47 protein-coding genes, 2 pseudogenes and 1 riboswitch (1 of these 50 running past the window's edge) are annotated in these 55961 nt (G+C 72.2%); of the genes and pseudogenes, 20 read left to right on the top strand and 29 right to left on the bottom strand.

All coding sequences use genetic code 11. The features are described from left to right. A protein-coding gene (locus Q5762_RS30455) for an ABC transporter substrate-binding protein (RefSeq protein ID WP_399495302.1) crosses the window boundary here: on the bottom strand, positions 1-944 show its 5' portion. 142 nt of this gene lie to the left of the window's left edge; the window shows 944 of its 1086 coding nt (coding positions 1-944); it begins with the start codon at positions 942-944; the stop codon falls past the left edge of the window. A gap of 12 nt (positions 945-956) precedes the next feature. Next, a riboswitch (cobalamin riboswitch) is annotated at positions 957-1153 on the bottom strand. Positions 1154-1254: 101 nt separating this feature from the next. Between Q5762_RS30455 and Q5762_RS30450 the strand changes: the two genes are divergently transcribed. The 3 genes from Q5762_RS30450 to Q5762_RS30440 all read left to right on the top strand — a co-directional run bounded on the left by Q5762_RS30450 (position 1255) and on the right by Q5762_RS30440 (position 3132). Beyond that, positions 1255-1713, top strand: coding sequence for an Rrf2 family transcriptional regulator (locus Q5762_RS30450; protein ID WP_315895496.1), 459 nt, complete (start codon positions 1255-1257; stop codon positions 1711-1713). A gap of 113 nt (positions 1714-1826) precedes the next feature. After that, the gene (locus Q5762_RS30445) at positions 1827-1928 is read left to right on the top strand and encodes a putative leader peptide (RefSeq protein WP_315895495.1); all 102 of its coding nucleotides are present in this window, start codon (positions 1827-1829) and stop codon (positions 1926-1928) included. A 100-nt stretch (positions 1929-2028) separates the two neighbouring features. Then, the gene (locus Q5762_RS30440) at positions 2029-3132 is read left to right on the top strand and encodes an aliphatic sulfonate ABC transporter substrate-binding protein (RefSeq protein WP_315895494.1); all 1104 of its coding nucleotides are present in this window, start codon (positions 2029-2031) and stop codon (positions 3130-3132) included. Here the strand turns inward: Q5762_RS30440 and Q5762_RS30435 are convergent. Continuing rightward, positions 3129-4346 carry an erythromycin esterase family protein gene (locus Q5762_RS30435; protein ID WP_315895493.1) on the bottom strand — a complete coding sequence of 406 codons (1218 nt, stop codon included), beginning with the start codon at positions 4344-4346 and terminating at the stop codon, positions 3129-3131. The genes Q5762_RS30440 and Q5762_RS30435 overlap by 4 nt on opposite strands. 69 nt (positions 4347-4415) lie before the next feature. On the opposite strand from Q5762_RS30435, the gene Q5762_RS30430 reads away from it, so the two are divergent. From Q5762_RS30430 to Q5762_RS30415, 4 genes are all read left to right on the top strand, one after another. Beyond that, entirely contained in the window at positions 4416-5192 is a 777-nt protein-coding gene (locus tag Q5762_RS30430) for a TioE family transcriptional regulator (RefSeq protein ID WP_315895492.1), read from the top strand. A 126-nt stretch (positions 5193-5318) separates the two neighbouring features. Next, on the top strand, positions 5319-5711 hold the full coding sequence (locus tag Q5762_RS30425) for a helix-turn-helix transcriptional regulator (RefSeq protein WP_315895491.1): 393 nt from the start codon (positions 5319-5321) through the stop codon (positions 5709-5711). 129 nt (positions 5712-5840) lie between these two features. Then, positions 5841-6644 (top strand): molybdate ABC transporter substrate-binding protein, encoded by an 804-nt coding sequence (gene modA / locus Q5762_RS30420; protein WP_315895490.1) that lies wholly within the window; start codon positions 5841-5843, stop codon positions 6642-6644. Between the two features lie 94 nt (positions 6645-6738). Continuing rightward, positions 6739-8688, top strand: a complete 1950-nt coding sequence (locus Q5762_RS30415; protein WP_315895489.1) for an ABC transporter permease — start codon at positions 6739-6741, stop codon at positions 8686-8688. A 500-nt stretch (positions 8689-9188) separates the two neighbouring features. Here the strand turns inward: Q5762_RS30415 and Q5762_RS30410 are convergent, their stop codons facing one another. The 7 genes from Q5762_RS30410 to Q5762_RS30380 form a co-directional block, all read right to left on the bottom strand. Next, positions 9189-9698, bottom strand: coding sequence for a signal peptidase II (locus tag Q5762_RS30410; protein ID WP_315895488.1), 510 nt, complete (start codon positions 9696-9698; stop codon positions 9189-9191). 229 nt (positions 9699-9927) lie between these two features. Further along, complete coding sequence (locus Q5762_RS30405) at positions 9928-10845, bottom strand: cation diffusion facilitator family transporter (RefSeq protein ID WP_315895487.1); 918 nt, start codon at positions 10843-10845, stop codon at positions 9928-9930. 368 nt (positions 10846-11213) lie between these two features. Beyond that, on the bottom strand, positions 11214-12692 hold the full coding sequence (locus Q5762_RS30400; protein WP_315895486.1) for a SulP family inorganic anion transporter: 1479 nt from the start codon (positions 12690-12692) through the stop codon (positions 11214-11216). A gap of 76 nt (positions 12693-12768) precedes the next feature. Continuing rightward, positions 12769-13377: a carbonic anhydrase gene (locus tag Q5762_RS30395; RefSeq protein ID WP_315895485.1), complete on the bottom strand. Its 609-nt coding sequence runs from the start codon at positions 13375-13377 to the stop codon at positions 12769-12771. A gap of 185 nt (positions 13378-13562) precedes the next feature. Continuing rightward, the gene (locus Q5762_RS30390) at positions 13563-13952 is read right to left on the bottom strand and encodes a hypothetical protein (protein ID WP_315895484.1); all 390 of its coding nucleotides are present in this window, start codon (positions 13950-13952) and stop codon (positions 13563-13565) included. Positions 13953-14437: 485 nt separating this feature from the next. Next, entirely contained in the window at positions 14438-14878 is a 441-nt protein-coding gene (locus Q5762_RS30385) for a hypothetical protein (protein WP_315895483.1), read from the bottom strand. A gap of 731 nt (positions 14879-15609) precedes the next feature. Further along, positions 15610-15900 (bottom strand): hypothetical protein, encoded by a 291-nt coding sequence (locus tag Q5762_RS30380; RefSeq protein WP_315895482.1) that lies wholly within the window; start codon positions 15898-15900, stop codon positions 15610-15612. Between the two features lie 89 nt (positions 15901-15989). On the opposite strand from Q5762_RS30380, the gene Q5762_RS30375 reads away from it, so the two are divergent. From Q5762_RS30375 to Q5762_RS30365, 3 genes are read left to right on the top strand one after another with little or no spacing between them, the layout of a single operon-like run. Further along, the gene (locus tag Q5762_RS30375; RefSeq protein ID WP_315895509.1) at positions 15990-17141 is read left to right on the top strand and encodes an acyl-CoA dehydrogenase family protein; all 1152 of its coding nucleotides are present in this window, start codon (positions 15990-15992) and stop codon (positions 17139-17141) included. Between the two features lie 44 nt (positions 17142-17185). Continuing rightward, a complete protein-coding gene (locus Q5762_RS30370) occupies positions 17186-17971 on the top strand; it encodes an electron transfer flavoprotein subunit beta/FixA family protein (RefSeq protein ID WP_315895481.1) in 786 nt (261 codons plus the stop codon). Between the two features lie 33 nt (positions 17972-18004). Then, the gene (locus Q5762_RS30365) at positions 18005-18961 is read left to right on the top strand and encodes an electron transfer flavoprotein subunit alpha/FixB family protein (protein WP_315895480.1); all 957 of its coding nucleotides are present in this window, start codon (positions 18005-18007) and stop codon (positions 18959-18961) included. 76 nt (positions 18962-19037) lie between these two features. Here the strand turns inward: Q5762_RS30365 and Q5762_RS30360 are convergent, their stop codons facing one another. The 5 genes from Q5762_RS30360 to Q5762_RS30340 form a co-directional block, all read right to left on the bottom strand. Next, positions 19038-19436, bottom strand: coding sequence for a zinc ribbon domain-containing protein (locus tag Q5762_RS30360; RefSeq protein WP_315895479.1), 399 nt, complete (start codon positions 19434-19436; stop codon positions 19038-19040). Positions 19437-19566: 130 nt separating this feature from the next. Then, positions 19567-20280, bottom strand: coding sequence for a TetR family transcriptional regulator (locus Q5762_RS30355; protein WP_315895478.1), 714 nt, complete (start codon positions 20278-20280; stop codon positions 19567-19569). A 118-nt stretch (positions 20281-20398) separates the two neighbouring features. Beyond that, a complete protein-coding gene (locus Q5762_RS30350; RefSeq protein ID WP_315895477.1) occupies positions 20399-21160 on the bottom strand; it encodes an SDR family NAD(P)-dependent oxidoreductase in 762 nt (253 codons plus the stop codon). 86 nt (positions 21161-21246) lie between these two features. After that, positions 21247-21651 (bottom strand): hypothetical protein, encoded by a 405-nt coding sequence (locus Q5762_RS30345; RefSeq protein WP_315895476.1) that lies wholly within the window; start codon positions 21649-21651, stop codon positions 21247-21249. Between the two features lie 83 nt (positions 21652-21734). Then, positions 21735-22874, bottom strand: coding sequence for an acyl-CoA dehydrogenase family protein (locus Q5762_RS30340; protein WP_315895475.1), 1140 nt, complete (start codon positions 22872-22874; stop codon positions 21735-21737). 132 nt (positions 22875-23006) lie between these two features. Between Q5762_RS30340 and Q5762_RS30335 the strand changes: the two genes are divergently transcribed. The 3 genes from Q5762_RS30335 to Q5762_RS30325 all read left to right on the top strand — a co-directional run bounded on the left by Q5762_RS30335 (position 23007) and on the right by Q5762_RS30325 (position 24676). Then, positions 23007-23612: a TetR/AcrR family transcriptional regulator gene (locus tag Q5762_RS30335; protein ID WP_315895474.1), complete on the top strand. Its 606-nt coding sequence runs from the start codon at positions 23007-23009 to the stop codon at positions 23610-23612. 195 nt (positions 23613-23807) lie between these two features. After that, complete coding sequence (locus Q5762_RS30330) at positions 23808-24449, top strand: TNT domain-containing protein (protein ID WP_315895508.1); 642 nt, start codon at positions 23808-23810, stop codon at positions 24447-24449. Beyond that, a complete protein-coding gene (locus Q5762_RS30325) occupies positions 24446-24676 on the top strand; it encodes a hypothetical protein (protein ID WP_315895473.1) in 231 nt (76 codons plus the stop codon). Before Q5762_RS30330 ends, Q5762_RS30325 begins: the two co-directional genes overlap by 4 nt. A gap of 10 nt (positions 24677-24686) precedes the next feature. Here Q5762_RS30325 and Q5762_RS30320 read toward each other — a convergent pair whose 3' ends face one another. From Q5762_RS30320 to Q5762_RS30290, 7 genes are all read right to left on the bottom strand, one after another. Continuing rightward, positions 24687-25901, bottom strand: coding sequence for a GNAT family N-acetyltransferase (locus Q5762_RS30320; protein WP_315895472.1), 1215 nt, complete (start codon positions 25899-25901; stop codon positions 24687-24689). A gap of 10 nt (positions 25902-25911) precedes the next feature. After that, positions 25912-27129 (bottom strand): glycoside hydrolase family 6 protein, encoded by a 1218-nt coding sequence (locus tag Q5762_RS30315; RefSeq protein WP_315895471.1) that lies wholly within the window; start codon positions 27127-27129, stop codon positions 25912-25914. Between the two features lie 103 nt (positions 27130-27232). Further along, positions 27233-28369 (bottom strand): XdhC/CoxI family protein, encoded by a 1137-nt coding sequence (locus Q5762_RS30310; protein ID WP_315895470.1) that lies wholly within the window; start codon positions 28367-28369, stop codon positions 27233-27235. 43 nt (positions 28370-28412) lie between these two features. Continuing rightward, the gene (locus tag Q5762_RS30305) at positions 28413-29888 is read right to left on the bottom strand and encodes an NCS2 family permease (protein WP_315895469.1); all 1476 of its coding nucleotides are present in this window, start codon (positions 29886-29888) and stop codon (positions 28413-28415) included. A 301-nt stretch (positions 29889-30189) separates the two neighbouring features. Then, positions 30190-32592 carry a xanthine dehydrogenase subunit D gene (pucD, locus tag Q5762_RS30300; protein WP_315895468.1) on the bottom strand — a complete coding sequence of 801 codons (2403 nt, stop codon included), beginning with the start codon at positions 32590-32592 and terminating at the stop codon, positions 30190-30192. Positions 32593-32594: 2 nt separating this feature from the next. Further along, a complete protein-coding gene (locus Q5762_RS30295) occupies positions 32595-33182 on the bottom strand; it encodes a 2Fe-2S iron-sulfur cluster-binding protein (RefSeq protein ID WP_315895467.1) in 588 nt (195 codons plus the stop codon). Between the two features lie 2 nt (positions 33183-33184). Next, on the bottom strand, positions 33185-34075 hold the full coding sequence (locus Q5762_RS30290) for a xanthine dehydrogenase family protein subunit M (RefSeq protein WP_315895466.1): 891 nt from the start codon (positions 34073-34075) through the stop codon (positions 33185-33187). Between the two features lie 397 nt (positions 34076-34472). On the opposite strand from Q5762_RS30290, the gene Q5762_RS30285 reads away from it, so the two are divergent. Further along, entirely contained in the window at positions 34473-36164 is a 1692-nt protein-coding gene (locus Q5762_RS30285) for a PucR family transcriptional regulator ligand-binding domain-containing protein (RefSeq protein WP_315895465.1), read from the top strand. Between the two features lie 95 nt (positions 36165-36259). On the opposite strand, the pseudogene Q5762_RS30280 reads toward Q5762_RS30285, so the two are convergent. Further along, a pseudogene (locus Q5762_RS30280) lies at positions 36260-37222 on the bottom strand (ATP-binding cassette domain-containing protein); the annotation flags it as partial. On the opposite strand from Q5762_RS30280, the pseudogene Q5762_RS30275 reads away from it, so the two are divergent. Together Q5762_RS30275 and Q5762_RS30270 are read left to right on the top strand one after the other, a co-directional pair. Further along, positions 37191-37834: pseudogene (locus Q5762_RS30275) on the top strand (hypothetical protein); the annotation flags it as partial. The pseudogenes Q5762_RS30280 and Q5762_RS30275 sit on opposite strands and share 32 nt — an antisense overlap. Before the next feature lie 169 nt (positions 37835-38003). Then, entirely contained in the window at positions 38004-38792 is a 789-nt protein-coding gene (locus tag Q5762_RS30270; protein WP_315895507.1) for a hypothetical protein, read from the top strand. Between the two features lie 94 nt (positions 38793-38886). Here Q5762_RS30270 and Q5762_RS30265 read toward each other — a convergent pair whose 3' ends face one another. Both Q5762_RS30265 and Q5762_RS30260 read right to left on the bottom strand, forming a co-directional pair. Next, positions 38887-41043: a hypothetical protein gene (locus Q5762_RS30265; protein WP_315895464.1), complete on the bottom strand. Its 2157-nt coding sequence runs from the start codon at positions 41041-41043 to the stop codon at positions 38887-38889. Between the two features lie 96 nt (positions 41044-41139). After that, the gene (locus Q5762_RS30260) at positions 41140-42093 is read right to left on the bottom strand and encodes a GntR family transcriptional regulator (RefSeq protein ID WP_315895463.1); all 954 of its coding nucleotides are present in this window, start codon (positions 42091-42093) and stop codon (positions 41140-41142) included. 148 nt (positions 42094-42241) lie between these two features. On the opposite strand from Q5762_RS30260, the gene Q5762_RS30255 reads away from it, so the two are divergent. After that, the gene (locus Q5762_RS30255) at positions 42242-43099 is read left to right on the top strand and encodes a (2Fe-2S)-binding protein (RefSeq protein ID WP_315895462.1); all 858 of its coding nucleotides are present in this window, start codon (positions 42242-42244) and stop codon (positions 43097-43099) included. A gap of 228 nt (positions 43100-43327) precedes the next feature. After that, entirely contained in the window at positions 43328-44425 is a 1098-nt protein-coding gene (locus Q5762_RS30250) for a DUF2637 domain-containing protein (protein ID WP_315895461.1), read from the top strand. A 57-nt stretch (positions 44426-44482) separates the two neighbouring features. Here Q5762_RS30250 and Q5762_RS30245 read toward each other — a convergent pair whose 3' ends face one another. The 5 genes from Q5762_RS30245 to Q5762_RS30225 all read right to left on the bottom strand — a co-directional run bounded on the left by Q5762_RS30245 (position 44483) and on the right by Q5762_RS30225 (position 54093). Beyond that, positions 44483-44911 carry an ATP-binding protein gene (locus Q5762_RS30245; RefSeq protein ID WP_315895460.1) on the bottom strand — a complete coding sequence of 143 codons (429 nt, stop codon included), beginning with the start codon at positions 44909-44911 and terminating at the stop codon, positions 44483-44485. A gap of 95 nt (positions 44912-45006) precedes the next feature. Then, complete coding sequence (locus Q5762_RS30240; RefSeq protein ID WP_315895459.1) at positions 45007-47001, bottom strand: calcium-binding protein; 1995 nt, start codon at positions 46999-47001, stop codon at positions 45007-45009. Positions 47002-47124: 123 nt separating this feature from the next. Then, complete coding sequence (locus tag Q5762_RS30235) at positions 47125-48867, bottom strand: pyruvate dehydrogenase (RefSeq protein ID WP_315895458.1); 1743 nt, start codon at positions 48865-48867, stop codon at positions 47125-47127. 27 nt (positions 48868-48894) lie between these two features. Next, complete coding sequence (locus Q5762_RS30230; protein WP_315895457.1) at positions 48895-50217, bottom strand: protein phosphatase 2C domain-containing protein; 1323 nt, start codon at positions 50215-50217, stop codon at positions 48895-48897. Between the two features lie 108 nt (positions 50218-50325). Next, a complete protein-coding gene (locus Q5762_RS30225) occupies positions 50326-54093 on the bottom strand; it encodes a S8 family serine peptidase (RefSeq protein WP_315895456.1) in 3768 nt (1255 codons plus the stop codon). Between the two features lie 233 nt (positions 54094-54326). Between Q5762_RS30225 and Q5762_RS30220 the strand changes: the two genes are divergently transcribed. Further along, positions 54327-55310 (top strand): helix-turn-helix domain-containing protein, encoded by a 984-nt coding sequence (locus Q5762_RS30220; protein WP_315895455.1) that lies wholly within the window; start codon positions 54327-54329, stop codon positions 55308-55310. 88 nt (positions 55311-55398) lie between these two features. After that, entirely contained in the window at positions 55399-55881 is a 483-nt protein-coding gene (locus tag Q5762_RS30215) for a DUF456 domain-containing protein (protein ID WP_315895454.1), read from the top strand. Positions 55882-55961: the final 80 nt, after the last annotated feature.

Here is a 55961-nt window from a genome sequence, read left to right as displayed (position 1 = left end):
TGGGACTCCAGGAACTCGATCTTCTTCGCCGCACTCTCCCCGGACTGCGCCTTACGCGTGAGGTCACCGATCACCAGGATGTCGGGGTCACGGTCGGCGACCGCCTCCCAGCCGATCTGTGGCCATTCGTCGGTGGTGGAGTCGAAGACGTTCTTCACCCCGGTCTCCCGGGTGATGACCCCGGGTGCGCCACAACAGCCCGCCATGTAGGGGGACTCGGAGTCGGAGAACCAGTAGAGGACGCTGACGCCTTGCGCGTCGAGCCCCTCGGTGGCCTTCGCGACGCGGCCCTTGAGCTCGGCGACGAGCGCCTCACCGCGCTCCTCGACGCCGAACACCCGGGCCAGGTCGCGGACTTCGCCGTAGACGGCCTCCATGGTCAGCGGCTCGGTGCGCTTGCCGTCGCCCCCGCCGCTGTTGTCCTTGCCCTGGCAGTCGGACGGGGAGAGGTATGTGGGGACGCCGAGCTTCTCGAACTGCTCGCGGGTGGCCACGCCACCCTTGGCGAGAGTGGAGGCGAACGAGGCCGCCACGAAGTCGGGTTCGGTGTCGAGGACCTTCTCGAAGGAGGGGTAGTTCTCGGCGAGCCGCGGGACGTCGGCGGCGGCCTTCTCCAGGCCCTTCATCACCGGGTCGGTCCAGGTCGCGGTGCCGACCATCCGGTCGGCGAGGCCCAGGGAGAGCATGATCTCGGTCGTGCCCTGGTTGAGCGAGACCGCCCGGCGGGGGCCGCCGCCCGCGATCTCGACCGTACGGCCGCAGTTCTCGACCGACCGTGGGCCGGTGGCGGCCGAGGAGTCGCCCTTGCCCGCGCCGGCGCTGCCGGCGCCTCCGCCGCCACCTCCGCAGCCGGTCAGCAGCAGGGCTCCGGAGAGGAGCAGGGTGAAGGTGCGGGCGGCTGGGCAGGCGAAGGCCACGGCTCTTCCTCGGCGTCGAGGGCCCATGCGCGGGGCCCGTGTCGTACGGATACCGCCAGCAGGTCTTCGGACTCGGGATCACCCGGACGGAGCGCCTTCCCGGACCGGCTCCCCGGTCCAGTGGCTTCGTGCCCCGCCCGTCACCCTCACCGCTGCGCGTCAGCTCCGGATTCGCACCGGATTCCCTGACTCCGTACGTCACGCACGTGAGTTCGACTGGCTACGGCAAGCTACCACAGCGTCCGATCGGGCCCACCGGGGCGCGGTCGGGGCCGTACGGGCGCGTTGGCCCAGGCCGTGCGGGCGCGTGGTGCAGGCCGTGCGGGATACTGCGGGCATGCGGATCTCAGCCAGGGCGGACTACGCGGTACGTGCCGCGCTGCAGCTCGCCGCGTCGCGGGACGACGAGCCACTGAAGGCGGAGGCCATCTCCGAGGCGCAGGACATCCCCCACAAGTTCCTCGAAGGCATCCTGAACGACATGCGCCGGGGCGGTCTCGTGGTGAGCCGGCGGGGCGGCAACGGCGGCTACCGACTGGCGCGGCCCGCCGAGGCCATCAGCATCGCGGACGTCATACGCGTCGTGGAGGGACCGCTCGTCTCGGTGCGCGGCGTCCGGCCCCCGGACCTCACGTACACAGGTCCCGCCGAGTCGCTCCTGCCGCTGTGGGTCGCGCTGCGGTCCAACGTGCGCGAGATCCTCGAAGGCGTCTCGCTCGCCGACGTGGCGACGGCACAACTGCCTGCCGAGGTGACGGAGCTGGCCAGCGCCCCGGAGGCCTGGACCAATCCCTGAGACGGTTCCGTCCGGCATGTGAACACCCTCTTGGGATGGCCGTCTCGTTCTGCCACGATCCCTATCAGCCAGGTAGGAGAACTAGGGATCCCGGGAGGGTGGCGGCAGTGCCCATGCGAACGTTCGACCGCGTGGACCGCCTGTCGACCCTGCTGACCTCCCGTCGCCACATCGACCTCGGCCGTCACTCCAGCGCCATCTGTCGCGCCGCCTGACGCTCAGCGCCGCCCCGCGCAGCCGCCTTCCCGGCTTGCCCGCCCCGCTGTCCGTACGTACGCACCTTCCTGCTCGCCCAGCACCCGAGAGGACACCTCTGTGTCTGCCGCCAGACCGTTCACCACCCTGCGTACCGTCGCCGCCGTAGCGGCGCTCCCCCTGCTGCTCGCTTCGTGCGGCTACGGCTCCGATGCCGCGACCGACGAGAAGAAGGTGGCCGCCGAGGGCGCGAAGCTCTCGACGGAGTCGGTCCGCGTCGGCTACTTCCCGAACCTGACCCACGCCACCGCCCTCGTCGGCGACCAAGAGGGCATCATCCAGAAGGAGTTGGGCGGGACGCAGCTGAAGGTCTCCACCTTCAACGCCGGCCCCTCCGAGATCGAGGCGCTGAACGCGGACTCCATCGACATCGGCTTCATCGGCCCCTCCCCCGCGATCAACGGCTACACCAAGTCCAAGGGCAAGAACCTCCGGATCATCGGCGGTTCGGCCTCCGGCGGCGTGAAGCTGGTCGTCAACCCCGAGAAGATCCGGACCCTGGACGACGTCAAGGGCAAGCGGATCGCCACCCCGCAGCTCGGCAACACCCAGGACGTCGCCTTCCTCAACTGGATCTCCGAACAGGGCTGGAAGGTCGACGCCCAGAGCGGCAAGGGCGACGTCTCCGTCCTCCGCACGGACAACAAGGTCACCCCCGACGCCTACAAGTCCGGCTCCATCGACGGCGCCTGGGTACCGGAACCGACCGCCTCCAAGCTGGTGAGCGAGGGCGGGAAGGTCCTTCTCGACGAGTCGTCGCTGTGGCCCGACAAGAAGTTCGTGATCACGAACATCATCGTGTCGCAGAAGTTCCTCGGCGAGCACCCCGACGTCGTCGAGGCCGTACTGCGCGGCTCGGTGAAGACCAACGAGTGGATCAACGCCAACCCCGACAAGGCCAAGGCATCCGCCAACGCCAAGCTGAAGGAACTCACCGGAAAGCCCCTGGGCCCCAAGGTCATCGACAGCGCCTGGCCCTCCATCCAGTTCACCGCCGACCCGCTCGCCGCGACCCTCCAGGCCCAGGCCGACCACGCCGTCAAGGCAGGCCTCCTCAAGCAGCCCGACCTGAAGGGCATCTACGACCTCGGGCCGCTCAACAAGATCCTCAAGGCCGCGGGCAAGCCGGCGATCGGCGACGCCGGCCTCGGTGTCGATGGCTAGCTCTTCCGGACGTCCTTGACGAAGACGACGCCGTCGCTGTCCGCCAGGTGGGCCGGGTCGAGCGGGGCGTAGCCGAACCAGGGGGAGACGCGGGGCGCCGGCCGCGTATCGCCCAGGGCGGTGGCGAGGCGCCGGGCGTCGATGACGCAGCGGTCGCCCGGGAGCGCGTACAGGAGCCCTTCGAGGGTGTCCACCGGCGGCGCGTCCACTCCCTGGTGCCGGATCGTGCCGAGGGCGGTGGCCACGAAGGCGTACTCCTCGCCGAGCCGGGTGCTCACCAACGCACCGGCGCTCCACCACTCCACCGGCCCCTCCCACATCCGCATCGTGCTCTTCTCCCGCTGGAGATGGGAGTTGTGGGCGTACACCAGCACCGGGCCTCGTGCGGCGACGGCGAGGAGGTTGTCGGCCATCATCTGGTCCCGTACGCCCAGCAGCCGGGGCATGCGGGCCGGTGAGGTGTCGGCCATCCAGTGGTGGTAGCGGAGCAGGCCGGTCGCGGTACGCGCGGACAGCCGCGCCCGGTCCCAGTCCTCCCGCGAGGTCGCCGTGCGGAGATGGGGCGTCCGCTCGTCGAGCAGCGCCCCCAAGTCGTCGGCGATCAGCCGTAGTTGACCGGCCTCGGCCGACTGTCCCGCGGACCGGGCCGGGTCCATCATCGCGGCGGGTTCGGTCCACCGGTCGTCGGCGCCGAGCAGGCGGTCGAGTGTCTCCGCCGTACAGGGGAGCAGGTCCGCGTCCACCTGGGCCGCGAGGTAGCCGTGGAGGGCGGTGAGGGCCTGGCGGGGGCTCGCGGCGGCGGTGATCTCCAGCGGGCCGTCGAAGCCGGCGAAGCGGAGCCGCTCGGACGCGGGCCGGCCGTCGGCGTCGGCGCGGACGTTGTGGGCGCGCATCCAGCGCACGAGCTCGCGGTTGGCCGCGGAGGCGCCCCAGCCGTGGCTGAATCCGTGCTCCATGACCTCGTCGAGGGTCCCCGTGCCCGAGGTGACGTGGTCGTCCACGATCAGACCCCGCAAGCAGTCGCTCTCGAGCGCGATCGTCCGGTAGCCCTCCTGCTCGACGAGCTGCCGGAAGAGCTCGTTGCGCAGGTGCAGCAGGTCGTCCTCGCCGTGGGTCGGCTCGCCCAGGGCGAGCAGCCTCGGCCGGGACGGAAGCAGCCTCATGACGGCGGCCGCGTCGACGGGATGGGCGGTGTCCTGGATGTCGGTAGCCATGCCTTCAACGGTATCGTTGAACCTGCGATTGAAACTTTCGCGCGATATCCGCAGGTGCATGGGACGAGCATGGGACGAAACCTTCAAACCGACGGGCGACTCAGGCCGGTCGATCTGGCGCGCGGGCACGGTCTGTCCACGCAGGCGATCAGGAACTACGAGGAGGCCGGCATCCTCCCGGCCGCCGACCGCACGCCCTCCGGCTACCGCGCCTACACGCCGCTCCACGCGGCGGCCCTGCGCGCCTTTCTCGCCCTGGCGCCCGGCCACGGCCACCGGACGGCGACGTCGATCATGCGGGCGGTGAACGGCGGCGCGGCCGAGGAGGCGTTCCGGCTCATCGACGAGAGCCACGCCCAGCTCCTCGACGACCGGCGGACCCTCCACGCCGTGGAGCGCGCGCTCAAGGACCTGGAGCCCATCGCGGAGCCAGGTCCGCCCGGGCCTTCCGGGCCTTCCGGGCCTTCCGGGCCTTCCGGGCCTTCCGGGCCTTCCGGCGAGACGTTCATCGGACCGCTGGCGGGGAAGCTCGGCATCCGGCCCGCGACGCTACGCAAATGGGAGCGCGCCGGACTCGTGCGCCCGCGCCGCGACCCGCGGACCGGGTACCGCGTCTACGACGAGGCCGACGTACGGGACGCCCGGCTGGCCCACCAGCTCAGGCGCGGCGGCTACCTCCTGGAGCAGATCGCCCCGCTGATCGCCCAGGTGCGGGCGGCCGGCGGCCTCGAGCCCCTGGAGGCCGCGCTGTCCGACTGGCACGGCCGGCTCTCCGCCCGTGGGCGGGCGATGCTGACCGGAGCCGCCGAGCTGGAGGCGTACCTCCGGCTCCGCGAGCGCGGCTGAGACTCCGGTACCCGGACCCCCGTACGCACCGCCCCCTCGTCCCTTTCTCCAGACGCCTTGCATTCGCGATGGAGGGACACACAGACTTGTTGCAGATGCCAGCTCCATCGCTCTACGGTGTCGCACATGCAGTCCTACACCATCGGGCAGGCGGCCCGTCTGCTCGGCGTCAGCCCCGACACCGCGCGGCGCTGGGCCGACGCCGGTCGCGTCGCGACCCATCGCGACGAGAGCGGCCGGCGGCTGATCGACGGCCGTGACCTGGCCGCGTTCTCCGTGGAGATCGCCCAGAGCGGCGGGGAGGACGAGGCGTCCTACACCTCGGCGCGCAACGCCTTCCCCGGGATCGTCACCGCGATCAAGCTCGGTGACGTCGCGGCCCAGGTCGAGATCCAGGCCGGTCCGCACCGGCTGGTCTCGCTGCTCACCCGCGAGGCCGTGGAGGAGCTGGGACTGGAAGTCGGCATGCAGGCCACCGCCCGCGTGAAGTCGACCAGCGTGCACATCGACCGCACCTGAGCCCTGACCGACCCTCACGCACTCTCCGAGCGCACCTCAGAGCGCACTTCCGAGCGCGCCCAAGAGCGCACCTCCGAGCGGCGGCGTCCGTCACCGGCGCGGCTCGTCACCTCACAAGGAGCCCACTCCATGCCCCGTAGGTTCACGTTCACCGGACGCCGGGCCGCCGCCGCCGTCGCCACCGCCGCATTGCTCCTCCCCCTCGCCGCCTGCGGCGAGGACGGGACCGCGAAGGACGCCGGCGCCTCCAAGGGCAGCGGCACGCCGCAGGCGAACCTGACGGTCCTGGCCGCCGCGTCCCTCACCGACGTCTTCAAGACGGCGGGCGCCGCGTACGAGAAGTCCCACCCCGGCACCAAGGTCACCTTCTCCTTCGCCGGCTCGCAGGAACTGGTCGCCCAGGTCGGGCAGGGCTCGCCCGCCGACGCCCTGGTCACCGCCGACACCAAGAGCATGGACAAGGTGAAGGCCGACACGGGCACCCCGGCGGTCATCGCCAGGAACCGGCTCGTCATCGCCACCGGCGAGGGCAACCCGCACAAGGTCGACGGGCTGAAGGACCTCGCGGACACCGAGCTGAAGGTCGTGCTCGCCGCGCCGGAGGTGCCGGCCGGCAAGTACAGCCAGAAGATCCTCGACGCCCAGAAGATCACGGTGAAGCCGGTCTCCCAGGAGCCGAACGTCCGCGCCGTGCTCAGCAAGGTCGACCTGGGCGAGGCCGACGCCGGACTCGTCTACAAGACCGACGCGGCGAGCGCCCAGGACAAGGTCGACGCGGTCGAGATCCCCGACGCGCAGAACGCGATCGCCGAGTACCCGGCCGCCACGCTCAAGGGCTCCAAGAACGCCGAGGCCGCCGCCGCCTTCGTCGCCTGGCTGTCCTCGCCCGAGGCCCAGAAGATCCTCCAGGACGCCGGCTTCCAGAAGCCGTAACCCCGGAAGAAGCCGAGGGGGTGGGGGCCGCCCGATCCGGGGGGACGGCCAGCCCCCACCCCCTCACCTCGAACCGACCCGCGGGAATCCAGCCATGAAACGAACCGGCAGCCGCCCCTCCGGCCCCCGCGCGCCCCTCACCCTGGCCGTCCCGGCCGTGGTGGCCGTGGCGTTCCTGCTGCTGCCGCTGGTCGGCATCCTCGTACGGACCCAGTGGGGCGAACTCGCCGACCACCTCGGCTCACCCGGGACGGTCGAAGCGCTGCGGCTCTCCCTGGTGGTGTCGTTCTGGTCGCTCGGCCTCTCCCTGCTCCTCGGCGTGCCGCTGGCCTGGCTGCTCGCCCGCGTCTCCTTCCCGGGCAAGGCGATCGTCCGCTCGCTGGTCCTGCTGCCGATGGTGCTGCCGCCCACGGTCGGCGGGGTGGCGCTGCTCCTGGCGTTCGGCCGCCGCGGGCTGCTCGGCCCCTGGCTGGAGAACACCTTCGGCATCACCCTCCCCTTCCACACCTCGGGCGCGGTCCTCGCCGCGACCTTCGTCGCGATGCCGTTCCTCGTCATCAGCCTGGAGGGCGCCCTGGGCGGGCTGCGGCCCCGGTACGAGGAGACCGCGGCCTCGCTCGGCGCCTCGCCGGTACGGGTCTTCTTCACCGTCACCCTGCCGATGGTGGCGCCCGGGCTGATCGCCGGCGCGGCCCTGACCTGGGCGCGGGCGCTCGGCGAGTTCGGCGCCACGATCACCTTCGCCGGGAACCTGCCCGGCACCACGCAGACGCTGCCGCTCCAGGTGTATCTGCTGCTCCAGGACGAACCGGAGGCGGCGACCTCGGTCTCCCTCCTTCTCCTCGTCATCGCGATGACGGTGCTGATCGCGCTCCGGGGCCGCTGGACGGGCGCGCCGTCCGACCGCCCACGCCGTGTCACGGCCCCGGTGGAGGGGGCCGCGGCGGACGTGCCCCCGCCCACGACGCCGCCGGCCGTCGACGTACCCCGGCGGGAAGCCTCCGGGCAGCAGTGGTCGCTGCACGCCGAGGTCACCGGCTTCACCCGGCTCTCCCTGGACGCCGCGCCCGGCACGACGATCGCCGTCGTGGGGCCGAACGGCGCCGGGAAGACCACCCTCCTGCGCGCGCTGCTCGGTCTCACGCCGCGCGCCCACGCCGCCCTCCGCCTGGGGGACGTCGAGGTCACCGACCTTCCGCCGCACCGCCGTCATGTCGCCTGGGTCCCGCAGGACGGCGCGCTCTTCCCGCATCTGTCGGCGCTCGCCAACACCGCGTACGGGCTGCGCGTCCAGGGGGTGCGCCGGGCCGAGGCGCGGCGGACCGCGCAGCTGTGGCTCGACCGGCTCGGCGTCGGGCACCTCGCCCACCGCCGCCCCGCCCAGCTCTCCGGCGGTCAGGCGCAGCGGGTGGCGCTCGCCCGTGCGCTGGCCGCGCGGCCCCGGCTGCTGGTCCTCGACGAGCCGCTGGCCGCCCTCGACCAGACCACCCGGGCCCATGTCCGCCACACCCTGCGCACCCATCTCCAGGAGTTCGACGGCGTCTGTCTGATCGTCACCCACGACCCCGTGGAGGCCGTCTCCCTCGCGGACCGGGTGCTCGTCCTCGACGAGGGCCGCGCGCTCCAGGACGACACCCCGGCCGAGGTGACCCGGCACCCGCGCTCCCCCTGGGTCGCCCGGATGCTCGGCCGCAACGCCTGGCCCGGCACCGCCACCACCGACGGCCTCGCGCTCGCCGGCGGCGGCACCCTCGTCGTCGCGGACCCGCTCCCGGCCGGCACGGAGGCCCTCGCCGTCATCGCCCCCGAGGCCGTCTCCGTCCACCGCGAAAAGCCCGGCGGCAGCCCCCGTAACGTCTGGCCCGGCACCGTACGGGAGATCACCGCGAGCGGCAGCCGCCTCCGCGTCCTCGTCACCTCGGACCTGGCCCCCGACCTGGTCGCCGAGATCACCCCGCAGGCGGCGGCCGACCTCGCCCTCGGCGACGGAACTCCCGTCTGGACGAGCGTGAAGGCCACGGAAACGACCGTCGTGGCCCTCTGAGCCCCTCGGCCGGGGACCGTCAGGCCGCCGGGTTCCCGTGCTCCGGGTTCCACTCCTCCGGGAGGGCGTCCCCGCACAGGGCGCAGACGTACTCCCCTTCTCTTAGGCTCTGTTCTCCCGAAGCCGCCGCGAAGTGACAAGCAACTCAGGGTGTCGATAGGACCTTGGCCTCTGCACGGGGTTCAGGAACCTCGCTGCCAGTGAGGGCTGCGAAGTCGGCGTGGGCCGCCGCGCGAGCGGCACGGCGAGCCGGGCTGGGCGTCACACTTCGGACAGGCGTGCTGTTCGACGTCGTCCGCGTCCGACCGGTCGGTCGGGAAAGGCCGCTGAGGGTCCGTCATGGGCCCGGATTTTCGCACCATGCAAGTCTCAGAAGGGGATCTGTCCCGCTTTTGAGTGAGAACGGGTTCTGAGGACGAATCGGGGATCGGCGGGAGTCCGGCGGCCCGCGATTGATCTTGCTCGCGCAAAGGACCGTTTGTGAGAGAAACGGCGAGCGGCTACGCCGCTTCTTGCTGGTCGGTCCGCCAGGAGAGGGCGACGATCAGCAGGCCGCCGCAGACGATGAAGACGTCGGCGAGGTTGAAGGTGGGCCACCAGCCGGTGTGCAGGTAGTCGGTGACCTGTCCGTCCGGGGCGCGGTCGATGAGGTTGGCGAGTGCGCCGCCGAGGACGGCGGCGAGCGCGATGTTCCACGGCCGGCGGGCGGTCCGGGCGGTGCGCCACAAGGTGATTGCGATTGCGGCCGTGATCAACCCGGTGACGGCGAGGACGGTCCAGGCCGGGGCGTCGGCGGCGAAGGAGAACGCGACACCGGGATTGAAAGCGAGCTGGAGGTCGAGTGGGCCGGCCTCGATGGGGGAACCCGGCAGGGTGCGCTCGGCCCACGCCTTGATGCCCAGGTCCGCCCCGGCGAGAAGGGAGGCCAGGGCCAGTAGCCTCAGCCGGCGCTTGAGAGCGCCTGATGGGGAGACGGCTGTGGTGGGGGCGGTGGCGGGCGCACTGCTCATCGTGCGGTCTCCTCGGGGGTGGCGTGGTGGGTTTCGTGGGTGGGGCACGGGTGGACGGCTTCGCCGGTCGTCGCCGGCAGGCTGTTCGAGCACGGGCCGCCTGCCGCGGCGGTCTTGCGTAGCCAGTGCCGCGACTTGCTTTCGCCGGTGGCGCTGAGCCGAGCAGGGCCTCCTGCGGGGGGGGCGGGGTCATCGCCCGCCTGGCACCGGTCTGGGTCTGTTCCGCTGTCTACCAGCCGACGCGGTCACAGCCATGGTGGTCCGAAGGTTCGACCTGCAAGGTCGCGTGGGCCACGCCGTGGCGGTCGCGGAGCAGGTCGCGGGCCTGGTCGAGGACGGCGTGGTTGTTGGCACCGTCGGCGGTGACCAGGTGGGCGGTGGCCACGTTCATGCCCGAGGTCAGCGTCCACAGGTGCAGGTCGTGGACGTCCTTGACACCGTCGACGGATGCCAGGTCGTCGGCCACGTCGGCCGGGTCCATGCCGGCCGGGGCATGCTGGCCGAGGACGGCGAAGACCTCCCGGCCCAGGGCGACGGCGCGTACGGAGATGAAGGCGCCGATGGCGAGGGCGATCACGGTGTCCCACACCGGCTGGCCGGTCGCGGCCACCAGCCAGCCCGCGACGATCACGCCGACCGAGCCCGCCGTGTCGGCCACGACCTCCATGTAGGCGCCCTTGACGTTGAGGCTCTCGGACGCGCCTGCGCGGAGCAGGAGCATCGCGACCAGGTTGACGGCGAGACCGATCGCTCCGACGACGAGCATCGGGCCGGCGGCGACCTCGGCGGAGGCGCCGATGCGGCCTATGGCCTCGATCACTACATAGACGGCGACGCCCAGCATCAGTAGGACCGACAGCAGGGAGGCGAACACCTCCGCGCGGTAGGAGCCGTAGGTGCGGCGGCCGGTCGTGTCCGGTCGGGTGGCGATGCGGGTGGCCACCAGCGCGGCGCCCAGGGCGACGACGTCGGCGGCCATGTGTCCGGCGTCGGACAGCAGGGCGAGCGAGCCGGACAGCAATCCGTAGGCCAGCTCGACGCCGAAGAACGAGGCGATCAGTCCGAAGGAGACCGCCAGCCGCCACCGGTGCCGGCCCGACGCGTGACCGCCCGCCCCGTGACTGTGACTGTGACTGTGGCCGCTCATGACCGCCGTCCTCCCCGGTTCTCGGTGTCCTTCCCCGCAGGGGAACACAGCGTGGGCCGAAGAGGCAAAGGCTGCACCGGTGCCCGTTGTCATGTCCGTTAACGACGCTCTGACCTGCGCAGATGTGCGACATGCGGGAGGAGGGGAGAGTGGCGCGTCGTGGCCGGCCGAAGACGGAGGCGGTCTTGGAGAGCGGGTGCCGCTCAGGCGCACGCCGCTTCAGCGGACGTGGCCGCTTCCCGTACGGCGCTGTTCGTCATCGTCCTGGCGATACGGATGAACGCCGCAACGGCGGGAACCCTGTTCACCCTGTCTGTCGCCGGGTCTGCGTGGGGCGGCCAGGGTGCCGCCGCCCCACGCAGGTCTGCTCAGGCCGGGGCCTGGGCCTGGGCCTGAGCAGGCTGGACGGTGTGCGCGTTGTGCTGGTCCGCCCAGTTCTGCAGGGTGCTCATGCAGGCGTGGTCGAGGTGACGCAGCCCAGCGAGGTTGAGCTCGACCGGACGGTCACGGGGCAGTTTCTCCAGGGCGTCCAGGATGGTCGGCAGCCGCAGGAAGGTCGCGTTGCCCACGATCCGGACGCGCACCGCACCGGCACCGGTGTCCTCGGCTTCGATGTGGACATGGGAGACCTCCCACGCGGCCTTGGCCACCGCAAGCAGCAGTCCGATCAGTACGCCTTCGAACATGTTGGTGACCAGGATCGCCCCCGCCGTGATGACCAGCACCACGGCCTCGCCGCGGTGTTGACGCCACAGCGGCCCCAGCTCCTTGACGGGCAGGAGCTTGAAGCCCGCGTGGATGAGGACGCCGGCGAGCGCCGCCACGGGGATCAGGCCGAGCGCGCCGGGCAGCAGGGCTGCGAACAGCAGCAGCCACACACCGTGCAGAACGCGGGAGAGCTTGGTGCGGGCGCCCGCCTGCACGTTCGCGGCGCTGCGGACGATCACCGCGGTCATGGGCAGCGCGCCGAGCAGTCCGCAGAGGGTGTTGCCCGCCCCCTGGGCCATCAGCTCCTTGTCGTAGTCGGTCTTCGGCCCGTCGTGGAGCCGGTCGACCGCCGCCGCGCTGAACAGCGACTCGGCCGAGGCGATGAGCGTGAAAGCAATGATCGTGGTCAGCAGGCCGATCTCGGTCAGCTGCCCGAAGTCCGCGAGGGCGGGCGGCTGGACGGCGTCCAGCAGACCGCTGACCTCGACCCGCTTGACGGGCAGGTCGAAGACGGCGGTCGCGGCCACCGCCGCGCCCACGGCGACCAGCGGGCCGGGCAGCATCTGCGCCTTGCCGGGCAGCTTCTTCCACACCGTCATGATCACGACGGTGCCGGCGCCGACACCGACCGCGGTAAGGGACGGGCCGGAGCCGACCACGTCGGCCAGCAGCCCGGGCAGCCCTGCGATGTTCGCAATTCCGCTGCCGGGCGCCTTCGAGTCGGCCAGCGTGTACAGCTGTCCGGCGATCAGGACCAGGCCGATGCCGGCGAGCATGCCGTGCACCACGGACAGCGAGATGGCCCGGAAGAACCGGCCCCACCGCAGGGCGCCGAGGACGAGCTGGAGCAGGCCGGCCGCAAGGACGATGACGCCGAGGGCGGGCACGCCGTACTCCTGCACGGCGGTGAAGACGAGCACGGTCAGACCGGCGGCCGGGCCGCTGACCTGGAGGCTGCTGCCGGGCAGCAGGCCGGTGAGCAGACCGCCCACGATGCCGGTGATCAGGCCGAGTTCGGCCGGGACACCGGAGGCGACGGCGACGCCCACGCACAGCGGCACCGCGACCAGGAAGACGACGAGGGAGGAGGTGAAGTCGGTGCGCAGCGCGCGCCGGAGGGATGAGATCTGTGAGGTCATGGCGTTCTTTCTGATGGAGGAAGGAACGTCGCGAAGTGGCGACCGGAGCGGACGGAGGGACCGTCGTCCGGTCGGCTCACAGGGGCTTGAAGGCGCGGCTGCCCGGCGCACAGGCCAGGACATCGCCGGTCTCGACGGTGTAGTACCAGGCGTGCAGGCGCAGCCGCCCCGAGGACAGGCGCCGGGCGACGCACGGGTAGCTGCGCAGATGGTCGAGCTGTGTCAGGACGTGCTGCTGCGTGACGGAGACCGGGTCCTGGCCGAGCCCGCGGGTCTGCCACGGCTCATCGCCGCCGGCCCGGTGTCCGGCCCAGGCGAGCCAGCGCCGGACCAGAGGCAGGTGCTGCACGGTCTGCTCGCGCATCAGCCCCTGCACGGCGCCGCAGTGCGAGTGCCCGCACACCACGATGTCCGACACCTGCAGGACCTGGACGGCGAATTCGAGGGATCCGGCAACTCCACAGGCTGCCCGCGCCCGGTAACGCGGGACGATGTTGCCTGCGGTGCGCAGCTCGAAGAGGTCACCGGGCCTGGCGCCGGTGAACAGGGACGGGATGACGCGGGAGTCAGAGCAGGAGATGAACAGGGCCTGCGGCTGCTGGCCGTGGGCGAGCTGTGCGAACTCCTGCTGCTGCTCGGAGATCCGGGTGGGAAACGTACGGGCGTGTTCGATGAGTGACTGCATGGTCGGCCTCGTGCTCTTGATGGGTCGACAAGGACTCAGGAATTGCGAGGAGAGGCGTGCCGTAGGACGCGACAGGGCGCGACAGGGCGCATCAGGCCACGGGAAGCAGGCCGGTGAGCCTCTCGGCTCCCGACGATGCCCGGTGGGCAGGGGACTGTCATGGCGCGTGTGCGGCACGCTGCCGATCAGCAGCGGAAGATCTGCAGGCTGCTGTTGGTGGGCGTGGTCCCTGCGGTCGGGTTGCAGGCGTCTCTCGCCTTACGCGGTCGGGATCGCTGCGAGGCGCCGAGTGAGGTGTCCGGGTCGACGGCCGCCGCGACCGCGACCGCTGACGGCGGCTGGGTCTCTTCCACGACTGCGCGGGGAGGCCGGGCGAGGGTGTCGACTGCCGCCTCGTGATGGTTCGAGCCGGTGCCCGCGAGGGTGAACGTGGATGAGTGCCCGTGCGGTTTGCGGGACTCCGCTGCGATTGCGGGTGCCATCGCCGACACCCCGTTCGAGGCGACGGCGGAATGATGGGGGGTCAGGAAGTGCAGCAGTACGGCCGCAGTCAGCATCATCACTGTTGCCGCCATGCGCCGCATCACCACTGCACCCCCGACCACTGATTCATCCCGACACCAAAACGTTACCCGACCCGAACCCATGACTTTGATCAACTTCCGCTCGAGGAGAGTGACGTGAACAACACCGCGCCGTTTGTTGCAGGCGCAATCCGCTCATTCGCTCGCCCTTGCCAGATGTAGGGCGCGAGTGAGAGCGGACCGCGAGCGGATCCGCAGAAACACCGCCGCGAGAGAACACGCCGAGCGCCACCGTGCGGTGACGGGTGCAGTGGTCGCACAAGCGGGTGCCAGGCGCCGGCCGGTGCGCTCCGCGCTCCTCGGACCGGTCGGCTGCACTGTGTGGGTTCGGGCGATCTCCGCGCGTACGAGCGCGCCGATGACGGCGTAGGTGTCCATGGGCATGCTGAGGCTCCTGCACTGCGGTCGTGGAAGGAAGACGGGGCCGAGGCCGCTGCCCCCTCCCGCCGGAGCGGACGGGGGGCGGGTCGGGCCCGTCAGCAGCGCAGGACGAGCGAACCGGCCGGCATCAGGGGAGAGGCCAGACGCGTGGCGTCCGCTCCCGCGACCCGGGCCGGCAGCGTTGCCGCCTGGCCACACGAGGCGACGCCGGTGGTCGCAAAGGAATCGGACAGGCCCGCCGCCGCTTGACGCGGCCCGAAGACGGACGCCTCGCATGACCGCGCGGTGCCGCCGTCGTGATGGCCGACGGCCCGCGCCTCGGCGAGAAAGGCGACCGGCGCAGCCACACGCGTCTGCACGCCCGCCGCCGGGCCGTGCTGCCGCAGGCAACTGTCCAGGTCCAGTGCCGCGAGATGCGAGGCGCCGGGGCTGAGCGTCGCGTGGAGCAGGGACAGGAGGGCGAACAGCACAACGGCGCACAGGCCGCGGCCTGTCACCGGCCATACCGGCCTCGGTGCGCTGAGGGTCTGCCGCATCGGAAACTCCTGAGCCGTCTTCCCGCCAGTGTCGCCGCAGAGAAAGGTCCACGCGCTCCAATGACGCCGATTGCGCCCCCCATTCACCCGATACGGTGATCAGCGGCAAGCGGAAAAGCCTGGCGTGCCGCAGGGCGCACGGGACTTCGGAATGCCGACCCGCCCGCACCCTTCGCCGCCGATCGGACGGATTCCGCCCTGGGCGCGGTGCGGGGCCCGGGAATCGTGGCCGCCGCGGCGGCGAGGTCGAGGTGGGAGTTCATGTCCAGCTCGAACCGGCCGTAGGGGTTCACGTGGGTCCGGGAGAACAGGGCCTCTTACGAGGTTCGGCGCGCCGCACCCGGTGCACCGCCGGAAGACGATCGCGTGCGTGAAGCCGCCCGGGTGGGCGAGACCCGCGCGGGTCAGGGCGGTGGCCACCGCGGGCCAGGAGTCGGGGTCGGGGCAGAAACCGGTGGACTGGTTGCTGGTCCCCACCGCCTCCCAGCCGGCGGGGCCGGGCACGAAGGCGATCTCCCCCGCCGCGTACACCGACTCCCGACCCGCGCACGCGACGTGTTCGCCGCGGCGCGGGGCGAGGCGGAGCAGACCGTCCGGTCGACGACGTAGGTGAACGGTTCCGCCAGTTCGGTCCGGGTCCGCCGGGCGGCCCAGGCCTCGAAGTCCGCGCGCGTACGGATCACCGTGCCGGGCTCCGCCTCGCGGGCCGCGCGCCACACGCCGGGCGGGCCTCAGTAGACGTAGCGCCGGGGGCCCGTCGAGCTCATCACGATCCGGGGGCGGAGTGCGCGGACGCCCTCCCCGGAGAAGCGGGCCTTCGCGGTGTGCGGCGGGTCGATGAAATCGACCGGTACGTGCTCCGCGCGGTCCATGCGGTCGAGGACCGGCGTCCCGGTCTCGAAGCGTCCGCCGACCCGCGCCACGCCCGCGAGGCAGCGGACCAGGCACACGGCCGTGCCGGGGCCGGTCTCCTCGACCGAGATGATCTCCAGTTCGTCGCCACGACCGCCGCCCGCCACCATGCCGCCCACCGTAGCCACTGGCGCCTGTGGCACTGAGTGTGTTTTGCTGAGGGTACTCAGTGCCACAAGCCTTAGGGGAGCTCACCATCATGGGCAAGGACTTCGATCTGTATCGCCTGTCGGAGGAGCACGAGATGCTCCGGGAGACGGTCCGCGCGCTGGCGGAGGCGAAGATCACGCCGTTCGCCGCGGCGGTCGACGAGGAGGCCCGCTTCCCGCAGGAGGCCCTTGAGGCGCTGGTCGCGGCCGACCTGCACGCCGTCCACGTCCCGGAGGCGTACGGGGGTGCGGGCGCGGACGCGCTGGCGACCGTGATCGTGATCGAGGAGGTCGCCCGCGCCTGCGGTTCGTCCTCGCTGATCCCGGCGGTGAACAAGCTCGGCTCGCTCCCGGTGATCCTGTCCGGTTCGGAGGAGCTGAAGAAGACCTACCTCGGCCCGCTGGCCAAGGGCGAGGCGATGTTCTCCTACTGCCTGTCGGAGCCGGACGCCGGTTCGGACGCGGCCGGCATGAAGACCCGCGCGGTCCGCGACGGCGACTTCTGGGTGCTCAACGGCGTGAAGCGGTGGATCACCAACGCCGGCGAGTCCGAGTTCTACACGGTGATGGCCGTCACCGACCCGGAGAAGCGCTCGAAGGGCATCTCCGCGTTCGTCGTCGAGAAGAGCGACGAGGGTGTCTCCTTCGGCGCCCCGGAGAAGAAGCTCGGCATCAAGGGTTCCCCGACCCGCGAGGTCTACCTCGACAACGTCCGCATCCCCGCGAGCCGGATGATCGGCGCGGAGGGCACCGGGTTCGCCACCGCGATGCAGACCCTGGACCACACCCGTATCACCATCGCCGCGCAGGCCCTCGGTATCGCGCAGGGCGCCCTCGACTACGCGAAGGGCTACGTCAAGGAGCGCAAGCAGTTCGGCAAGCCGATCGCCGACTTCCAGGGTGTGCAGTTCATGCTCGCCGACATGGCCATGAAGCTGGAGGCCGCCCGCCAGCTCACCTACGCCGCCGCCGCCAAGTCCGAGCGGGTCGAGGGCGACCTGACCTTCTTCGGCGCGGCCGCGAAGTGCTTCGCCTCCGACGTCGCGATGGAGGTCACCACCGACGCCGTCCAGCTCCTCGGCGGCTACGGCTACACCCGTGACTACCCGGTCGAGCGCATGATGCGCGACGCCAAGATCACCCAGATCTACGAGGGCACGAACCAGGTGCAGCGCATCGTCATGGCGCGCAACCTCCCGTAGTCCCCCGCCAGTTGACCGCTTGATCGCTTGAAAGGAGCCAGGCCGTGACCCTGAGGATCGCTGTCTGTGTGAAGTACGTACCCGACGCGACCGGCGACCGCGGCTTCGCGGACGACCTGACCGTCGACCGCGACGAGGTCGACGGCCTGCTGTCGGAGCTGGACGAGTACGCCGTCGAGCAGGCGCTGCGCATCTCCGAGGAGTCCGACGACGCCGAGGTCACCGTCGTCACGGTCGGCCCGGACGACGCCAAGGACGCGCTGCGCAAGGCGCTGTCGATGGGCGCCGACAAGGCCGTCCACGTCAACGACGAGGACATCCACGGCACCGACGTGATCGGCACCTCCGCGATCCTCGCCAAGGCCCTGGAGAAGACCGGTTTCGACCTGGTCCTGTGCGGCATGGCGTCGACCGACGGCACGATGGGCGTCCTGCCCGCGCTGCTCGCCGAGCGGCTGAGCCTCCCCCAGGTCACCCTGCTCTCCGAGGTCTCGGTCGAGGACGGCACGGTCAAGGGCCGCCGCGACGGCGACGCCGCCACCGAGCTGCTCGAAGCCCCGCTGCCCGCCGTCGTCTCGGTCACCGACCAGTCCGGCGAGGCCCGTTACCCCTCCTTCAAGGGGATCATGGCCGCCAAGAAGAAGCCGGTCTCGGAGCTGGACCTGGCCGACCTCGGCATCGACGCCGACGAGGTCGGCCTCGCCGGGTCCTGGACCCTGGTCGAGTCGGCCGCCGCCCGCCCGGCGCGTACGGCGGGCACGATCGTCACCGACGAGGGCGACGGCGGCAAGCAGCTCGCCGCGTTCCTGGCCACCCAGAAGTTCATCTGACCCACCGTCACTATCGTTCAGGAGCAAGGAATCATGGCTGAGATCCTGGTTCTCGTGGACCACGCCGACGGTGCGGTCCGCAAGCCGGCGCTCGAACTGCTCACGCTGGCCCGCCGGATCGGCGAGCCGACGGCCGTCGTGCTCGGCGCGGGCGAGGCGGCGGCGTCGATCGCGGCCACCGCCGGCGAGTACGGCGCGGCCACCGTGTACGTCGCGGACGGCGCCGAGTTCACCGAGCAGCTCGTCGTACCGAAGGTCGACGCGCTCACCCAGATCGCCAAGGACAAGGGGGTCGCCGCCGTCCTGGTGACGTCCTCGGGCGAGGGCAAGGAGGTCGCCGCGCGCGTGGCGCTGCGCCTCGGCTCGGGTCTGATCACCGACGCCGTGGAGCTGGAGGCCGGTGCCGAGGGCCCGGTCGCCACCCAGTCCGTCTTCGCCGCCTCGTACCAGGTGAAGTCGCGGGTCGCGCACGGCGTGCCGGTCATCACCGTCAAGCCCAACTCCGCCGCCCCGGAGGCCGCCCCGGCCGCCGGTACGGTCGAGAGCGTCACCGTCGCCTTCACCGGCAACGCCGCCACGGTCGTCTCGCGCACCCCGCGGGTCTCCACCGGCCGCCCCGAGCTGACCGAGTCCGCGATCGTGGTCTCCGGTGGGCGCGGTGTCGGCGCGGCCGAGGGCTTCGCGGTCGTCGAGAAGCTCGCGGACTCGCTCGGTGCGGCGGTCGGCGCCTCGCGTGCCGCCGTCGACGCCGGCTGGTACCCGCACTCCAACCAGGTCGGCCAGACCGGCAAGCAGGTCTCGCCGCAGCTGTACGTCGCGGCGGGCATCTCGGGTGCGATCCAGCACCGGGCGGGCATGCAGACCTCGAAGACGATCGTGGCCGTCAACAAGGACGCCGAGGCCCCGATCTTCGATCTGGTCGACTACGGCGTGGTCGGCGACCTTTTCGAGGTCCTGCCGCAGCTGACGGATGAGATCGGCGCGCGGTAGCGGCGCGGAAGAACGAGAAACCGGCCCGGTGGCACTCTGTGCCACCGGGCCGGTTCGTTCGTCCAGGACCACCCGATCAGATCCAGCCGTCGAGCGGTACCTCCTCGCAGAGCCGGACGACCGGCTCGTGCCCCCGCACGGCGGCCCGGTCGGAGAGCCTGACGCGTACGCCGGGGCGCACCGCGTGCGGCGGTCCGTCGACCCGGCACCGTACGACGAAGCCCTCGGTCATGTGCACCGGCCACAGGTCGTTGTCGGCGGCGGCGACCCCGCGGCGTACGGAGATCACCCCCTCGCCCTCGCTGCGTTCGGGCGCGAGGTCGGTCGACCCGCAGGTCGGACAGAGCAGGCGCTGGAAGGTCGTGGTGTGGCACCAGCGGCAGAGCTGGTAGTAGAGCTCGGCGTCGGCGGCCGATTCCTCGGTCCGGACGGCGGTGCTCCCGTTCCTCAGTCCTACGGACCCGGTGTGGAACACGATGCGTTCTCCTTGCACTCGGCGGCTCGACCGTGCATGGAGCAACGATATGGCACTGAGTGCCATCAAATAAAGACCTCAGTTCCCTCAATTGAAGATACTGAGATCCCTTTGAGACCTCTGGGGTCTCTCAGCTTTCGCCGAGGCTCGACTCCACCTCGCGTACCACCCGCCACATCGGCGTGGACCGCTTGGTGATCACCACCACGACGTCCTCGGCCTCGTCGGCCGGGCCGCCGGCCCTCTCGGCCGCCTCGCCGCTCCAGGTGTCGCGGACGAATTCCAGGGCCCGGTCCACCTCGGCCAGCGGGTCGCCCTCGCCGCCCGAGCGCAGCCAGTGGCGCAGCGCGTGGTTGTGCGCGGCGACCACCGAGGCGGCGACCACGTTGGCCCGCAGGGTGCCGTCGCGCCGGTCGGCGAAGCGGGTCCGCAGATAGTCGCCGAGCGTCTTCTCGTACCGCCAGACGACGGAGAGTTCGTACGTCCGCAGGCCCGTCACCTCACGGGTGAGGCGGTAGCGCTGGACGGAGAAGGTGGGGTTCTCGGCGTACATCCGCATGACCAGGCGGGTGGCCTCGCAGACCCGGAGCAGCGGGTCGTCGGTGTCAGCGCTCGCGGCGAGGAACTCGGTCATGTCGGCGAGGCTCTGCTCGTGGTCGGGGAAGACCACGTCCTCCTTGGACGGGAAGTACCGGAAGAAAGACCTCCGGCCGACCCCGGCGAGGGTGACGATGTCGTCGACCGTGGTCTGCTCGTACCCGCGCTCCAGGAAGAGCTGGAAGGCCGCGGCGATGAGGGAGTCCCGCATCGCGGGCTTCGTGGAGTTCGTCGAGGCTGTTCCCATGGCCCGAACCTAACATCCGGCGGGCGCGAGGCCGGCACTTGGTGCCAGCTTTTACCGGCACCAAGTGCTCTCTGCCGCTCCGGGCGCGTACGCGCTACGGGCGGCGTACGAGGGAAGGTCAGCGCGGCGCCATCCGCAGGGCGCCGTCCATCCGGATCGTCTCCCCGTTGAGGTAGTCGTGCTCGGCGACCATCGTGACGAGCCGGGCGTACTCGTCGGGGCGGGCAAGCCGCTGCGGGAAGGGGACGCTCGCGGCGAGCCCGGCGCGGACCTCCTCGCTGAATCCAGCCATCATCGGGGTGTCGACGATGCCGGGAGCGATGGTGACGACCCGGATGCCGAACTGGGCGAGGTCGCGGGCGGCGGTGACGGTCATGCCGGCGACGCCCGCCTTGGAGGCGGCGTACGCGATCTGCCCGACCTGGCCCTCGAAGGCCGCGATCGAGGCGGTGTTGACGACGAGTCCGCGCTGACCGTTCTCGTCCGGCTCCTGGCGGGCGATGACCTCGGCGGCGAGGCGCATCACGTTGAACGTGCCCAGCAGGTTGACGTTCAGGACCGCACGGAAGAGGTCGAGGTCGTGCGGGCCCTTGCGCCCGAGCACCCGCGCGGACGGCGCGATCCCGGCGCAGTTGACCGCGAGCCGCAGCTCGGCCCCGTCCTCCTCGATCCGCCCCAGCGCCGCCCGCACCTGCTCCTCGTCGGTGACGTCGGCCGCGACCAGCGTGACCCCGTCCGCGGGCGCCTCGGCCCCGGCGACCGCCTTGTCGAGGTCGAGCCCGTACACGGTCGCGCCCTTCGCGGCGAGCGCTGCGGCGGTTGCCGCACCGAGCCCCGAAGCGGCACCGGTGACGAGCGCGGCGGAACCTGCGATGTCCATGGAACTCCTCGTACGAACCGGCGGCCCGTCACGGGCCGCCGTAGGGATGTGTGGTGATGGGTGGATGGCAGTGGCCGACCAGGGCGCTACTTCCACTCGTAGACCTTGGCCGTGACCTTCCCGCCTTCGTCCTGCTCGAACTCGAACACGCCGGCGGTGCCGTTGAGCTGGGTGAACCGCGAGGCGGCGCTCTCCCAGAAGATCGAGCCGCGCCAGCTCACCCCGCCGGACTCGGTTACGTGGCCGATGCCGGAGCCGTGCCAGGTGACGGACTCGCCGTCGCGGGTCATGGTGACCCCCTGGCCCTCTCCGAAGAGGGTGCCGTCGGCACGCATGACCGACTCGTACGTGCCCATGTCGTTGCCCTCGACGTCCAGGAGCGTGCCGCTCGCGCGGAACGACGCCTCGAGGACCGCGTGGCCGCCGTCCGTGGACAGCACCCGCATACCCGTGATCTCTCCCGTTTCCTCACCGATCAGGTCGCCGAGCATGATGAGACTCCTCTCCGAAGACGACGGATCGGGCCCCCTCTTCCGGACTACGCCCGACGGCGCACCCCGGCAACCCGGGAGGTTCAGCGGGCGAGCTGGCGGCTGATGACGAGCCGCTGGATCTGGTTCGTACCCTCGAAAATCTGCATGATCTTCGCCTCGCGCATGTAGCGCTCGACCGGGAAGTCACGGGTGTATCCGTACCCGCCGAGGACCTGGACGGCGTCCGTGGTCACCTTCATGGCCGCGTCCGTGGCGGTCAGCTTGGCCACGGAGGCCTGGCGGCTGAAGGGGCGGCCGAGGTCGCGGCGCCGGGCCGCGTCGAGGTAGGTGGCGCGGGCGGAGTCGACCGCGGCGGCCATGTCGGCAAGCAGGAAGCCGAGTCCCTGGTGGTCGACGATCTTCCGGCCGAAGGTGGTGCGCTCGTTGGCGTAGTCGACTGCGGCGTCGAGCGCGGCCTGGGCGAGGCCCGTGGCGCAGGCGGCGATGCCGAGGCGGCCGGAGTCGAGCGCGCTGAAGGCGATCTGGAGCCCCTGGCCCTCGTCGCCGATGAGCCGGTCGGCGTCGAGGAGCGCGCCGTCCCAGTGCGCGGAGGTGGTGGGGACGGCCTGGAGGCCCATCTTCCGCTCGGGCTTGCCGAAGGAGAGGCCCTCGGTGGCGCCGGGGGCGAGGAAGCACGTGATGCCGTGGCTGCCGGGGGCGGTGCGGGCGAAGAGGGCGTAGAAGCCGGCCTTGCCGCCATGGGTGATCCACGCCTTGGTGCCGGTGACGCGGTACCCCTCCGGTGTCAGCTCGGCCTTGCAGGACAGGGCGGCGGCGTCGGAGCCGGCCTGGGGCTCGGAGAGGCTGTAGCCGCCGATCGTCTCGCCGGCCAGCATCGCGGGCAGCCAGCGCTCCTTCTGCTCGGGGGTGCCGAAGGAGTGCAGGGGGTGGCAGGCCAGCGTGTGGACGCTGGTGGCGACGGCGACGGCCGCCCAGCGCGCCGCCAGCTCCTCCAGGACCTGGAGGTACACCTCGTACGGCTGGCCTCCCCCGCCGTACTCCTCGGGGTAGGCGAGGCCGAGCAGTCCGGCCCGGCCGAGGGTGGCGAACAGGCCTTCGGGGTACGTCTCGGCGGCCTCGTGCTCGTCCACGCGGGAAGAGAGCTCCTTGTCGGCGATCTCCCGCGTGAGGGCGATGAGGTCCGCTGCCTCGGGGGTGGGAAGCAGGCGGTCGACATCCATGGCGACTCCATTGACACTCAGCCACCCAGCACCGACGAAACGGTACTGCGGGCGGTACGGCAGTACCGTTGAGCGTAGCGCAGAAGGGATTTCCCGTAACCCCCCGGACGGGTCGACCTGCATACTGTTCAAGTGATCGACACATCCGCCGCCGGCGCTCCCAAGCTGACCGGCCGTGGCGCGGCCCGCCGGTCCGCCCTGTTCGAGGAGCTGGTGGCCCTGCTGGTCGGCGAGGGCTTCGCCCAGTTGACCCTGGACGATCTCGCGGCCCGGCTGCGCTGCTCCAAGCGCACCCTCTACGGCCTGGCGGACAGCAAGGAACAGCTGGTCAGGGCAGCAGTGGTGCATTTCTTCCGGCGCGCGACGACGCGGGTCGAGGCGGTTCTCGCGGCGGAGGAGGAGCCGGCCGAGCGGCTCGCCGCCTATCTGCGGGCGGTCGCGGCGGAGCTGGCCCCGGTCTCCCCCCAGTTCTTCGACGACGTGGCCGCCTTCGAGCCCGCGGCCGAGGTCTACGAGCGCAACACGCGCGCGGCGGCCGGGCGGGTGCAGCAGCTGATCGAGGAGGGCGTGCGCGCGGGCGTGTTCCGCGAGGTCCACGTCTCCTTCGCGGCCGACGTCATCGCCTCGGTCATGGTCCGCATCCAGCGGCGGCAGGTCGCCGCGGCGACAGGCCTCGCGGACGCGGAGGCGTACGGGCAGCTGGCGGAGCTGCTCCTGAACGGCCTGCGGAAGGGCTGAGGGAAGTGCGGGGAGGAGAGCCGGGAGGAAGCCGGGACCGCCCGCTCGGGCAGCTGGCCGATACCGGCCCATTCGCGGTCACTCTCCGAAGCTGATCCATTACTGTGTGCGGCGCATCGTTTCGCCACGACACAGGGAGAACTCCGCGTGGAGCGCAGCCGTACCGACCTGAGGATCCGTGCCGTACTCGCCGCGATGGGCGTCACCGCCGCCCTCGCGACCGCCCCCGCCGCACAGGCCGCGCCGACCGAGGCACCCGCGCGGGCCGCCGCCCCGCCCGCGCCGTGCACCGGTGAGTTCGAGGGCGACAAGCGGCTCGGCCCGAAGTACCTGCCGAAGAAGAAGCAGAAGCCGGTGGGCCCGCTGCTTCGCCACTACCAGCGCACCGGCAAGCTCTCCTCGGCCGACTTCCTGAAGAAGTACTGGGAGGGCCCGGCGGACACCGGCAGCTGGAAGTACCCGCCGAACGACGGCTTCGCCGAGGTCAACGGCGAGCTCGACAAGGCGCCCGACCTCCTGGAGAAGGGCGAGCGCCTGGACCGCTTCGGCTCGGAGTACGGCGCGTACCTCGCCCCGGCCGGCGACCTGTACGCCAAGCGTGCGCTGCCGCCGCAGAACCTGAACACCCGGGACGCGGCCTTCCCCTGCGACTACCACCTCTACGAGGTGACCAAGGAGTTCACGGTCTGGGAGGGCGGGATCGCGCCCTGGTTCGAGCAGCCGGGTGGCGGCCGCCAGATCAAGCTGGACGCGGTCTTCCTCGACCCCGGCGAGGGGCAGCGGCTCAACGTCAAGTGGCTGCTGGACAACGGCTACTTGGAGCGCGTCCCCGCGTGAACCGCGCCGCCCTGGCCCGGGCACTCCGCGACGCCGGAGTGCCCGGGGACCAGTTCTGGATCGAGGGCGTCCACGAACCGGCGCCCACCCCACCGGACTTCCTCTACCTGAGGTCCGTGCCGGACGGCCGCTGGGAGGTGGGGGTGTACGAGCGGGGCGCGTACGAGCCGGTCGCCACGCACGCCACCGAGGCGGACGCCTGCGCCCACTTCCGTACGCTCGTCTGAACCGAACCGCCTAGAACTCGTCGCAGGTGTGCGGCAGTCGGGGCGTGTGCAGCGCGGCGTCGAGGGTGGCCGCCGCGCCCGGCGTGTGCTCCTCCACCAGCCCGGCGGCCACCAGGTCCACCACCTTCGTACCGCCGAGGTAGCAGGCGCCGAGGTCCCGTACGCCGAAGGAGAGGTCGACCGGATCACCGGTCGGCTCGTACCCCGCCCCATCCGCTCCCGAAGTGAGCCGGAAGCGCCCGGAGTTGGCAGGCATCCGACTGTCGTGCACCTCCAGGACGAGATCGACGGGCGCGGCCCAGCTGCGGGCCGTGAGCGCCGCGCGGACGTCGATCAGCCGCACCCACAGCGCCGGGAACTGTCCGGTCACGCGCACCTGGTCGCGGTCGGCGGCGAAGAGCAGCAGCGGGTCGTCGAGCGGCCTGCCCCAGGCGCGGACGGTACCGGTCAGGTCGATCGAGGCGAGGTAGCGCCAGAGGGCGGCGGCGACGGCCGGGGTGTCGGCCTCCACCTCGTCGACCCGGACCACACCCGGGGTGTGGGTGTCCTCGTTCTCGCCCTTGGTGCGGTAGACGGCGTATCCGGCGACGGGGTCGCCGAGCACGACGATCCGGGCCGGCGAGAGCTCCTCGTCCTCCTCGTCCTCGTCGCGCAGCCACTCGCCGGTCCAGCGCGTCTCGTCGCGGGGGATGCGGCCCGCCCGGAGCGCGCGGGTGGACTCGAAGAACGGGCCGACGACATCGGGCGCGTCCGCCGGATCGACGAGCCGGAGTGGACGCTCGTCGGGGTCGACGCGCAGGGCGAGGGGCCGCCGGGAGTCGATCTCGACAGTGACGCCCTGGGTGGCTGCCCCGAACCCGAACCGGCCGTAGATGGCGTCCTCCGAAGCCCAGAGCGCGGCGATCGGCGCGCCCCGCTCCGCGTACCGCCGGAACGCCTCGGCGATCAGGGCGGAGAGCACGCCCCGCCGCCGGTGGGTGGGGGCGACGGAGACGAGCGTCAGGCCGGGGCAGGGCAGTTCGCCGCCGGGGACGGAGAGGGTGAAGGGGAACGCCGCGACGAAGCCGACCAGTTGCTCCCCGTCGTACGCGCCGATCCGCTCGCAGGACCGCACCATGTCGCGGTGGTGCTTGCGCCGTTCCTCCTCGGGACGCTCGTGGAAGACGAGGTACGAGAGGTCGAGGGCACGGTCGATATGCGCTTCGGGTACGTCACGAATGTCCATGATCGGGACCCTAACCGGCAGCAGGGCGAGGCAGGATCGGCGGGTCGGCAAGCCGTACGAGTTCCAGCGCCTGGGCCGGGAACCAGTCGCCCGCCTTCGGGTCCACGGTCCCGCGCTCGGGGTCCTCGGGGCCGGCGGTCCCGCGCAGGCAGTGGCCGTCCGACTCCCCCGGTGTCTTGATCCACAGCCGGGCGTCGTGGAGCGGGTCGCCGGTCGTGGCGGTGGGCCGGGGGCCGAGTCCGCGCCCGGGCGGGTTGCACCACTCCTGCGGGTCGGGGTGGGCACCGGGCTTCGGGGTCCAGGGGCCGCGGCCCGCGCGGCTGGTGTCGGTGACGAAGTGGGCCCGGTCGGCGGCGGGGCCCGTGGCGTGGGTGGTCAGCCAGCTGAGGGCCTCGGCGCGGGGCAGGCTCCGCTCGGGGCAGTCCGTCGGGTCGCCTGCCCGGGCGACATGGGCGAGGCAGCCGGAGACGAGGGTGCCGTACCAGGAGCTGTCGGCGTCGGAGTGGTAGTGGGAGACGTTGACGGCGAAGCCGGTGGCGCGGTCGACACCGGCCTTGACGAGGCGGGGCACGACGGTCTCGACGGCGTGCCAGCCGGGGTTGCCGGCGTCGATGTAGACGGCGGTGCCGGCGAGCGGTTCGAGGGTGTCGACGGCGTGGCGTACGGCGGTGTAGCGGGCGGCGGTCCGGGTCCCGGCGGTGTCGTCCTGGCCGCAGTCGGAGGGCAGCAGGGCGATGCCGTCGGGTTCGAGGACGACGAGGGCGCGACGGTCGCCGATGCCCCGGGCGACGGCGTCGGTCCAGTCGGTGTACGCGGTGTCGGTGCCCGCGCCGCCGGCCGAGTACTGGGCGCAGTCGCGGCCGGGCGCGTTGTAGAGCACGAGGACCGGCACGGTGCCCTCGTCCGCGGCGGTCTCCACGGTGGCACGGGCGGCCCGCTCCGCCTCGGCGGGCGTGCTGTCCACCAGCCAGACGGCGTGCGGGGCGCCGACCATGGCGAGCAGCCCCGCGGCGGTGCGCTCGTCACCGCCCGCCCGGAGTTCGCGGTACTGATCGAGGGCGGCCGGGTTGGGAACGGGGGCGTGGAAACGGACGGGTCCCGGCCCGGCCACGAAGGAAGCGGGCGGGGCACCGCCGGCCGTCGTCGGCAGCAGGGCGGCGGCCAGGAGGGCGAGCGAGGCGAGTCCGAGGATCCGTGTGGACGGGACGGCGGTGGAGCGGTGGCGCATGGATGACGTCCTCTCGGCGCACCCGGTCAGCGGGAGCGCTCCCGCGAGCGTCGCTCCACCGCTCCGTACCGTCAACGACTCGAAAGTCCGGCGTGGCGCGCTGCTAGGCGACGGAACCTATCCGTCCGGCGGGCTCGCGCGGGCCGTCGTGGTGGATCGGGGTGTGGGCGCCGGTGAGGGAGACGCCGGTGCCGCCGCGGCGGTTGGCGACGATCTCGGCGGCGATGGAGAGCGCCGTCTCCTCCGGGGTGCGGGCGCCCAGGTCGAGGCCTATCGGGGAGCGCAGGCGGGCGAGTTCGAGTTCGGTGACGCCGACCTCGCGGAGCCGCTTGTTGCGGTCCTCGTGGGTGCGGCGGGAGCCCATCGCGCCGACGTAGGCGACGGGAAGCTTGAGGGCCGCTTCGAGGAGCGGGACGTCGAACTTGGCGTCGTGGGTGAGCACGCACAGGACGGTACGGGAGTCCACCACGGTCGACGCCAGGTACCGGTGGGGCCACTCCACGACGATCTCGTCGGCCTCGGGGAAGCGGGCCGGGGTCGCGAAGACGGGCCGGGCGTCGCAGACGGTGACGTGGTAGCCGAGGAACTTGCCGACCCGGACGAGGGCGGAGGCGAAGTCGATGGCGCCGAAGACGATCATGCGCGGGGCGGGGACGGAGGACTCGACGAGGAGGGTGAGCGGCTGTCCGCAGCGGCTGCCGTCCTCGCCGATCTCGACGGTGCCGGTGCGGCCCGCGTCCAGCATGGCGACCGCCTCGCCGGCCGCGGTGCGGTCCAGCTCGGGGTGGCCGCCGAGGCCGCCTTCGTACGACCCGTCGGGGCGGACCAGGAGGGCCCGGCCCATCAGGTCGTCGGGTCCGGAGACGATCCGGGCGAGGGCCGCCGCCTCCCCCGAGACGGCGGCGGCAAGCGCGGCGGGGTAGACCCCGCCGCGTACCGGGGTGACGAGGACGTCGATGATCCCGCCGCAGGTCAGGCCCACGGCGAAGGCGTCCTCGTCGCTGTAGCCGAAGCGCTCGACGACGGTGGTGCCGTCTTCGAGCGCCTGCTGGCACAGTTCGTAGACCGCGCCCTCCACACACCCGCCTGAGACCGATCCGATCGCCGTGCCGTCGCTGTCGACGGCGAGCGCGGCGCCCGGTTGCCGGGGCGCGCTCCCGCCGACCGCCACGACGGTGGCGACGGCGAACTCGCGTCCCTGCTCGACCCACCGGTGCAGCTCTTCGGCGATGTCCAGCATCTCGAACTCCTCAGATGTGTGTGTGGAGGGCGGCCGTGCGACGTCAGCCGACGCCCAGCCAGCTCTCGATCGGGTAGATCGCGAAGTACACGATGAAGATCGCGGTCAGGCCCCACATGAAGGCTCCGACCTCTCGTGCCTTGCCCTGCGCCACCTTGATGACGACGTAGGAGATGACACCGGCCGCGACACCCGTGGTGATGGTGTACGTGAACGGCATCAGGACCACGGTGAGGAACACCGGGATCGCCACCGAGCGGTCGCTCCAGTCGACGTGCTTGGCGTTCTGCATCATCATCGCGCCGATGACGACCAGGGCCGCGGAGGCGACCTCGGCGGGCACGATCGCGGTGAGCGGGGTGAAGAAGAGGCAGGCCGCGAAGAAGGCGCCGGTGACGACGGAGGACAGACCCGTACGGGCACCCTCGCCGACGCCGGTGGCCGATTCGACGAAGACGGTCTGGCCGGAGCCGCCGCTCGCACCACCGAGGACACCGCCGGCGCCGTCGATGAACAGGGCCTTGGAGAGGCCCGGCATACGGCCCTTGTCGTCCGCGAGGTTGGCCTCGGAGCCGACGCCGATGATCGTGGCCATGGCGTCGAAGAAGCCGGCCAGGACCAGGGTGAAGACGATCATGGTGACCGTGATGTAGCCGACGTCGCCCCAGCCGCTGAAGGACACTTGTCCGATCAGCGAGAAGTCAGGTGTCGAGACGGCGCTGCCCTGGAGCTCCGGAGCGCCGGAGAACCAGGCGCCCGCGCCCTTCGCCGGGATGTCGGCGACGGCGTTGACGATCAGGGCTATGACGGTACCGACGACGATGCCGATCAGGATGGCGCCGGGGATGTTGCGCGCCTGAAGGGCGAAGATCAGAAGCAGGGTGACCGCGAAGATCAGGACGGGCCAGCCCTGGAGCTCACCGAGCGGGCCGAGGGTGACCGGGCCGCCGCCGGGAGAAGGGTTCTCGTGGACGAAGCCGGCCTTGACGAAGCCGATGATGGCGATGAAGAGGCCGATACCGATCGTGATCGCGTGCTTGATGGCAAGCGGGATCGCGTTCATGATCATCTCGCGCAGGCCGGTGACCACCAGGAGGCAGATCACCACACCGTAGGCCACACACATGGCCATGGCCTGCGGCCAGGTCATCACGGAGATGACCTGCGAGGAGAGCACACCGGAGACGCTGAGCCCTGCCGCGAGGGCGAGCGGGACCTTGCCCCAGAAGCCCATCAGCAGGGTGGTCACCGCGGCGGCCAGGGCGGTCGCCGTGATGAGTGCGGGCTGGCTGAGGACGTTTCCGTCCACATCCTTGCCGCCGAGGATCAAGGGGTTGAGCAGGAGAATGTACGCCATCGCCATGAAGGTGGTGACGCCGCCGCGGATCTCCGTCGCGACGGTGGATCCTCTCTCCGAGATGTGAAAGTACCGGTCGAGCCAAGAGCGGCCGGCGGGGACGTTCGAGCCGGAGCCCGCGTCCTCCGAGGCGGTCTTGGGCTCCACTGACGACTGGGTCATGGGGCCTACTCCCAAGGTTCAAAGGGGCACCCGCATAAGACTTTCCGAAGGTCAGAGAAGCTGCGGGATTTGGGATGCTGCGTGGGCTGCACGACCCGGGGGACGGCCCGAGACGAACTTGGTTGATCAGGTCGATCTGGTGGTGCTGGGTACTGCTGGTGGTGCTGGTACTGCCGGTGTTGCTGGTACTGCCGGTGTTGCTGGTACTGCCGGTGGTGCTGGGTGCTACGAGCGGGTTGCTCCGGGCGGTGCGGGCTGGGAAGTGTGACGTTCCTGGGAGGCACGCACCGCCCGGAGGGTCCTACAAGGTGCCGGTGAGCGCTTCGGGGCGGACCGGCGTCTTGTTGAGCTCCAGGCCCGTCGCGTTCCGGATCGCCGCGAGGACGGCCGGGGTGGACGACAGGGTCGGGGCCTCGCCGAGTCCCCGCAGGCCGTACGGCGCGTTGGGGTCGGCCAGTTCGAGTACGTCGACCGGGATGGTCGGCGTGTCGAGGATCGTCGGGATCAGGTAGTCCGTGAAGGAGGGGTTGCGCACCTTCGCGGTCGTCGGGTCCACGATGATCTCTTCCATCACCGCGACGCCCAGGCCCTGGGTGGTACCACCCTGGATCTGGCCGACGACGGAGAGCATGTTGAGCGCCTTGCCGACGTCCTGGGCGGTGGCGAGCTCGATGACCTTGACCAGGCCGAGCTCGGTGTCCACCTCCACCACCGCGCGGTGCGCGGCGAAGGTGTACTGGACGTGGCCGTCACCCTGGCCGGTCCTCAGGTCGAACGGCACGGTCGGGCGGTGCCGGAACTCGTGCTCCTGGTCGATGGACTCGCCCTCCAGGACGTCGGCCAGGTCCGCGAGGACCTCGCCGCCGTCGGTGACGACCTTGCCGCCCTCCAGGAGGAGTTCGGCGGTGGCCCACGCCGGGTGGTACGAGCCGAACTTGCGGCGGCCGATCTCCAGGACGGCCTCGCGCACCTGCTCGCAGGTGTTCTTCACCGCGCCACCGGTCATGTACGTCTGCCGCGAGGCGGACGTCGAACCGGCGGAGCCGACCTGGGTGTCGGCCGGGTGGATGGTCACCTGCGTGACGCCCAGTTCCGTGCGGGCGATCTGGGCGTGGACGGTGACACCGCCCTGGCCGACCTCCGCCATGGCCGTGTGGACCATCGCGACGGGCTCGCCGTTGATGACCTCCAGGCGCACGCGGGCGGTGGAGTAGTCGTCGAAGCCCTCGGAGAAGCCGACGTTCTTGATGCCGACCGCGTAGCCGACGCCGCGGACGACGCCCTCGCCGTGCGTGGTGTTGGACAGACCACCCGGCAGCGCGCGGACATCTGCGTCCTCGCCGGCGGCGAGCCACTGCTGCTCCGGCGGCATGGGGCGGGCCTTGACCCGGCGCAGCAGCTCGGCGACCGGGGCCGGCGAGTCCACGACCTGGCCGGTCGGCATGATCGTGCCCTGCTCCATGGCGTTGAGCTGGCGCAGCTCCACCGGGTCCATGCCCAGCTTCGCGGCGAGCTTGTCCATCTGTGCCTCGTACGCGAAGCAGGCCTGGACGGCGCCGAAGCCGCGCATCGCGCCACAGGGCGGGTTGTTCGTGTACAGCGCGACGGCCTCGATCTCGACGTCGTCGATCACGTACGGACCGGCGCCCAGCGAGGACGCGTTGCCGACGACGGCCGGGGAGGCCGAGGCGTAGGCACCGCCGTCGAGCACGATCCGCGCCTTCATGTGCGTGATCTTGCCGTCCTTGGTGGCGCCGTGCTCGTACCAGAGCTTCGCCGGGTGGCGGTGCACGTGACCGAAGAAGGACTCGAAGCGGTTGTAGACGATCTTGACCGGCTTGCCGGTGCGGAGCGCCAGGAGGCAGGCGTGGATCTGCATCGAGATGTCCTCGCGGCCGCCGAAGGCACCGCCGACGCCGGAGAGCGTCATGCGCACCTTCTCCGGCGGGAGGCCGAGGACCGGGGCGATCTGCTGGAGGTCCGAGTGCAGCCACTGGGTGGCGACGTAGAGGTCGACACCGCCGTCCTCGGAGGGCACGGCGAGGCCGGACTCCGGGCCGAGGAAGGCCTGGTCCTGCATGCCGAAGGTGTACTCGCCCTCGACGATGACGTCGGCGCGCTTGCGGGCCTCCGCCACGTTGCCGCGGAAGATCGGCTGGCGGTGCACGATGTTCGGGTGCGGGACGTGACCGATGTGGTGGTCGTCGCGGCCCTCGTGGATCAGCGGGGCGTCGGGGGCGAGGGCGGAGGCCTCGTCGGTGACGACCGGCAGTTCCTTGTACTCGATCTTGATCTTGGCGGCCGCGCGGCGGGCGGTCTCCGGGTGGTCGGCGGCGATGATGGCCACCGGCTCACCGTGGTGACGGACCTTGCCGTTCGCCAGGACGGGGGTGTCCTGGATCTCCAGGCCGTAGTTCTTCATCTCGGCCGGCAGGTCGTCGTACGTGAGGACGGCGTACACGCCGGCCATCGCGAGCGCCTCGGAGATGTCGATGGAGACGATCTCGGCGTGCGCGACGGTGGAGCGGAGCGTCTGGCCCCACAGCATGTCCTCGTGCCACATGTCCGAGGAGTAGGCGAACTCACCGGTGACCTTGAGGGTGCCGTCGGGGCGGAGCGTGGACTCGCCGATGCCACCCTTGGTGTGGGTCTGGGTGACGTTCGTCGGCGTGCCGGCGGGCGTGGTGCGCGTGTTCTGAGCCATGGTCAGACCGCCTCTCCCTGACGGGCGGCCGCGAGGCGGACCGCGTCGAGGATCTTCTCGTAGCCCGTGCAACGGCAGAGGTTGCCGGACAGGGCCTCGCGGATGTCCTGGTCGGACGGGTCGCTCTGACGCTCGAGGAGCTCGTCGGCGGCGATCAGCAGACCCGGGGTGCAGAAGCCGCACTGGACGGCGCCGGCGTCGATGAACGCCTGCTGGATCGGGGAGAGTTCGACACCCTCACCGGTCTGCGAGTCCTGGCCGGGCTTCGCCTCCCACTTCTTGGCGGAGTCGAGCGTGGTGCCGCAGGCGCCGGAGGCGCAGCCACCGTGCTCCTCGCGCTGCTTGGCGAAGTCGGCGAGGCCCTCGACCGTGACGACGTCGCGGCCCTCGACCTGACCGGCGGCGACCAGGCAGGAACAGACCGGCACTCCGTCGAGGCGGACCGTGCAGGAACCGCACTCGCCCTGCTCGCAGGCGTTCTTGGAGCCGGGCAGACCCATCCGCTCACGCAGGACGTAGAGGAGGGACTCGCCCTCCCAGACGTCGTCGGCTTCCTGCGGACGACCGTTGACCGTGAAATTGACGCGCATGGTTATGCAGCTCCCTCAAGCGTGCGGCCGGTGCCGCGGTACTGCTCCCAGGTCCAGCCGAGCTGGCGGCGGGCCATGATGCCGACGGCGTGGCGGCGGTACTTGGCGGTGCCACGGACGTCGTCGATCGGGTTCGCCGCACCCGAGCACAGGTCGGCGAACTGCTTGGCGATCGACGGGGTGATGATCTTGCCGCTCTCCCAGAAGCCGCCCTCCTCCAGAGCCGCGTTCAGGAAGGCCTCGGCCTCCTTGGCGCGGATCGGGGTCGGCGCGGCCGAACCGATGCCGGTGCGGACCGTGCGGGTCTCCGGGTGGAGCGCCAGGCCGAAGGCGCAGACGGCGATGACCATCGCGTTGCGCGTGCCGACCTTGGAGTACTGCTGGGGGCCGTCCGCCTTCTTGATGTGGACGGTCTTGATGAGCTCGTCGGGCTGCAGCGCGTTGCGCTTCACGCCCGTGTAGAACTCGTCGATCGGGATGAACCGGTTGCCGCGCACCGACTCGACCTCGACCTCGGCACCCGCGGCGAGCAGGGCGGGGTGCGCGTCTCCGGCGGGGGACGCGGTGCCCAGGTTGCCGCCGACGCCACCGCGGTTGCGGATCTGCGGGGAGGCCACGGTGTGCGAGGCGAGCGCGAGGCCCGGCAGCTCGGCCCGCAGGTTCTCCATGATCTCGGTGTACGGAACGGAAGCGCCGAGGCGGACGTTCTCCTCGCCGACCTCCCACTCGCGCAGCAGCTCGATGCGGTTCAGGTCCAGGAGGTACTCGGGACGCCGGTGGTCGAAGTTGATCTCGACCATGATGTCGGTGCCACCGGCGATGGGCACGGCCGTGGGGTGCTCGGCCTTGGCGGCGAGCGCCTCCTCCCAGCTGGCGGGGCGAAGGAAGTCCATGGTGGCTCTCTTCTAGTGCTTCTAGTGGTCGGGGGTCGGTCGGTCGTACGGGCCCGGGGGGACGGCCGGCCCTCGACTTCGAAATCATGTTCACGTGCTGTTAACGCGATGTGTGGCCTAGTACACAAGCCCGGCCCGCCCGGGTGCAGTCACCGAAAACATGAAGGAGTTGGCTGGTGACCATGTTCGTCTTGTAGATTCGAACGAACGGTGGTGCTCTGCAACCTCGCCGTTTTCCCCTGGAAACAGCGGCACCAGGCAACCGACGACAACGGGACAGTTTCCGGGACTGTCGGTCGGGCGGCGCCGGCTCCGGGGGACACGGCGGGCGAGCACGCCCGAGAGTGACAGACCAGTGACAGACGAGTGACGGACGAGAAGGAACGGCGGCAACGAGATGCGGCTGCGCGCACTGCTGGAAACCGACGCGCTGGGGCTGCGCCTGCTCGGTGGTGAGGACGAGCTGGACCGCACCGTTCGCGGCGTGATGACGACGGACCTCAAGGACCCCAGCCGGTATCTGTCCGGCGGGGAGCTGGTCCTCACCGGCCTGGCCTGGCTGCGGGAGCCCGCCGACGCGGAACCGTTCGTCCGGATCCTGGCCTCCGCCGGGGTGGCGGCGCTCGCGGCCGGCGAGGCGGAACTGGGGGACATCCCCGACGATCTCGTACAGGCGTGTTCGCGCCATCGGCTGCCGCTGTTCGCAGTCAACGAAACCGTTGCGTTCGCGACGATCACCGAGCACGTTGTTCGACAGGTGTCCGGCGAGCGGGCGGGTGACCTGGCGGCGGTCGTCGATCGCCACAGGAGGCTGATGACGTCCGGTCCGGCAGGTGGCGGGCCCGAGGTAGTCCTGGACCTGCTGGGCTCCGACCTCGACCTCCGGGCCTGGGTCCTCTCCCCCACGGGCCGGCAGATCGCCGGCGCCGGGGAGCCCCTTGACCCGGCTCTCGCCTCGAAGCTGGCCGGCGAGCACCTGGCCGCGACCCGCACCGGGCGGCGCGGCCCGCACCGGCTGAGCGCCGCCGGAGCGACGTACTCCCTCTTCCCGATCCGCAACACCGGGCGCGGCGCGGCCCCGGCGGCGCGGGACGTCCGGGAGACCGTCCTGTCCGACTGGCTGCTGGCCGTCGAGGCGGACGCGGGCGACTGGCCGGCCGCCCGGCTCGACCTGCTGCAGGGCGTCACGCAGCTGATCGCCGTGGAGCGGGACCGGCGGGACGCGGCGCGTACGGTACGGCGCCGGCTCGCGCAGGAGGTCCTGGAACTGGTCCAGACGGGCGCCGCGCCCGCCGAGATCGCCGCCCGCCTGCGGGTCGCCGCCCCGGTGCTGCTGCCGGGCCTGGGGACCGCGCCGCACTGGCAGGTCGTCGTCGCCCGGGTCGAGTGGGACGCGGAGGGCGGGGCGGGCACGGTGGACACCGGCCCGGTCGCGCAGGCGCTCCTGGAGGAGATCCTCGTCGACCCGGCGACGGTGGGCGCCGAGTCCGCCGACCGGATCGCGGTCGCGCACGCCGGCGACGAGGCCATCGCCCTGGTGCCACTGCCGGCGGGCCCGCTGCCGGACAGTGAGGACGAGGGCACGACGACGCTGGGCCTGCACGCGGACGCGCTGCTGGCGGCGGTACGGGACCCCCTGTCGTCCGGTCTCGCCGACGACGGCCGCCTCACGCTCGGCGTCAGCGCGGCCGTCCACTCGGCGGAGGGCCTGCGCGGCGCCCTGGAGGAGGCCCGGCACGCCCGCCGCGTGGCGGCCGCCCGGCCGGGCCGCGTGTGCGCCGCGGGCCACCACGAGCTGGCCTCGCACGTGCTGCTGCTCCCGTTCGTCCCGGACGACGTCCGCCGCGCCTTCACGGCCCGCCTGCTGGACCCGCTCCGCGACTACGACCGCCGCCACCGCGCCGAGCTCATCCCCACCCTGGAGGCCTTCCTCGACTGCGACGGCTCCTGGACCCGCTGCGCGACCCGCCTGCACCTGCATGTGAACACCCTGCGGTACCGGGTGGGCCGGATCGAGCAACTGACGGGCAGGGACCTGTCGCGCCTGGAGGACAAGCTGGACTTCTTCCTGGCGCTGCGGATGTCGTAGGTCGCAGGGAGGGGTGCGGGGGCGGGGCGCGGAGGCCTCCGGCCGGGTGCTGCCCAGGTGGCGGCGGCCCGCCCGGCGCTCCCGTCCCTCTACGGCTAGCGGGTCAGGAGGGCCCTGAAGGGGCCTTCCCGGGCCGTCAGCCGCTCCCAGGTGCCCGATTCCGTGATGCGTCCGCCGTCCAGGACCGCGATCCGGTCCGCGCGGCGGATCGTGGAGGGCCGGTGGGCGATGACGACCGTGGTGCGGGCGGCCGCGCCGGGCGCGGCGGCCATGGCCCGGGCGAGCGCGGCCTCACCCGCGGCGTCCAGGTTGGCGGTGGTCTCGTCGAGGACCAGGATCCGGGGCTCGGCGAGGAGGGCCCGCCCCAGGGCGACGCGGGCCCGCTGGCCCCCCGAGAGGGTGGCGCCGCGCTCGCCGACCGCGAGCCCGGAAACGAGGTGCCCGATCCCACACAGCTCGGCCACTTCACGCACCCGCTCGTCCGACGCCTCGGGGGCCGCGAGCCGCAGGTTGTCGGCGAGGGTGCCGTGAAAGAGCGGCACGTCCTGCCCGACGACGGCGACGGCACGTCGCAGGTCGGCGTCGGTGAGGTGCCGTAGGTCGACGGCGTGGGGCGGGTGGGCGTCGGTGTCGGTGTCGGTGTCGGGACGGGGCACCTCGTCGCCGCCGACGAGTTCCACGACGCCCGCCGCCGGGTCCCAGAACCGGGCGAGGAGGTGGGCCACCGTGGACTTCCCGGCCCCCGAGGCGCCGACGAGGGCGAGGGTCTCCCCCGGGCGGACGGCGAGGTCGAGGCCGGCGAGAACCTCCGTACCGCCGTAGTCGAAGCGGACGCCGCGCAACCGTAGGCCCAGCGGCCCGTCGGGCAGCGCCGCGGGCCGTTCCGGGGCGGGGGCGCCCGATGGGGCCCCGACGGCCGCGCCGACGCGGGCGGCCGCCGCCCGAAGACCACCCGCCTGGCCCAACGCGGCGGCGGAATCCGCGACGGGCGCCAGACAGCCCAGGGCCAGGGCCATCGCGGCCGGGGCCCACGGCCCGCTCAGGGTGTGCGCGGCGGCCGGCTCCGGTGTGCACCGCGCCCGCCGCGAGGGCGGCCGGCTCGTCGCCGAGGAACCGCTCTCCTGGGCGGGCCCCGGCCGCGGCTATTACCTCCGGCTCGACCCCGTCCGGCGCACCCTCTGGTCCTGCGTGCGCGGCGGGCCGGCCGACCCCGGGCGGTGGCCGGAGTGGACCAACGACGCCTGGTTCCACCACCTCCGCACCGGCCGTACCGGACGCGTACCGCTCGGCCAGGGCCTGGTGTTCCGGCTCGCGGTCGCCGCCGGACACATCGCGTACGCCCGGGTCCACCCCGACGGCGACGAACTGGTCCTGCTCGACCCGTCCGCCACCCCCCTCCCCCGGTCACCGCGCGTCTCCCGCTCCCGCCCATGGACGGCGCGCCGCGGCCGGGCGGGACGCCGTGGGACGGCGTGCAGCGGCGGGCGATCGCGACCTCGCCGGGCGGGGCGTACACCGCCGTCACCCGAGGGGGTCATGGCGAGGTTCATCTCTTCGAGGGAACGCGGTTCCTGACGATGTGAAAGGTTCCGACACCCCTGGACGACGGTGGTCATATCGCCCTGGTGGCGCCCGGGGACGGGGCACACGCGGATCGGATCGGTCGCTGAGCGGGCCGGTCCGGGGCGCGGACGCACGCGTCCGCATAGCGGTCAAGGTCCCTTACTTGTGAAATCTTTCACCTGACCCCTTGGCCAGTGCCACGCGTTCGTGCTGAGATGCGGGCTGACCCAATAGCTCAAAGGCGCGCTCGGGGAGGGCAATGTGGCGGACACCGCCATGTCTGGTTCCGGAACAACGGGTGGCGACGATCCGGCCCTTGGCTACGGCGGGGCGACCCCGGTGGAGACGGCCATATGGCGTCTGCGCTCGCGGGGTTGCTGGACGGACGCGGCCGCACTGCTCGCACCCCGCGCGGCGGAACCCGCGGCGGCGCTCGAACGGGCGGCGCTGTTGATCGAGCGGTGTCTGTACACCGAGCAGGGGTGGGCGGACGCGGAGGACGCGCTGCGGGCGGCCGAGGCCGTGGCCCAGACGGACGAGGAGCGGGGGGCGGCCGCGTGCGAACGCGGCTATCTCGCCTACGCGTCGACGCTGCTCGGGGTACGCGACCGGGCGGACGAGGCGACCGCCGCGCTCGGCCGGGCGGCGGCGCTGATCGGCCCGTCGGCGGAGGGGCGTCCGCTGCTCGACTACCGGCGGGGGCTGATCGCGCAGAACATCGGCGACTCCCCGCAGGCCGCCCGTGCCGCCTACCGCCGCGCCCACGCCGGCGCGACCGCCCAGGGCGACAGCCTGCTGCTCTCGTCCACCTGGCGTCACCTCGCCGGACTCGCCCTGCGCGAGGGCGAGTTGGCCGAGGCACGGCACGGCTTCGCCGAGTCCCTCCGGATCCGCGAGGAACTCGGCTACCTGGTCGGTACGGCCCCGGCACTCACCGCCCTCGCGGACGCGGAGACGGAACCGGAAGCGGGCCGTCTACGCGCGGAGGCGGCCCGCCTCTTCCGCCTCCTGGGCGGCGTACCCACGTGGCTGGCGGCCCAACTGACGCCTCGGCCGGCGATCTGACGGAGAGTCGGCCTACGGGGGGTGCGCGCGGCGGGCCGCACCCCCTGAAGTCCGGTCACCTCACCCGGACTTCGGCCCCAGAGGTTAGCGCCCGTCAACCCGACGCCGGGCCTCGGCGGCGGGGCCGCGACCAGCCGGCGACCCGCTCCACGCACAGCAGCGCCTCGTCCATCCCCACCGCCACCGCGCCGTCCGGAGTCACCGCCACCGCGCGGACCGGGGGGCCGGGGCGGAAGGGGAGGCGGGCGGGGGTGTCGAGGTCGTGGAGTTCGACGAGACCGTCCGCCCAGGCGATGGCGAGCAGGGGGCCCTCGGGAGTCTCGGTGGCGTGCAGCGACACGACCGCCACCCGGCGATCGGCGATCGGGGTGGGGTCCGGGTCCTGGCCCGGGATCCAGCGGCGCACCGTGCCGTCGAGGCCGCCGCTGCAGAGGAAGGGCGTGGCCGTGTCGACCGCCGTCACGGCCGTCACGCGGCCGCTGTGCAGCGCGGCCTGGTGAATGCCCGTCAGGCCGAAGGCATGGACGGAGCCGAGCCGGTCGCCCACGACCACGGAGCCGCTGATCGCCGCGAGCGCGGTGCCCGGGTGCCGGGTGAGGGTCGCCGCCACGGCCGAGGTGAGCCGTTCCAGGTACGGGGCCCGGGGCTCGGGGCCCGGCACGGGCAGCAGCCGGCCCCGTTCGTCCAGGAGCAGGAGCGTGCCGTCCGGGGCGGGCGCCAGCGCCTTGATCCGGCCGCCCGAGGGGCTCCGCAACGGCTCGCCCACGATCGACGCGTCGGCCGCGCCGAGCTGTTGCACGGCGTCCGTCGTACCCGCGACCAACAGGCGGTCCCCTGAGCCGCCGAGGGCCGTGACCGAGCCCGGCCAGGGCGGGGTCAGGTCGCCGCGTACCCGGGTCCACCGCACCCGCCAGGGCGCGTCGGCCGCGAGCGCGCGCAGCGCCGGACGGAGCCGGGGGTCGGCCCCGTCCCCGAGGGCGCCGAGCAGGACGACGGCCCGGTCGGCCGGGTCCTGGTCACGGCAGAGGGACTGCCCGGTGCGCAGCCATGCCGACCGCAGTCCGCCGCGGTCGTCGCCGGGGCCGGTCACATACGCGGTGGTGACGCGCAGCGGGTCGGCCGTGCACACCGCGACCGGGTCGGCCAGGTCGACCGCGTGCCGCGCCTCGTACGGCTCCGACCCCCACGCCGAACCCCAGTCCCACCCGGCGTCCGCGGTCGACGCCGCACCGGCACCCGGGCCGGTGGCCGAGCCCGTACCGGAACCGGGGCCGGGACCGCGGCCGGCAGGTCCCGTACCGGAACCGGGGCGACCTGGAACCGGGGCCGCACCCGTGCCGGGGCGTCCCTGCCCCGACCGCGCCCCCTTACCCGCGCCTTCACCCGAACCCGAACCCGATCCGGAACCGGGGCGACCTGGAACCGAGGCCGCACCCGTTCCGGGGCGTCCCTGCCCCGACCGCGCCCCCTTACCCGCGCCTTCACCCGAACCCGAACCCGACCCGGAACCGGGCCCCTTGCCCGACCCCGACCCCGACCCCGATCCCGCGCGCTTGCCCGAACTGGGCCACGGCCCCTTACCCGACCCCGACCCCAGCCCCGTGCCCTTGCCCGGACCGGGCCCGGGCCCAGGCCCCTGGCCCGACCCCCGTCCCTGACCCGAGCCCGCACCCGAGCCCTGACTCGAACCCGCACCCGTACCCGCGCCAGATCCAGGCTCCCCCGGACCCTCCGCCGCGTCGCTCTCCGCGTCCAGGTCCACCACCGTGACGCGGCCCGTGGCCGTCAGGAGGTCGTACGACGGGGTGCCCTTGCAGGTCTCCACGACGAGGCGGACCCGGCCCGAGGCGGCGAGTTCGGCGATCAGATCGGCGATGGCCTCCGGCTCCGCGGCGGCGTGCAGGTCCGGCAGGACCAGGACCGCGTGCCGCGCCTCGGTCGTGGCGACGGCCTGGACGAGCTCGCCGGGCGTCCTGGCCACGACACCGAGCCGGTTCGCGACGGTCCAGGCCGCGCCGAGCGCGCACTGGCCGGCGAGCGGGATCAGCTCGCGCGCCGCGCGCCTGCGGCGTGCGCCCGGGCGCGTGCCATGCGCGGCGAGCCAGCCGAGCAGCGCGGACTTGCCCCGGCGGGGACCGCCGACGACCAGGCAGAGGCGGGGCGCCTCCGGGTCGGTGAGCCAGCCGAGCAGGGCCGCCGCCTCGGCCTCCGTACCGGCGGCCGGGCGGTCTCCACGGACGGATCCGGTCACGGGCGCCTTCCCCATGCCAGGGAGGGAGTCGCGGACGGCATGGGACACCTCACGGACGGCGCTGCGCGGACGGGACGACGGCAACGACCTTAGTCGTCAGTCCGCCGATCCGGTGAAATGCTCTCTGACAAGTGACTGTACGACGGTGACGTCCTGGGCGATCAACGCGTCGAGCAGGGCGGTGTGTTCCGCCGCGTCGGCGACGAGGTCGCCGTGCCGGGTCACCGGGCCGCTCACCAGGGGCCATTGGGACCGGCGGTGCAGGTCGTCGGCGACGGTGAGGAGCTGTTCGTTGCCCGCCAGGGCGAGGACGGCGCGGTGGAACGCGCGGTCGGCCTCGGCGTAGTGGGCGCGGTCGCCGCGGGCCGCCGCCGCCGAGGTGGCCTCGGCGAGCGGCCGGAGCTCGGCCCAGCGGGCGGCCGGGACCGTGCGGGCGAGCCGGAGCATGATCGGGACCTCGATGAGCGCGCGGACCTCGGCGAGCTCGGCCAGCTCGCGCGGGGTGCGCTCGGTGACCCGGAAGCCGCGGTTCGGTACGACCTCCACGGCGCCTTCGACGGCGAGCTGCTGCATCGCCTCCCGTACGGGGGTCGCGGAGACACCGAAGCGCTCGGCGAGGACGGGGGCGGAGTACACCTCGCCGGGGACCAGTTCGCCGCCGACCAGCGCGGTGCGCAGGGCCTGGAGGATCTGCCCGCGCACGGAATGGCGGCGGACGGCGCGCGGGGAGCCCTCGTGCGCGGGCGCGGGTACCGGCTGCCCGCGCACGGAATGGCGGCGGACGGCGCGCGGGGAGCCCTCGTGCGCGGGCGCGGGTACCGGCGCGGGCGCGCGCACGAGCGCGGGCGTCGAGGGAGGAGCGGGAGCCAGTAGGGGCGCCGGCGGCTCGCTGTGGGTGTGTTCCCCCCGTGCCTGCTCCGGGACCCGTACCGGGCCCTCCGCGCCCCCGTACGCCGGGTGCCGCGGGTGCCGCGGGTGCGGCTGCCCGGCCCGCGCCTCGGCCGCCGCCGATGGCTCCGCCGTCCGCTCGCGCGCTCTGCCCTGCTCCACCCGGGTCCTCCTGCGGGGTCGTGCCGGGCCCGGCTCGCGATACCGAGGCCCCCTGTGCACCATAGGCGGACAGGGCCGCAGTTCAAACCTCGGACGCATCGGGTAAGGTAAGGCTAACCTGCCAACGATCGCGATTCGGTGGTCCCGTATGGCCCTCCCCGCCCTGCTCCCCGCCCCCTTCACCTCGCCCGTCGCGGCCTCGTACGCCCGCCTCGGCGAGGTGTTCTCCGGCCTGCGGATAGAGGAGCTGGGCCAGGGCGAGCTGCCGCCGCGCGGGGCCGGCTGGGTCGGAGCGGACGAGCTCGCGACCGGGGGCGCCGCCCTCGACGCCTTCCTCGCCTGGGACAACGCGCAGGTGCTGCGCGACTACGGCCGGCAGGCCCGCCCCGACGTGGTCGCCAGCTTCGGACTGCACCGGTACGCCTGGCCCGCCTGCCTCCTGGTCACGGTCCCCTGGTTCCTGCACCGCAGGGTCCCGCGGCTGCCCGCCCGTAACGTCTCCTTCCAGCGGACCCTGGGGCGGATGGCCGTCCGGATCGACGAGTTCGCCTGCCTGCCCGGCGACCCCGCAGCCGAGCTGCCGGGCGCCCGGGTCGTCCCGGACGAGGCGGCGCTGCGCGCCGAGGTCAGGGACGCGCTCGCCGAGCACTTCGAGTCCGTGCTCGGCGGCTTCGGGCCGCGGATGCGGCGCGGGAAGCGGGCGCTGTGGGGGATGGCGACGGACGAGATCGTCGAGGGGCTCTGGTACATCGCGGCGCTGCTCGGCGAGGAGGAGCGGGGGATGGCGGAGCTGGAGCTGCTGATGCCCGGCACGGCCAAGCCGTTCGCCGGGACGGCGGGCTTCCGCGAGCTGCCGGGCGCCGGGGAGCCGGACGGAACGCCCCGTTCCACCCGGGACCGGGCGACCTGCTGCTTCTTCTACACGCTGCGCCCCGAGGACACGTGCCTGACGTGCCCGCGGACCTGTGACGCCGAGCGGGTCCGCCGCCTCGCCGCCACCGCCTGACGGTCCGCCCGAGGATCCGCCTCGGCGCCCGGCCGATTACGCCACTCGTACGAGTGGCAAGAATCGAACGCAACTCCCTTGTGCCGACCGGCCGTTCGACCGGATCGCACCTATTCGTATGCCGTCCGACCCCAATGGCGTGCTCTTGCCGCGAAACCACGTGGGGGGCCTCCGGGGTCGGCCAGTATGGGCGCCCGAAACGCCCTACTGCGATGCAAGGGACACCGCATGAGACTGACCGACATATCGCTGGACTGGCTGCTTCCGGGTGGCGTCATGGTGGCCGGAGTCCTGACGGCGGTGGCGGTGCTCGCGCGCGGCAAGCGCGCCGGTGGCCAGGCCGCGGCCGACGACACCTGGGAGCGCAGCGAGGAACGCCGCCGGCGCAAAGAGGCGATCTACGGAACCGCCTCCTACGTCCTGCTCTTCTGCTGCGCGGGCGTCGCCGCCGCGCTCTCCTTCCACGGCCTCGTCGGCTTCGGCCGGCAGAACCTGAACCTCACCGGGGGCTGGGAGTACCTCGTCCCCTTCGGCCTCGACGGCGCGGCCATGTTCTGCTCGGTGCTCGCGGTCCGCGAGGCGAGCCACGGTGACGCCGCCCTCGGCTCGCGGCTCCTCGTGTGGACGTTCGCGGGCGCGGCGGCCTGGTTCAACTGGGTGCACGCGCCCCGGGGTCTGAGCAACGCCGGCGCCCCGCAGTTCTTCGCGGGCATGTCCCTCTCGGCGGCGGTCCTCTTCGACCGCGCGCTCAAGCAGACCCGCCGGGCGGCGCTGCGCGAGCAGGGTCTCGTACCGCGTCCGCTGCCGCAGATCCGGATCGTACGGTGGCTGCGGGCGCCCAGGGAGACCTTCGCGGCCTGGTCGCTGATGCTGCTCGAAGGCGTACGGACGCTGGACGAGGCGGTGGACGAGGTACGGGAGGACCGGCGCGAGAAGGAGCAGAACCGGCACCGCAGGCGCGAGCAGGGGAAGCTCGACCGGGCCAGGATCAAGGCGATCAATCGCCAGCACCGGAACTTCGGTCTGGGGCGCGGGGGCGGCGGCCGTCAGGTCGACGTGCCGTCGCTGAACCCCGGCGGCGGCTCGGCGACACCGGCCCTGAACTCCGGCGCGGGCTCCGCGACGACGTCCGTGGGGACCGCCGTCGCGGAGCCCGCCATAGCGGACCCCGGACAGCTGCCGCTTCGACACCGGCCCTCCCTCCAGGCCGTGAAAGGTGCTGAGCCACGGACGGTGGACCTCACCGCCGAGGACGACACCCAGACGCTGCCCCGCCTCGACTCGCTGGAGCGCAAACTGAAGGACCTGGAGCAGCAGTTCGGCTGAGCGAGTGTCTGGCCGGCCCGAACGATCGGCGGGGCCGCGTGGGAGCCCGGTAGGTGCTCACGCGGCCCCGCCGTTCAGTTCGAACCACACCACCTTGCCCACGCCGTGGTCCTCGACTCCCCAGGAGTCCGCCAGTTCCTGGACCAGGACGAGTCCCCGGCCGTGCGTACCGTCGTCGGCGCGCGGTACGTGCGGCTCGGGCGGACCGGAGATGCCGGAGACGAAGTCGCGTACTTCGACCCGGAGGCTGTCGGGGACCACGGTCGCGGTGACCACCGCGCCGTGGTCGGTATGGATCAGTGCGTTGGTGACGAGTTCGCTGGTGAGCAGCTCCGCGATGTCGGAGGCGCCCGGTCCACCCCAGGTCCGCAGCATCCTGCGCAACGCGTGCCGCACCTCCGGCACCGCGGTGAGATCCGCGCATCCCACCTTTCTCAGCATCTGAGTCGGCTGTCTTGCCTCCCCGGCCATAACCCCCACCCACATGTCGGTACACATCTCCTCGAACAGGCTCACGGGGATGCATGCCCCACTGTTCGTCGCGCATTCATGGCGGAGTGTCACCGGCCGGACGGAACGTCCTACGGGCAGCTGTTGCGCAAGTCCCCCGCGTCGGTCGAGCAGGTGTCGAAGCCGATGCCGCCGTAGGCCGCGTCGTTGCCGCCGACGCCGTCCCGCGTGTCGAGGTTGTCGTTGCCCCCGTCGCCGTTGAGGCGGTCGTTGCCGGTCTGGCCGATCAGCCGGTCGGTGCCCGCACCGCCGCTGACCCAGTCGTTGCCGGGGCCGGCGTGGACCGTGTCGTTGCCGTTCGCGCCGTAGATCGTGTCGTTGCCGCTGAGGGCACAGATCACGTCGTTGCCGAAGGTGCCGTTGAGCGTCTCGGTGTTGCTGGTGCCGATGATCGTGCAGCCGCGGGCGTTGTTCACGGTGGTCGCGGCGTTGGCGTTGTTGTTGGCCGGTACGGGGTCGTCCTCCACGGCCGCTGTCGCCACCCAGTCGGTGAGGGTCCCGGTGGCGCGCGGTTCCGCGACCACGGTGACCGTGGCGGAGGCACCCGGGGCGATCGTGCCGAAGCGGCAGGTCATCGTGGTCGGATTCACGGTGCAGGGGCCGCCCTGGCTGGGCATGGCCGACAGGAGGGTGCCGGAGCCGCCGGTGAGGGTGTCGGAGATGGAGACCGCGGTGGCGTCCGTGGTGGTGCTCCCGTTGGACACCCGGATCGTGTACGTGGCCTGGTCACCGATGCTGACGGTGGCGGGGCCGGTCTTGGTGACCGACACGTCCACGGTGGGCGGCGGGGGCGTGCCGCTGATCGAGTAGCGGGCCACCCCGTGGTTGTCGCTGGCGTTGCCGGAAACGACGATCCTGCCGTCGGTCTGCAGGGCCACCGCCCGGCCCTCGTCCCAGTTGCCCTCGAAGTCGGTGGTCACCCGGCCGTCGCCGCCGAAGTCGGTGTCCAGGGAGCCGTCCGTGGCGAAGCGGGCGAGTGCGAAGTTGCCGGTGGCGTCGCCGACGACGACGATCTTGTCGTCGTCCTGCAGCGCCATGTCGTTCCCCGCCGCGCCGTTCGTGGCGAAGTTGGTGGTCACCGTGCCGTCCCCGCCGAAGGTCGGGTCCAGGTCGCCGTTCTCGTCGTAACGGGCCACCGCGAACTCGGAGTTGATGCCCGTCCCGTGGGATCCGGCGGCGACGATCTTGCCATCGGTCGTGAGGTCCACGCCCCGGACCGAGACGCCGAACGGGGTGGCCACCTGGCCGTTGTCGCCGAAGGTCACGTCCCGCCCGCCGTACTCCATGTAGAGGCGCACAAGGCCGAAGCCGACGGGGCTGGAGCCGGCCGCGATGATCGTTCCGCCGCCGGACACGGCCATGGCGCGGATCGCCGAGCCACCGCCCTCGAAGGGGAAGACGGCCTTGCCCGAGTTGTCCTCGCCGAAGATGTCCAGGCTGCCGGCGGGGGTGAGGCGGGTCACCATGGCGTCGCCGCCGTAGGACCCGCCGATGAGGATGTTGTCGTCCAGGCCCATCATCACCGCGTAGCCGACGGTGGGGACGGTCTCCCCGAAGGAGGTGACGACCTTGCCGTCGCCGTCGAAGGTGGTGTCCAGGGAGCCGTCCGCGTTGTAGCGGGCCGCCGCGAGCTGGGGCGGGCTGCCGTCGGCGGTGTCGCTGCTGCCTACCGCGACGATCTTGCCGGGGCTCGCCAGGGTCAGGGCGTGGGCCTCGTCGTTGGTGAAGTTGCCGAAGTCGGTGACGACGACGCCGTCGCCGCCGCCGAAGGTGGTGTCGAGGCTGCCGTCGGCGTTGTAGCGCACCAGGACGAAGTCGTTCGGCCCGTCGAAGTTGAAGCCGCTGCCGAGCGTGACGATCTTGCCGTCCGGCTGGACCAGCACGTCCCGGTTGTCCTCGACGGCGGACGTGTCGGTGATGACCTTGCCGTCGCCGCTGAAGGTGGGGTCGAGATCGCCGGGGGCGGCGGTCGCCGCCCCGGGCAGGGTGATGACGAGCGCGAGGGCGGCGGCGCCGGCCGCGGCGGCGATGCGCCCGGCCCGGCGCGATGGGGGATGCAGGGGCATGAGCGAGGACTCCGTCTGTCGGTACCTGGGGCCGACAGCCTTCCGCCGCGCCGGCCTCTCGCGGCCCGGCATGGCCGTGCTGAGCCCACTTGACCTGCGGGTTCCACCCCCAGGAGTGAGCCCTCAGGGCCGGGGCACGTTCCGGAGGTTGGAGCGGGCCATCTGGACCATGCGGCCGACCCCGCCGTCCAGGACGACCTTGCTCGCGGAGAGCGCGAAGCCGGAGACCATCTCGCGGCTGATCTTCGGGGGGATGGACAGGGCGTTGGGGTCGGTGACGATGTCGACCAGGGCCGGGCCCTTGTGCTTGAAGGCGTCCTTCAGGGCGCCCGCGAGGTGTTTGGGCTTCTCCACGCGGACGCCGTAGGCGCCGGCCGCACGGGCGACGGCGGCGAAGTCGGGGTTGCGGTTGGTCGTGCCGTACGAGGGCAGACCGGACACCAGCATCTCCAACTCGACCATCCCCAGGGAGGAGTTGTTGAAGAGAACGATCTTCACCGGCAGGTCGTACTGGACGAGGGTGAGGAAGTCGCCCATCAGCATGGAGAATCCGCCGTCGCCGGACATCGAGATCACCTGGCGCCCGCGGTCCGTGAACTGCGCGCCGATGGCCTGCGGCAGCGCGTTCGCCATCGAGCCGTGCGAGAAGGAGCCGATGATGCGGCGGCGGCCGTTGGGCGAGATGTAGCGCGCGGCCCAGACGTTGCACATGCCGGTGTCGACGGTGAACACGGCGTCGTCGTCCGCGAGTTCGTCCAGCACCGAGGCCACGTACTCGGGGTGGATCGGTACGTGCTTGTCGACCTTGCGGGTGTACGCCTTGACGACCCCTTCGAGCGCGTCGGCGTGCTTCTTCAGCATCTTGTCGAGGAACCGGCGGTCCGTCTTCGCCCGCACGCGCGGCGTGAGGCAGCGCAGCGTCTCCCGTACGTCACCCCAGACCGCGAGGTCGAGCTTGGAGCGGCGCCCCAGGTGCTCCGGCCGGACGTCCACCTGGACGATCTTGACGTCGTCCGGCAGGAAGGCGTTGTACGGGAAGTCCGTGCCGAGCAGGATCAGCAGGTCGCACTCGTGGGTGGCCTCGTAGGCCGCCCCGTAGCCGAGCAGTCCGCTCATCCCGACGTCGAACGGGTTGTCGTACTGGATCCACTCCTTGCCGCGCAGCGCGTGGCCGACGGGCGACTTCACCCGCTCGGCGAACTGCATCACCTCCGCGTGCGCGCCGGCGGTACCGCTGCCGCAGAACAGCGTCACCCGTTCGGCCTCGTCGATCATCCGTACCAGCTCGTCGATCTCGGCGTCGCCCGGCCGGACGGTGGGCCGGGAGGTGACGAGGGCGGTCTGCCACGCCCTGTCGGGGGCGGGCGCGGAGGCGATGTCGCCGGGGAGCGACACGACGCTGACGCCGCTCTGCCCGACGGCGTGCTGAATGGCCGTCTGGAGCAGCCGCGGCATCTGTTGGGGGTTGGAGATCAGCTCGCTGTAATGGCTGCACTCGGTGAAGAGCCGGTCCGGGTGGGTCTCCTGGAAGTAGCCGAGCCCGATCTCGCTGGAGGGGATGTGCGAGGCGAGCGCCAGGACCGGGGCCATCGAGCGGTGTGCGTCGTACAGGCCGTTGATCAGGTGCAGATTGCCGGGGCCGCAGGAGCCCGCGCACGCCGTGAGCCGGCCGGTGATCTGCGCCTCCGCCCCGGCGGCGAAGGCGGCGGCCTCCTCGTGCCGGACCTGGATCCAGTCGATGTCGCGGGTACGCCGGATGGCGTCCACGACGGGGTTCAGGCTGTCGCCCACGACTCCGTACAGACGCCGGACGCCCGCCCGGACGAGGATGTCGACGAACTGCTCTGCCACGTTCTGTCTGGCCATGGGTCCATCAACACATGGGGCGGACCGTTACGCCTCCCAGACGGCCACCCCTGTACGGTCGTCGGCGTACCCCTTCACCCGCAGCTGGGTGTCGGCGAGGAAGGCGGCAAGACCGGGCGCCTCGGCGGACGCCCAGCGCTCCGCGAGCTCCTTGGCGAGGGCCGGCTCGCCGCGCATCGGCTCGGCGAGACCGTTCGACGCGAGCAGGAGGGTGTCGCCCGGGCGGGCTACGGAGGCGCGGAAGCGGAACGGTTCGGCGGGCGGTGGGGGATGCTCCCCGAAGAACGGGGCGCCGGGCGGTCCGGTGACGCTGAGTCTCATCGTCCGGCGGTCGCCGTCCGCCGTCTCCGACGGGGGCGAGCCGAAGCCGACGACCGGGGCGCCGGTGAGCGCGGACGGCTCCGGGAGCAGCGGCTCGATGTCCTGCCAGGCGCCGTCGCGGAGCCGGAAGAGACCGCCGGGGCCGACCCCGAAGAAGACCCGGGTGCGGCAGTCGGGATCGGCGGAGAGCAGCAGACAGCGCAGGCCGGCGGTGTACTCCTCGGGCTCCACGCCCAGTTCGGCGGCGCGGGCGCGCAGCTTGCCGTACGTACGGTCGGTGAGGCGGTGCAGCCCCGACTTCAGGTCGCCTCGGCGGCCGGAGCGGATGTCCTCGGAGAGCCGGGCGTGGCTGCGGCCGACGGCCTCGCCGATCCAGCGGCACGCGTCGGAGGCGGCGAGGTGGGCGCCCTCGGCGGCGCGGGCGCCGCTCGCCACGGCGACGAGGACGAGGGCGGCCTCCTCGTGCCCGAACCGGGCGGTGAGCAGGGCGTCCCTGCGGGGTTCGCCGCGGTAGCGGGCGGAGTCGCCGCGCTGCGAGGCGGCCCGCAGGGTGTACGAGCCGTAGCGGGCGCCGTCGAGGACGGTGTCGGCGACCAGCTCGCCGAGCTCCCCGGGCCGGGCCACCGGCAGCGCGGTCGGCTCGGGCTCGTAGGTGGGCGGCCGGTTGCCGATGTGCGCGGTACGGGGCCGGGGCAGCGGCGGGGGCGGCGGTGCTTCTGGCACGAGCGGCCCGTCCGACCCGGGCAGGTCGACCACGAGTGTGGCGTCGGCGTCGGCGTCGGCGTCGGAATCAGGGTCGTCGAGGGGCTCCCAGGGAGCCCGGGGCGGTCGGGAGGGTCGCGCCGCCGTCGGGGGCGCCGTGGCTCCCGCCGCTCCCGCCGCTCCCGGCGTCGGGAGCGGCGTCTCGCCCGTCGCGCGGGACGCGGAGTCGAAGCGGTCGTCGAGCGTGTCGCCCGTGGTCGTCGGTACCGTGTCCGGCGCCGACGCGTCGTAGAGCTTGTCCCACCAGTTGTCCCCCTGCTGAGTCATGCCCTTATTGTCCACCGCACAGGCCGTCAGAAAACGGGACACGGCGAAAAAGAGGTCCGCCGGGCGACCCCACCCCCCACGGGAAGGACGCCCGGCGGACCGGCGTGATCAGCGCACGTCGTAAGCGCGGACCACGGTCTGGGTGACGGAGTTGCCGTTGGCGTCCGTCAGTTCGGTCTTCAGCGTGACCTGCTTGCCGGCCGCGCCCGTGTGGTTCACGGTCGCGGTCCAGTCGCCGCCGTGCGCTGCGACCTGCGCCTCCGTCCAGGTCGTGCCTCCGTCGTAGGAGTACGAGAGCCTGGCCGAGGTGAGGGCGGCGGGCGTGTAGCCCGCGTGACCCGTCGCGGTGAGGCCGATCTGCAGGCCGTCGGTCGCGGCGAGGGTCTTCAGTCCGTCCTCCGGCAGGTTGTACCGGGGGAAGAGAAGCGGGATGCCTTGAGAGTAGACGCTCTCGTCGAGCTCGGAGGTGAATTTCCAAACCGAGTTGACAGATGTGGAGCGGTTCCACACCTTGCTGCCGATCTTCATGGTGTGCTGTTCGAGCGTGTACGTACCGCGCTCGGACGGGACTTCGAAGACCCCGAACGGCCATCCGGTCTCTCCGAGCACCTCACCGTCCCTGCTCAACCGGAGGTTGCCGATGTCCCCGAAGGATCCGGGCTGGGAGTAGTGGGTGTTGTCGCCCCACATGGAGTTGGCGAAGCCGATGAGGTCGCCCTGACGTTCGGAGACGAGGACCGGCTTGCCGGTCGCGTCCAGCGGGGCGGTCGGGGCGACGACGCCGTCGTACCAGCGCTCGGTGCGCTTCTCCCCCGCCTTGTAGGCGTGCTTGGCCCCGATCATGAACTCGCCGAACGGGAAGCTGGAGGACAGCACCTGGTCCCATTTCGTGTCCCCGGCCGTGTAGTACTCCGTCCGGGTGCCCGGCGCCGGGACCGGCTCGATCGCTCCGAAGTAGACGGACGTGCCGTCCGGCCGGTAGGCGGCGGCGTTGTCGATGAAGTCGGTGGCGACACCCATGGAGCCGTAGCTGGACTCCGTACGGCCCAGCTGTGCGTCGCGGACCCGGTAGGACCTGTCGCCCCGGATCTGGCCCGACTCCGGGAAGGCGAGGTTGTAGAGGTACGGGCTCTTCGCGGTGGCCTTCCAGGAGAGGGTGACCTCGCCGGCGGAGAGCTTGCTGAGGAGCGCCGCCGCCTCGGCCGAGGGGACGGCGAGGACCGGGTGCCCGGCTCCCGCGAACCCGGCCGACGGGTACCAGCGTGCGGTCGACGTGCGGTACGCGAGAACCGCGACGGCTCCCGCGGCCTTGGCGTCCCGGGCGACGGCCGACACGTTGGTGGCGGTGTCCGGGATGCGGACCAGGGCGATCTTGTCCTTGACGCCGGCGGCCGTCAGCTCGGCGGGGGTGCCGGTGCCCGCGTCGGCGAGCCGGGCGGAGCCGGTGCCGTCGAGGTTGTCGGAGCCGAGGGAGCCGGTGACCGGGTGCAGGACCGTGCCGTCGGCCGTCTTCAGCGATTCGACCTGTGGGGCGGCGGTGCGCCAGTAGCTGCCGAACTCGAAGTCGCCGTCGTCGACGGGGCCTTCGACCGACGCGTAGTAGCCGCGGATCTGGCGGGTGCCTGCCGCCGTGCCGGCGTGCAGCCAGGTGTCGTCCCAGGAGCGGGAGAACGCCAGGGTGGTGCCGCGCTGCTCACCGGCCTTGTCGGTCCGCACCGACAGTTTGTGGGCCTTGCGCGCGTCGAGGACGACGGTGGTGTCCTTCTTCACCTCCAGCTGCGGGCGGGCGAGGTAGCTGAGCGAGTCGTTCAGCTTGGCGCCCTCGTCCGCGTCGGGTGTGCCGACGAAGGAGGAGAGGAAGTAGCTGCCGGGCCGGACCTGGAAGACCTGGTCGGTGGCGCCCTCGTTGAAGCGGCGCTCGCCGCTCGCGGTGTCGGTGCCGATGAGGTCCATGGACGACGGACCGGCGGCGGGGTTGCCCTGACGGTCGATCAGCTTGACGCGCAGGGTGACCGTTTCGGGCTGGACGTAGAGGGAGAACGGCGTCGAGACGTGGAGGCCGCCGGGGCCGGTGGCCAGGACCCGGCCGGTGACGTCGCCGTACTGGGCGCGCTCCAGGTGGGCGGCCGGGTCCAGCTCCAGCGGGACCTCGACGGTCGCGCCGGCCGGGACGGTGACGGTGCGCTTGCCGAGCCGGGCGACGGAGGACCGGACGCGGGAGCCGTCGTTGCCGGTGACCTTCTCGACGTCGAGGGTCAGGGTGACGGGCTTGTCGGAGGTGTTGGTGTACGGGACGGCCACCGAGGTGCGGTCGCTGCTGTCCTGGGGCCAGTTGAAGGTGCCGCCCTGGACGGCGTCGGCGCCGAGGACCGTCTGGTCGATGGCGGCCTTGACGTCGAGCCGGCCGCCGCCGACCTCGCGTACGTCGCCGGGCACGGCGCTCTCGGCGGAGGAGACCAGCGCGGCCTTGATCTGCTGGGCCGTCCAGTCGGGGTGGCGCTGCTTGACGATGGCGGCGGCGCCCGCGACGTGCGGGGTGGCCATCGACGTACCGGACATCGACTGGTACGCGTACACGCCCCGCCCGCCGACGGCGGCGGCGGAGATGTCGACGCCGGGGGCCGCTATCTCCGGCTTGAGGGTGTGGTTGACGATCGTCGGGCCGCGGCTGGAGAAGGACGCGGTGGAGTCGTCGCGGTCGGTGGCGCCGACGGTCAGCACGTCGGCGGCGCAGCCGGGCGAGGAGACGGTGTTGAGCGTCGGTCCGGAGTTGCCGGCCGCGATGACGAACAACGTGCCCTTGTTCTGGGCGAGTTCCTGCGCGGCGACGCTCATCGGGTCGGTGCAGTCGGTGGGTACGGAGCTGCCGAGGCTCATGGAGACGACGTCGGCGCCCTGGCCGACGGCCCATTCCATGCCCGCGATGATCCAGGAGGCGGCGCCGGAGCCGGAGTCGTTGAGCACCTTGCCGTTGAGGAGTTCGGCGCCGGGCGCGACGCCCTTCTTCTTGCCGTCGCTCGCCGCGCCGGAGCCGCCGACGGTGGAGATCGTGTGGGTGCCGTGGCCCCCGCGGTCCTCGGCGGTGTCGGAGTCGGTGAAGTTCTCCGAGGCGGTGATCCGGCCCTTGAGGTCCGGGTGCCGGGTGTCGGCGCCGGTGTCGAGGACGGCGACCTTGGTGCCCGTACCGTCGAAGCCCGCGGCCCAGGCCTCGGGGGCGTGCACCTGCTTGGTCGAGCGCTCCAGGGTGGCCTCGACCTTGCGGTCGAGCCAGAGCTTCCTGAGCCCGGAGGCGGACCGCGAAGCCGGGCTGTTCACGTCCGCCCAGAAGACGGCCGCCTGCTTCTTGTCGGCCTTGAGGGCGACTCCGTCGACTGCCTTGAGGACCTGGCCGCGCCGGGCCCCGCGTGGGGCGGCGGGGACGGTACGCGCGAGGTCGGAGCCGTAGACGGCGATGAGGGGCAGGGTCTTTGTACCGGCGTCGTCGTAGCCCTGCCGGATCAGTCCGGTGACGTTGAAGAGTTCCTCGTCGACGCGGCCCGCGCCGAGGGAGGCGGTGGCGTCCTCGGGGTAGACGTACAGGTCCTGGCCGGAGCGGCGGGTCTGGACGAAGGGCACCGTCCCGTCCTCGCGGGGCAGCGCGGCGGCGGCCGGGTTGCCGGCCGCGTCGCGGCTGACCAGGACCCGGTCGCCGGTGACCAGCGTGACGGTGGCGGTCCGTTCCCCGGTGCGGGCGGCCTGTGCGGCCTCGCTGCCGACGAGCGGTCGATTGCCGGCCGGATCGTCCTGTGGCTCGGCGGCCACGGACGGCACGACCGCGGTGACGGCCAGGACGGCGGCGGTCGCCGCCCCCAGGGCCGTACGCGAAATCGGGCGCATCGCTCTCCCCATCTGATTCCGGGCATGGCGGCGTGAAAGGGGCCATGCCCGGAGGCTGTTGGTGCTGCGGTGGCGCCACATTGGCAGAGGTGAGGGTGGTGCAGGGATGATGGGCGCGGCGGGAATGCGCCGTGGCCGATTCCCGCCAGAGCGCCAACGGAACGAATGCGTCCGGTGAACGTCCGGGGAATGTCCGGGACGTCCCAGGACGTCCGGTGAGGGGTGGGGCAGCGATGCTGGGAGCGATAGGGCTCGACGAACGGCAGGAGTCGGCGTACCGCGCGCTGGTCGCCCTGGGCGCGGCCGAGGTGACCGATCTGGCGCACCGGCTCGCGCTGCCCGAGTCGGACACCGAGCGGGCGCTGCGACGGCTCGAGTCGCAGGGGCTCGCCGCGCAGTCCTCGGCGCGGATCGGGCGGTGGGTGGCGGCGCCGCCGGGGGTGGCCCTGGGCGCGCTGCTGACCCAGCAGCGGCACGAGCTGGAGCGGGCGGAGCTGGCGGCGGCGCTGCTCGCGGAGGAGTACCGGGCGGAGGCGGCGGAGCCGGCCGTGCACGACCTGGTGGAGGTGGTGACGGGCGCGAGCGCGGTCACGCACCGCTTCCTCCAGCTCCAGCTGGGCGCGACGGAGGAGGTCTGCGCCCTGGTGACGGGGAAGCCGATCGCGGTGACCGGTACGGAGAACGACGCGGAGGAGATGGCGGCCGGGCGGGGCGTGCGCTACCGGGTGGTCGTCGAGCGGGAGGTCCTGACGCTGCCGTCGGGGATCGTGGAGCTGTCGGCGGCGCTCGGCCGGGACGAGGAGATCCGTGTCGTGGACCGGGTGCCGACGAAGCTGGTGATCGCGGACCGGGCCCTGGCGATGGTCCCGCTGACCGGCCGGGGAGCGGAACCGGCGGCGCTCGTGGTGCACGCGAGCGGGCTCCTGGAGTCCCTGCGGGGCCTCTTCGACGCGGTCTGGCGCGAGGCGCTGCCGCTGCGGCTCGGCGCGGGCGCGCAGATCACGGAGACGGCGGCGCCGGGACCCGACGCGACGGACCTGGAGGTCCTGTCGCTGCTCCTGGCCGGTATGACGGACGCGAGCGTGGCGAAACAGCTGGACCTGGGCCTGCGCACGGTGCAGCGCCGGGTGAAGGGCCTGATGGAGCTGTCCGGCGTGACGACCCGGCTCCAGCTGGGCTGGCACGCGTACGAGAAGGGGTGGGTGGCGCGCGGGTAGGGGGGCGCGGGCCGGGCGGGGAGCCCTGGAGGTACCCGTACGTACGCTGCGACCTGCGGGGAGATCATGGGTCCTGCACGCTGGGCAGATGGGTGTGTGGCAGCTGTTGCTCGTCGCGATGGTGATGCTGCTCGGCCTGTTCGGGGTACTGGCTCCCGGCGTGCCGGGGCCGTGGCTGGTGTGGGCGGCCACGGCCTGGTGGTCGCTGCACGAGCAGAGCGGGCTGGCCTGGCTCCTGCTGGTCGCCGCCACGGCGCTGCTCCTGCTCACCCAGGTGGTCGTATGGCTGCTGCCGCAGCGCCGGATCCGGGGCGTCGGCATCACGCGGCGGATGGTGACGTACGCGGGGCTCGGCGCGTTCCTCGGCTTCTTCCTGGTCCCCGTGCTGGGCGCGATCCCCGGTTTCATCGGCGGGATCTACCTCTCCGAGCGGTTCCGCCTCGGCGGCCACGGCCAGGCCAGGGCGTCCACGCGCACCGTGATGCGGGCGGCGGGGACGAGCATCCTGGTCGAGCTGTTCTCGTGCCTGCTGATCGTGGGCGCGTGGGTGGGGGCGGTGATCTGGGGCTGAGGACCTAGTGTCCTGAGTCTTAAGTTCCCATAGAGTTGGACGTATGACGCGTCCGGGACCGAAGCTTGCGCCGCTGGATC

It is taken from the genome of Streptomyces sp. P9(2023), from assembly GCF_032436795.1.
GTDB lineage: Bacteria > Actinomycetota > Actinomycetes > Streptomycetales > Streptomycetaceae > Streptomyces.
Note: the sequence above shows the minus strand (reverse complement) of the source record. Positions and strands in the feature narration are given on the sequence as shown.

Bases quoted from the DNA above. Each gene is read 5' to 3' on its own strand.
- Q5762_RS30400 (WP_315895486.1), bottom strand. From the start codon at position 12,692: ATGACCTCACAGATCTCATCCCTCCGGCGCGCGCTGCGCACCGACTTC.
- Q5762_RS30410 (WP_315895488.1), bottom strand. From the start codon at position 9,698: ATGAGCAGTGCGCCCGCCACCGCCCCCACCACAGCCGTCTCCCCATCA.
- Q5762_RS30315 (WP_315895471.1), bottom strand. From the start codon at position 27,129: ATGCGCCACCGCTCCACCGCCGTCCCGTCCACACGGATCCTCGGACTC.
- Q5762_RS30330 (WP_315895508.1), top strand. From the start codon at position 23,808: ATGGGCGTCACCGCCGCCCTCGCGACCGCCCCCGCCGCACAGGCCGCG.
- Q5762_RS30450 (WP_315895496.1), top strand. From the start codon at position 1,255: ATGCGGATCTCAGCCAGGGCGGACTACGCGGTACGTGCCGCGCTGCAG.
- Q5762_RS30355 (WP_315895478.1), bottom strand. From the start codon at position 20,280: ATGGGAACAGCCTCGACGAACTCCACGAAGCCCGCGATGCGGGACTCC.
- Q5762_RS30220 (WP_315895455.1), top strand. From the start codon at position 54,327: ATGCTGGGAGCGATAGGGCTCGACGAACGGCAGGAGTCGGCGTACCGC.
- Q5762_RS30380 (WP_315895482.1), bottom strand. From the start codon at position 15,900: ATGGTGGCGGGCGGCGGTCGTGGCGACGAACTGGAGATCATCTCGGTC.
- Q5762_RS30405 (WP_315895487.1), bottom strand. From the start codon at position 10,845: ATGAGCGGCCACAGTCACAGTCACAGTCACGGGGCGGGCGGTCACGCG.
- Q5762_RS30305 (WP_315895469.1), bottom strand. From the start codon at position 29,888: ATGACCCAGTCGTCAGTGGAGCCCAAGACCGCCTCGGAGGACGCGGGC.
- Q5762_RS30290 (WP_315895466.1), bottom strand. From the start codon at position 34,075: ATGGACTTCCTTCGCCCCGCCAGCTGGGAGGAGGCGCTCGCCGCCAAG.
- Q5762_RS30285 (WP_315895465.1), top strand. From the start codon at position 34,473: ATGCGGCTGCGCGCACTGCTGGAAACCGACGCGCTGGGGCTGCGCCTG.
- Q5762_RS30310 (WP_315895470.1), bottom strand. From the start codon at position 28,369: ATGCTGGACATCGCCGAAGAGCTGCACCGGTGGGTCGAGCAGGGACGC.
- Q5762_RS30390 (WP_315895484.1), bottom strand. From the start codon at position 13,952: ATGGCGGCAACAGTGATGATGCTGACTGCGGCCGTACTGCTGCACTTC.
- Q5762_RS30445 (WP_315895495.1), top strand. From the start codon at position 1,827: ATGCGAACGTTCGACCGCGTGGACCGCCTGTCGACCCTGCTGACCTCC.
- Q5762_RS30320 (WP_315895472.1), bottom strand. From the start codon at position 25,901: ATGGACATTCGTGACGTACCCGAAGCGCATATCGACCGTGCCCTCGAC.
- Q5762_RS30295 (WP_315895467.1), bottom strand. From the start codon at position 33,182: ATGCGCGTCAATTTCACGGTCAACGGTCGTCCGCAGGAAGCCGACGAC.
- Q5762_RS30395 (WP_315895485.1), bottom strand. From the start codon at position 13,377: ATGCAGTCACTCATCGAACACGCCCGTACGTTTCCCACCCGGATCTCC.
- Q5762_RS30245 (WP_315895460.1), bottom strand. From the start codon at position 44,911: ATGTGGGTGGGGGTTATGGCCGGGGAGGCAAGACAGCCGACTCAGATG.
- Q5762_RS30415 (WP_315895489.1), top strand. From the start codon at position 6,739: ATGAAACGAACCGGCAGCCGCCCCTCCGGCCCCCGCGCGCCCCTCACC.
- Q5762_RS30385 (WP_315895483.1), bottom strand. From the start codon at position 14,878: ATGCGGCAGACCCTCAGCGCACCGAGGCCGGTATGGCCGGTGACAGGC.
- Q5762_RS30430 (WP_315895492.1), top strand. From the start codon at position 4,416: ATGGGACGAAACCTTCAAACCGACGGGCGACTCAGGCCGGTCGATCTG.
- Q5762_RS30270 (WP_315895507.1), top strand. From the start codon at position 38,004: ATGTCTGGTTCCGGAACAACGGGTGGCGACGATCCGGCCCTTGGCTAC.
- Q5762_RS30230 (WP_315895457.1), bottom strand. From the start codon at position 50,217: ATGACTCAGCAGGGGGACAACTGGTGGGACAAGCTCTACGACGCGTCG.
- Q5762_RS30255 (WP_315895462.1), top strand. From the start codon at position 42,242: ATGGCCCTCCCCGCCCTGCTCCCCGCCCCCTTCACCTCGCCCGTCGCG.
- Q5762_RS30250 (WP_315895461.1), top strand. From the start codon at position 43,328: ATGAGACTGACCGACATATCGCTGGACTGGCTGCTTCCGGGTGGCGTC.
- Q5762_RS30235 (WP_315895458.1), bottom strand. From the start codon at position 48,867: ATGGCCAGACAGAACGTGGCAGAGCAGTTCGTCGACATCCTCGTCCGG.
- Q5762_RS30350 (WP_315895477.1), bottom strand. From the start codon at position 21,160: ATGGACATCGCAGGTTCCGCCGCGCTCGTCACCGGTGCCGCTTCGGGG.
- Q5762_RS30365 (WP_315895480.1), top strand. From the start codon at position 18,005: ATGGCTGAGATCCTGGTTCTCGTGGACCACGCCGACGGTGCGGTCCGC.
- Q5762_RS30225 (WP_315895456.1), bottom strand. From the start codon at position 54,093: ATGCGCCCGATTTCGCGTACGGCCCTGGGGGCGGCGACCGCCGCCGTC.
- Q5762_RS30435 (WP_315895493.1), bottom strand. From the start codon at position 4,346: ATGGCTACCGACATCCAGGACACCGCCCATCCCGTCGACGCGGCCGCC.
- pucD (WP_315895468.1), bottom strand. From the start codon at position 32,592: ATGGCTCAGAACACGCGCACCACGCCCGCCGGCACGCCGACGAACGTC.
- modA (WP_315895490.1), top strand. From the start codon at position 5,841: ATGCCCCGTAGGTTCACGTTCACCGGACGCCGGGCCGCCGCCGCCGTC.
- Q5762_RS30425 (WP_315895491.1), top strand. From the start codon at position 5,319: ATGCAGTCCTACACCATCGGGCAGGCGGCCCGTCTGCTCGGCGTCAGC.
- Q5762_RS30375 (WP_315895509.1), top strand. From the start codon at position 15,990: ATGGGCAAGGACTTCGATCTGTATCGCCTGTCGGAGGAGCACGAGATG.
- Q5762_RS30340 (WP_315895475.1), bottom strand. From the start codon at position 22,874: ATGGATGTCGACCGCCTGCTTCCCACCCCCGAGGCAGCGGACCTCATC.
- Q5762_RS30215 (WP_315895454.1), top strand. From the start codon at position 55,399: ATGGGTGTGTGGCAGCTGTTGCTCGTCGCGATGGTGATGCTGCTCGGC.
- Q5762_RS30240 (WP_315895459.1), bottom strand. From the start codon at position 47,001: ATGCCCCTGCATCCCCCATCGCGCCGGGCCGGGCGCATCGCCGCCGCG.
- Q5762_RS30345 (WP_315895476.1), bottom strand. From the start codon at position 21,651: ATGCTCGGCGACCTGATCGGTGAGGAAACGGGAGAGATCACGGGTATG.